Here is a 57345-nt window from a genome sequence, read left to right as displayed (position 1 = left end):
CTCAGAAGTGAAACATCGTTGCGCCAATGGTAGTGTGGGTTCGCCCATGTGAGAGTAGGTCATCGTCAGCTCTCTATTCTAAAGTAAAAGCCCCCTCCGCGTTAGCGAAGGGGGCTTTTCTTTGTGCTTAAAAAAGTGCCAGTGTGATACTATTTATCATTATTCTTACCTTTAGGAGCATATTATGGGCGTTTCACTTTATTATACAGCTGAGCGTACGACGCTTTTAACTGAGCAGGAGCAAGAGGATATTGCGCTTATCATTGATAAGTATAATGACACTTTTGAGTATGCAGAAGAAGCGGAGTCTTTTGACCTTTATGCCTATGATGATAGTGAGTCAGAGGTCATCTTAGCAGGCGCTACAAAAATGCCGTCTAGCACAGAGATGGAGGTTTTGATGTATAGCATTAATTATTGGCTACATTGTCTGACTGAGATTCGACTGGCAGTCGCTGATGCAGAGTGGCATGTGCATTTAGATGATAGTGATGCAGTTTGGGTAGATGATAAGTGGCAGATGGAAGATTAGGTTATCGTCAGCTTTCTATACTCAAAAGTAGCTCTTTTTTTATCTTTTATTCCTAGTGACATACCCAGAAAATCCTATTTAAAGGTGAGCAAGGAATAACGACTGTCTGGGAGACAGTCGTCCGTATTGCAAGACGAAGGGCTATGCCTGTAGATAGCTCTTGCGCTGCCTAAAATTGGTATACAATTTTTATGGGGCTCTCCTCGTTCGTCAGCTCTCTATAGCCGATACTCAATAAAATGGATACAGTATTTAATAACGCAAAACTGGTATAAATTTTTCTGGCTCGCTATACCTATGCCGACAGAGGCTGTAAAAAATTCATCCCAGTCCCGCTGTATCTTTTTAATATTGGACTGACTATATTCTAAAAGTTAAAACCCCAACATCAATTCGTTCGTGGCTTTTCTTCGGCCCTTATTTCTGTTTATATCTAAATCTCTACTTCTATTTATACAAAACGTGAGCTGTTTCGAAAATACCATTGTTTGCTGATGTGGTAAGAAATTCTAATATTTGTAATTTTCTATCTTATGCTTGCCTGAATTAATTCAAATAATTTTATAGCTATAAAACTGTTAAGAATGCGGTACTCAGTACTTTATCTATCTCATAAACAATATATTCAATTATTTATATATATGTTGTTGATTTATAATATTAATGCTACATTTAAACAGTAAAGAATATTTTTGGTTCAATAGTTGGCATAGATAACAAGGAGGAGATATGAAGTTTTTTCATATAAAGATACTAATCATCATTTCATTGTTAACTTTATCTGTTAGCGGACGAGCTGATGTCTTAGGCGCAGGTATTGCTGCTACTGGAAAAGTTACTTCTTCTATAATAGCTAATGAAACAGTTGAAAGTCTTATAGAATCTGCAAGAAGACAAGCAAAAGTTTTAATTGCTGAGTCTGAAAATAGCGGTAACGTATTACTAACAAGGGGCGCTGATGAGTTAAATCTTACTGCTGATAATATAGAGCGTATATTTCAAAATCAACTAAAAATAACTTTTGCCGAAATAGATGAAGATAAGCGAGATCTTTTGATTGGACTTGCTTCGGCAACTAATGTAGCTACAGAACTTAGTGACAAAGCTTATACATTTAAAGATACGTTAACTCTCGATGTTAGATCGATATTAGGTGAAATACCTTTTGTTAAAGAAAACTTGGTATTACAACGTATTTCAGGTTTATCGGTAATTTCTGGCAAAGAAAAATTTAAGCTAAGAATTATTGGTTCATACGTTGGTTTGCCTGGCGAATCCCATAGTACATCCATTGAAGCTCTACTAGATGGCAAAAATATTGAAAATATAGAGGTCGATCCCAGAGAAATTCACTTAGTAGAAATACTAATACCATCTGTGAATCTTGAAAACCACTTATTAAAAGATAAGCCAGCAAGAATTCCTTTAATTTTAAAAATTAACCAAACGTTTAAGAAAAAACTATTTGGCTTCCTTTGGAATATTGACTCGAGAAAAAGCTATGAAGCAAACTTAAATCTTATTTTATATCCCTCATATGCAGGAGATATAAATGTTGTTGCAAGGCATGAAGTATTAGGTTGGAAGAAATCACAAGCCATTGAGCGAGATATGACTCACAGCGATCATTGTTCAAAAAATTGTAAGAACCATTATGGAACATCGCATGAAGTTAATATATCTGTCAATGGTGATTCATTAACTCCATTGACTGGTCAGAAACGAATTATTAGTTCTACATGTAACCTTATATCAGGACCTTCTAGTCACAGTATTCATGAAGAGACAAGTGTATCCCAAGATAAAGCTACAGCTAAATGTAGAGTTCGTTTTAGAACCCAATCACAAACATATCGCCTCACTGCTCAAATTGAAGAATATGGAGTTATAGAGGAAAAAGACTCATCCTTTCCTGCGAAACTAAGTTTTGATGAATTAACTGAAGTTCGAATACCAAAAACTACTACAGAAATATTTATTCAGGGAAAACTTATTACAGGTGATATGATAAATATCATCGGATCACAAACTACAAGTAGTGGTTTAGTCAAAATAGTTAGACGCCTAGAGAATGCTAATGATAAATCTGTAATTCTTACTGTGTCTAGACCTAATGATACATTATAACTTAATAAGTTAAGGTGTTCAGGCGTAGCAAGGCTGCGCCCATTTTTATTGTGTTACGCATCAACTGCTTTTATGAAAGCTTTTAAAACTAAAATCTTAGATTTTAAATAACAAGTTTGAAGTATTTATCATTTATCAGTGACCTATTTAAATTCTTCTATAAAGTGGCAATCCAACAAAGGCAACTGTTACACAGTTGTCAGTTTTATATCTCATTTCTTATTTTCTAAAACAACTCACCCATCTCAATTTCTTCCTCAAAGTCGAATCCTAATTGCTCGTCTTTGCGCTGTTTCATTTGTTCGATACGTTGCTTTCGTCCTACGATCAGCCGTAGCACCTCACGGCGCTGTTCAGCGGTCATACCATGCCATAATTGACGCTCAGGTCGACTTCGCAGGCAACCAAAACAATATCCTTTTTTATTGCTTTGACAAACACCAATACATGGGTTGGCAATCTCTAACAGCTCAAACTGTTGGTTCATGGTTCCTCCATAATGACTGCTGTCATTTCCTTGACCTGCATAAAATTACGATGACAATATTATTATGTCGCAAATACTGACTAATAGTGTGCCACTTTATTATTATTATTTTTGTGCAACGGCTGCTATGCTTAGCTTTGATCGCCTTTATAAGATAATCATAACAAAATTAATAAGTGAGATGATACGTGAACATTATTTATATTCATGGACTAGACAGTGATGCCAACTCTACTAAAGGAGTACTGTTAGAAAAATATTGTCAGCAGTATCATCCTGATATCAGCGTATATCGCCCTGATCTAAATAGCGCTCCGGAGCAAGTGTTTGAGCAGCTGGTTAAACTGGTAACTCAATTATGTAGAGATGCTGAAACGGTATTGATAGGTAGCTCGTTAGGTGGCTACTTTTCTACCCTAGTGAGCAATCATACAGGCTGTGCGGCTTTACTATTAAATCCCAGTACGCAGCCGCATATCACGTTGCAACGCTTTGCTAGTGAATCGTCTTCAACAGCTAGTGGGGAAAGTGAAACATTGAACAATGAGATGCTACATACAACAGCGGGTGGTTGGCATATTACTCATGCAGATTTGCAATGGTTTGCAGCGCATCCTTTAGAATCAATTAATTACCCTGATAAAATAGCGGTCTTTATCAAAGAGGGTGATGAGCTTTTGAATCCGTATTTATCAAGAGATTTTTATAGAGGGCTTGATGCACGGGTTGTTTTGCAAGAAGGTGGCGATCATAGGTTTAGTGATTTCGATGTGCAGCTGCCTATCGTCATTGATACGCTACAACGTTTGCTACAGCATTAAATAGACGACATTATATGACGTGAGCGACTGAGTATTGACGTTACCGTCGCTATTTTTCGTTATAATGGTTTAATAGAATTAAACGCACATGAATAGTTAAGGATGCATTTGTGAGTCAATATAATGCGCAGTCGTTAGAAGTTTTAGAAGGACTTGAGCCAGTACGTCGTCGCCCTGGCATGTATACCGATACCACGCGCCCAAACCATTTGGCGCAAGAAGTTATTGATAACTCAGTCGATGAGGCATTGGCCGGGTATGCCAAAACCATCAAAGTACAGCTATATGCAGATGGATCATTGTCTGTGGAAGATGACGGCCGCGGTATGCCAACAGATATTCATCCTGAATTTAATCAATCAGGTATTGAGATTATCCTGACCCGTTTGCATGCAGGAGGTAAGTTCTCGACCTCTAATTATGAGGTGTCCGGCGGTCTGCATGGTGTGGGTATCTCTGTCGTCAATGCGCTATCAACACGCGTGAACGTAACCGTATGGCGTGATAGTACACAGTTTGATATGGCGTTTGAAAATGGGGCACCAGTCACGCCGTTAACTGAAGCAGTCAGTTCAAACAAACGCAAACGCGGTACGAAAGTGCATTTTTGGGCAGATGGTAGCTTTTTTGATACGCCTAAGTTCAATGTTAAACAGCTCAAGCACACCTTAAAAGCGAAAGCCGTCTTGGCTGCAGGACTGACGATCGAATTTACTGATGAGATCAATGATGAAAAGGTGGTTTGGCAGTTTACCGATGGTGTGGTCGAGTATCTAAACGAGCAATTAGATGGTCTTGAGACCTTGCCTGAAGCGCCATTCTATTATAACTATGAGGCAAAAAGCGGCGAGCGAGCGGGCATTACGTTTGCACTGTCTTGGTTACCTGATGGCGGTACACCGATTCAAGAAAGCTATGTAAATCTAATTCCGACAGCTCAGGGCGGTACGCACGTCAATGGCTTGCGAACGGGTATCTTAGAAGCATTGCGTGAGTTTTGTGATATTCATAATTTATTACCGCGTAGTGTAAAGCTGACAGCAGAAGACGTTTGGGATGGGGTGAATTATATCCTGTCACTCAAGTTTTCTGAACCGCAGTTCTCTGGGCAAACCAAGGAGCGTCTGTCTAGTCGTGAAGCAGCTGGAGCAGTCCAGAGTTTGGCAAAAGATGCCTTTAGTCTGTGGTTAAATCAACATGCTGATATGGGCACTCAAATCGCAGAGCTAGCGATTAATAAAGCAGGACGTCGTCTAAAATCAGCCAAGAAAGTCGCGCGCAAAAAAATCACGCAAGGGCCAGCATTGCCGGGTAAGCTGGCAGACTGTCGTGGTGATCTACGCGATGGTGCAGAGCTGTTCCTAGTAGAAGGAGACTCTGCTGGTGGTAGTGCCAAGCAAGCTCGAGATCGTCATTATCAAGCGATATTACCGCTGCGTGGAAAGATTCTAAATACGTGGGAAGTGTCATCAGATACGGTACTGTCAAGCCAAGAGATTCATGATATCGCGATTGCAATCGGGGTTGATCCTGCTTCTGATGACTTGTCCGAGCTGCGTTACGATAAAGTCTGTATCTTAGCCGATGCGGATTCTGATGGTTTGCATATTGCGACATTGATTTGCGCTTTGTTTGTGAAGCATTTCCCTGCATTGGTTGATGCCGGTCATTTATTTGTCGCGATGCCGCCATTGTACCGAGTGGATGTCGGTAAAGAGGTACATTATGCGCTTGATGAGCCTGAGCTTGCGCATATTTTGGCCAAGGTGCCGGGCAATAAAAAAGCGCAAATCACCCGATTTAAAGGATTGGGTGAGATGAGTGCGGAGCAGCTACGTGAGACTACCATGAGCCGTGATACGCGTCGATTGGTACAGCTAGATATGGATGATATGGTACTGACTAATAGCGTGATGGATATGCTATTGGCCAAAAAACGTGCGGCTGATCGTAAGTCGTGGCTTGAGAGCAAAGGCGATTTGGCTGATATTTCATAAATACTATTTGATCAATAGTATTGCTTGAGCGATATTCCTTAAGGAACATATATGAATGGTTAGCGATAGCTGTCATTACTTATATTTATAGTTAAGTGATTGAAACCATAATAAAAGCACGCAAAATTCAGCCTAGCCATATAGGCTTAATGGTATTATGTCAGTACCTTTCATTATATTGTACTGTCATGATTCCAAAGCTTTTTAATCGTTCTAAGTCTGATGTGTCTAAAGCCGCTCGCTCAAAAGTGCTGCCAAATCTCAGCAGAAAACAGCTGGGCGACAATGTCCCTAGACGTGGCAACAAATTCTCGCCTATTATTGGCTCATGGATATTAAAAACAGCCGGATGGCGTACGGTTGGTGAGATTTCTAATATCTCACAAGCTGTGGTGTTGGCGCTGCCACATACCTCCAATATCGATGGCGTTTATGCGATTCCTAGCTTATTTGCGCTGGATTTAAAAATTAGTATCATGGCAAAGCACACGTTATTTAAATTACCAGTATTGTCGCAGCTTTTGTATTGGATGGGAGTTATCCCAATCAATCGTACTGATAAAGGCTCGGTATTACAGGCCAGTATTGATAAATTCAAAACGGGTCAGCCTTTGTTTTTGGGTTTAGCACCAGAAGGTACACGGCAATATACCGAAAGCTGGAAGACGGGCTTTTACTATTTAGCAGTCGGTGCTGGCGTGCCTATTTTGCCAGTTGCGATGGACTATAACACCAAAGAAATTCGTTTTATGCCACTGGTCTACCCAAGCGGTGATATAGAGGCAGACTTACCAAAAATCTATGCTCAATATCGCGGTGTGATACCACGCTATCCTGAGCGCTTGTCGCAGCCGCTACAAGATATTAATAATGCCGCTGAATAAATTGATGACAGAGTTATTGGTAATAAGGTTAGTAAGTGTTGCCAATCAAGACAGTAGCAATAAATTTATATAGTTTGGTTGTGGCAATAAAAAAGCCCCTAATATTAAATTATTAGGGGCTTTTTTAAACTGTAGGCTTTAGGGCGTGTCCCCAATTCAATCGATAGTCATCTAAATGGGTTAAAAATGGCTAAATCTTGCCAAACGGCGTCAAATAGCTAACTAATATCTCGATATTATCTGCGCTATTTTCCTTGTTTGACGGCAATTTATCTCATTTTTATCACCATTTTTAAAATGAGGATACGCCCTATTATCTGTCGCCTCAAAAATCAGAAAATACTAAAACTGTGGTTGTCCGTTAGAGGCGCTGACTCCGCCATCGACAGGCAAATTCACACCAGTAATCATAGACGCGTCATCGCTTGCTAAGAAGGTAATCGCGGCAGCAATATCTTCTGGTGTCGCTAGTCGTCCAAGTGGACAACGGCTTAAGAACTTATCCGTCTTAGCATCATCATCCTGGATGGTGGTGGTCATATTGGTTTTTGTGACACTTGGGTTCACCGCATTGACTCGCACACCGTCAGCGCCATGATCTAATGCCAATGTACGTGTTAGGTTGGTTACACCTGCTTTGGCGGCATTATAGGCAGCCATGTTCCAGTCGCCGCCCATCCCTGAGAGTGATGAGACATTAACGATATTACCTTTGGTTGCAATTAGGTGTGGCATGGCGGCTTGGCAGACATAAAAAGTACCACTTAAATTGACGTCAAGCGCTGACTGCCAGTCTTCAGCAGAAAGATCGGTGATTTTACCTTGCGTTGCTTTACCGGCATTATTGACCAGAATATCAATGTGCTCAAATTTTTCTATGACGCGTTTCATCATCTCTTGGACTTGGCTCTGTACGCTGATATCACAAGTGATAATAAAGTAGTTATCCGTGTGAATCCAAGTACGATCTTGTGGAAACTCTTTTGCTGTCTCCTCTAGTGTCTCAGCAGTGCGGCCGACCAAAACCACACTAGCACCTTCCTCTGCAAATCGAATGGCAGTAGCGCGGCCAATACCAGAGCCTGCACCCGTTACAATGACTGTTTTTTCTTTAAAACGCTTCATAATATTCAATCCTTGTTATTATATAATGATTTTGAAAAATGTGATAAATACGGATGGTTCGAGACATGCAGTCACGCGCACTTATTAATTTATAAATTGGCGCACAGGCAATACCGATTTGATATCATCATAACAAGTGATCGCTTTGAAAGCGACTGTCTCTGATAGTGCTTATGTAGCATAATTTTGCATCACTAACGTATTTGTAAAGCTCGATAATCATCTTGATACTATCATGAGCTGTCATTTGCGATATATACCCTACGACAATAAGAGGTTGGAACTTGTGTCCCATTCGATTACTACAACGCCCGACTGGGGCTATCTTACTACTGAGCTTAGCTGTTACTTACAATCAAATGTCATAGCAGTGACCTTGGCGGGTATGCAGACACTCGAGTATGAATACAATGCTCAGTATATCGCTCGTCAATATCAATATAAGTTACCACTTGGTACGTTACAGTTGTTGGAGCTGACAATATATTTGCCATTTGATACGGCGTCATCTGACATCAATGCTGTCCGTATGACCGCGGTAAAGTCAGCACTTGCGTGGTATAAAGCGTCGCTGTCTCAGAACAAAGACAGTCATTCAGTAAGCTATGATGCTTTGGTTTTTGATATTCAGCTCGTAGGAGGCGGCAATAATGTTGCTCACGATAATAATGAGGTCAAAACACCCAATGTCCCGCAGCGACTGAACCATTACTTCGGTGCTCGTTACTTCCTAGAAGACTTGGTTGTAGACATCAATGAGAGCATGCAGCAGCTACAAGTATTTAGCTGGCAAGATTGGCACTCTATCGCGGCAGCAGTACAAACCCCTTGTGAGTTATGGCGTTTTTTAACCTACCATTTAGAGCAGCTAAAGCAGTCGGCTATCAGCCATATGCCAAGTTTTGAGTCAGAAGAGATGCTAGTCACGCAGTTTTTGCAAAGCCCTGACCTGTTTACCTCTGCTATAGAAGTAGACAATGCGTTGATCAAAAATGAAGCGCAGGATGAACCTAATTCAGCACTAATTGCCATGGCACTTGCTTATAAAAATCAAAGTAAAACAGCGCAGATGTATCATCGGCATATGGAGCAGGCAGCAACGCTATGGTCTCAGTTAAGCATGCAAATGATAGAGAGTTATGGTGAAAAGCAAAAAGCCAGTAATGAAGAACAGCTAGACATACCACTTTCTCGCTGGCAGCAGCAGTTACTAGATGAGTCCTTGTTTTCGCGTCATGAACTGGTTCGTACGCTGTATCGATATCCCAAACAAAACAAAGAGCTGCAAAACACAGGCTACGTGGTACATCAGCACTCTTATGAAAGCTTGGGTCGTCATTATGTGCTGATATTCTATGGTCAAGACTCAGCTGCTAAGCACAGTAAAGGCGCTATTCAGCCAAATCTGGCGAAGATTGCACAGGATGTGGCGACTCGGCTACCAATTATTGAGCTGCATCATGTCGTTGTGCTGGGCATAGATTTTGTCACTGAGGGGACAGAATCCTTTATGGATATTGACCTGTGGATTCAGTCGGTAGACACCATGACGCAAAGAGAGCGACAGCTGACAAGGAAACTTCAGCAGCTAAAACAGACAAGCGCTCAGACGCCAGACCAGTCACCTAATAAGAATCTTGAAACGCAGCGCCAAACCGAGAAACTGCCTCAAGTGCGCCTGAATCTGTCTATACCGGCTAAAAAAGATAATTGATAGTCGAGTAGATTTGAAGTCGATATAGTGTGATATTGATGAGTGAAGAAGGGTATTACTGTTACCTACGCATACAAAAAAAGACAGCCTAAGCTGTCTTTTTTATTGAGGAGAGTAAGAGAGTGCTAAGACTTATTTATTGATATCGTCATTCAGACCGCTACCAGGCAATACGTCATCACTATTGTAGATATCGTTGGTATCGACACGAGGGGTATCGATGACATCTGTACGCAACTCAGTAGTAGGCGAGCTAGTCGCAGCAGGCGTGTTTTCACGAACTGAATCGGCTACTTTTTCTTGAATTGATGAGCTTGGCTGTAGCGCAGATTTCGCTTTTGCTTCAGTACGCTCATGATCCATCTTGTCTTGCATTTTACGTAGGAAGCGTGCGGCTGCTTCTTGACCACCAAGACCAAATGATAGAGCAAAGGCAACAGCGACCGCGCCTAAAGTTAAGCCAAACGCTAGGTTAACGATAGAGTCTGCAATGCCCATGGCTTTTAGACCCATGGCTAACACTAAGCCCATGATCAACACGCGTACGATATTTGCTAGGAACTGTGAACCTTGCTCAGAGCGCTCAACCACACCAGCGATGATGTTGGCAAGCCAGAAGCCGATGAACAGGATAATCGCACCTAGGATGATGTTAGCACCAAAGGCAATAAACATGGTGATAATCGCTGAGATAGGCTCGAAACCTAATAAGTCAGCGGCTGCAATAGCGGCAAACAACATCGCAAAGAAGATGATCGCATGACCGACCAAATCTGATACTTTTTGAGTACCCATCGTGTCTTGCAGGCCAACTTTGGCTGGTAACTGATTAATTTGGGTGTTTTCGATCAGACCTTTGATGATGTTGGCAACCATACGTACCACATAAAAAGTCACTACCAAGATAGCCACTGCCATAAAGATATTTGGCAATGCTTCCATGATTTTGTTCAGCATATTGGTTGCAGGGCGAGCAATAACTTCAACTTTTAGTGCGTTCAACGCAGCAATGATGGTTGGGATAATAACCACTAAAAATGCGAGCGAACCTGCAATGTTAGGTAAGCTGTTTTTTTCACTCAAGCCTGCTTTTGACGCAAGCTCTTGAACATTAAAAGTAGAAACAAGATTGGTCACGATGCCGCGAACCACTTTGGCAATGATATAACCAACAACGAATACGACGGCAGCGATCAAGATGTTCGGAATAAAGCTAAAGATTTTGTCGACCATATTGGTCAATGGCGCAAACAAACCATCAAGCTCTAGCTGACCAAGTACCATGGTCAAAACAACCAATAAGATGAACCAGTAAACCATATCAGCGATTGTGCTGCTCATAGGTTTTACGCCAGCTTGCGCACTTAAACGCTCATCCATAGAGGTTTTGGCTAGGGCAGCATTGATGGCAGTACGCACAACAGTAGCCACGACCCAACCAATCACACCAAGTGCGATAGCGCCGATAAGGTTAGGGATGAACGCCAATACTTGATTAATCATATTTGCAAATGGTGCTGAGATAGAGTTTAAATTTAATTGGCTAAGCGCGCCTGAAATAGCAATGATGAAGATAAACCAAAAAACGATCTTAGAGATAATACCCTCAAGATCGTAATTTTTACCAGTTGAAGAGTTCATGCGTTGATTCAGATTGACTTTAGACAGGACACCGCGTACCAATGCTGCGATACCCAGTGCGACTAGCCAACCAATGATAAATATCAAAATAGCGCCAATGATAGAACCGATAGGTCCACCAAGATAACCGTTAAAAGACGTATACATTGGGTTCATCTTATCCTCCTTGAACATCATACAAAAGTCGCTAAAAATACCATAAGTGCAGATAAAGTTAGACAAAACAAATATATAGATGATTATTATAAATAGTATTCTTAAATTATGTTACATAGAGATATTATATTTTTAAATAGCGTTTGTCATCCAAAGCATCAGTATACTTTCTATTTTTTGAATATAGATTCGCGGTGATACTTATCTGTGTCTTACGGAAGGTATCTATTCCCTATATGACACCAATAAGAGACAATGGTTGATTATTTAACGCCCTAACTGATACAGCTTAGCTGATGTCACAGTATATTTAAAGATAGAAAGCTTAACCTGCCACTATATTTGTGTGATAACTTGTTATTATGACAGGAAATATTAACATAGACTGTACATTGGCCTGATAATTTCAGCTAAAACGTAGTTACCAAAACTAAGATTTGTTATTATAGAAGAATGTGACATCTCGCCACTATTCTTACAATTAGAGAGTACTTTATGAAAAAAATCACTACTTTAAGCGTTAGCGCTCTTGCGAGTGCTATGTTGTTAATGACAGGCTGTAGCACCAATAACGGCAGTCAAGAAGCGGCGGCTCAAAGCGTTTCTATCACTGAACAGAGCCCAGCAAGTGAAAAAGTAGGTTATAGCTTAGGGTTTATGATGGCAGAAGGTAATAAAGAAGCTGTCAAAGACCTTGACTTGAATACTTTTGAAAAAGGCTTCCGTGATGGTTACGAAGGCAAGGATTCAGCTTTGACCCAAGAGCAGATGCAAGAAGTATTGACGGCGTATCAAAAAGAGCAAGAAGAGCAGTTTGTAAAAGACATGGAAAAGAAAACCACAGAGAACAAAGCAGCTGGTACCGCATTCTTAGCAGAAAATGCTAAAAAAGAAGGCGTGAAAACGACTGCTTCTGGTCTACAGTACAAGGTCGTCACAGCAGGTACGGGCAAATCACCAAAAGCAACTGACGTGGTGGAAGTAAACTACGAAGGTAAGTTGATCGACGGTACAGTATTTGACAGCTCTTATGAGCGCGGTGAGCCAATCGAGTTCCCATTAAACCAAGTCATCGCTGGCTGGACGGAAGGTCTACAGTTGATGAAAGAGGGCGGCAAATACGAGTTCTATATCCCATCAGACATCGCTTATGGCGAAGCGGGTAATGCCGGTATCGAGCCAAACAGCACGCTTATCTTTACTGTTGAGCTGTTAAAAGTAAAATAGGACATGACTGGTATCCATCAATTAGGATGCTGATCAAAATAAAAAGCCCTCTGATATCAGAGGGCTTTTTTATGACTAAATATTTTAATAATTTAGACTAATATGAGCATCAGTCACTGCATATTTGCTACAGGTTTTTTTGGAAGACTTTAGAGTTGCGACCATTATGATACTGCTCTTGACGTGACTCAGGTAGGGCGCTGGCGTCAACCTCAGCAAAGCCTTGCTCAACAAACCAATGTGCGGTGCGCGTGGTCAATACAAACAGCTTATAGAGTCCATGACTGCGTGCTTGTTGCTCTAAGAACGCTAATAAATCAGCGCCGCGACTGCCACTACGATACTCAGGACGTACGGCAACACAGGCGACTTCTGCTGACTCTGAATCTAGGGTATGTAGTGCAGCACAGCCCAGAATCATACCATCGCGTTCGATGACACTGTAATGGTCAATCTCTTGCTCCAAGCGTTCGCGTGAACGACTGACCAATATGCCTTGCTCTTCTAGAGGCGATAGCAGCTCAATAAGCCCAACCACATCATCGATATTGGCACGGCGAATCTCTTCGTAAGGGTCATGACTGATGAGCGTACCAGAACCGTCACGCGTGAATAGCTCTTCTAACAACGCACCGTTTTTGGCGTATGAGATGATATGAGTGCGATGGACACCTTGACGGCAAGCCAAACTTGCACAGTTTAAGAAATAGTTAATCTCGCAATTTAAGTCGCGGTCACGCAAGAAGCGATCAACTTCGTTTGGAATCATCTCACGTAACAGACGATCATCATCATTGATGCCAGCCTCTTCACCTAAGAATATCAGCTTATCAGCACCCAAGGCGACGGCGGCATTTAGCGCAACATCTTCCGCCAATAAATTGAACACCTCGCCAGTCGCGGAATAGCCCATAGAGCCCAATACCACGATATGATCATGAATCAAGTTATTTTTGATGGCTTCCACATCGATAGAGCGAACTTCACCCGTCATCTGATAATCAATACCCTCACGAATACCATAAGGACGAGCCGTGACAAAGTTACCTGAGATGGCATCGATACGTGAACCATACATCGGTGAGTTGGCAAGCCCCATCGACAGCTGTGCTTCAATTTGCAGACGAATGGCACCTACCGCTTGTAATATAGAAGGCATCGCGGCTCGTGGCGTGATACGAATGTCTTGATGCAGCGGAGAGTCAATACCCGCGTCTTTTAGGTTTTTTTCGATTTGCGGTCGGGCACCATGCACCAGTACCAGCTTGATACCCAAACTGTGTAGCAAGGCAAAATCATGAATCAGCGTACTGAAATTGGGATGATTGACCGCTTCACCACCAAACATGATCACGAAGGTTTTGCCGCGATGCGTGTTAATGTATGGGGCAGAGTTACGGAACCAATGGACATATTCAGGGTTAATCTGGGGCATGGAGCTAGTAGTCATAATGGGAGCAGTAGTCATTAGAATAAGAAAAAGGGCGCAGCAAAAAAATGCCTAACGCTAAAGATTTACCATAGCAAAAAACGCGGTTATGAGCTATCTTTTATTTCAGCTGTATTTGGCGTTTTGTCACGTAGATTAATGATATACAGAACCTCAACACGGGGTTAATGTACGTACAAATGCTTTTTGCTATGCTAAACGCTATTGCTTTACAGACATTGAACGAAGATAATCAATAACAACAATCAAGGTGACCCAACGACCTGATTGAATATGCCAATCAATAGCAAGTAGCGATAGGCTATTAGGTTGCTTACTTATTGTCTGTCATAAAGATTTAAAGCCATGCAATTAACATGATATAAAATGGCTATGCTTGAATAACTATGTTGTACCTATACAGCCGTATCTTTTTATTATCAAACCAGCCATTACAACAAATCAGGCTTTATCATCTGCGCTTTACCGATATACCAACCAGGGATTATGAAAATTATGAAAAAAAGTAACCAATTTGCTAGCCCGTTTAGTGCTTGGAGCGGCCATCGCTTATTTCACGTTGTCGCCGGTACGCTCATCGGTGCGATGGTTGTCACGCAAGCGTCAGCGATGCTGCCAACGCCAGAGCAAGCAGTTGATAGTTCAATGGCAGTTCAGGCAAACACGACCAACAGCAATGCCTCAAGCGCACAAGCCGTGAACAGTAAAATCACAGCATCGTTGGTCAGTGTCGATGCAAATGGTCAAGAGATTTTGGTCCCTATTAATACTAATACTCGTCTGCAATCAGGCAATGTATTAGAGTATCAAGGCTATTTCACTAATACCAATGCAGACCGAGTACGTAAGATGACGGTTACCATGAGTATCCCAGAGCAGGTTGAGTTGCTCAATACCGTTTCACCTGAGTTTCCGTATGGCAGTATCGATGGCAATAACTTTACTCGCATGCCACTACGCACCAAAGTTGACAATCAATTACAAGATGTCGCGCTTAAGTATTACAAAGCGGTACGTTGGGATCTCGAAGGGGTTGGTTTGAATGATACCGTCGCTGTCAAATATCGCGCGCGCGTCAAATAACACAATTGAATATTGATCCTGTGAGCTTGACGGAATAGTATTTATTCATGATTTGCTACACGATAAGGAGCACCTCAGTTTATGATTGTGGTGCTTTTTTGTGGCTGTCATTATGGCTATTTAATGTTTATAGCTGATGTATTGCGTTGCAATGTGAGGTATTTCTCGCTGCATGTGCCTAAAGCGTGGCGTATTTTTGCTTAGATTTTTCTTGAATGAGTTGTTTGATGGCGTTGATCTGTGGTGTGGTGGCTTGCGTACCAGCCTTTATAAGGGTGCTACGCTGACTGCTATCTATCGCGCTAATATGACCGACATCAGGGGTAATGATGATATCAGCGCGATCGCGTTCAAGGCGCATGGATGACGAGCGACTGCCACTCGCAGTGGTCGCCATGATATTGGTTTCTAACAACCCCCAAAAGTCACTCAAAGTACTAATAGTCGAGAGTTTATTGATGGGGCTAAGGTTACTACTAGTGCTATTGGTACGACTCTGAGCGGCAGTCACATCAACCGCAATGACAATATCAGCACCCAAATCGCGTGCGCTATCAACAGGCACTAAGCTAACGACACCGCCATCGACATACTTTTTCCCGACCTTTTCCGGAATGCGCGGTGCGATAAAAATATTGGGCACACTGCAGGATGCTTGCACAGCCAGTCCTGCATCACCCGTGGTAAAGACAGACTTTTTTAAGCTATTTTTTTCTGCGGCGACAGCAGCAAACGCAATCGGGAAGTCTTCTATCGCTTGTTTGCCAACTTTGTTATTGATAAAGTTTTTAAGTTTGATGCCCTCAATAAACCCTTGGTTAGACAAGGTAAAGTCGGTCAGTTGGCTATCTGTGGTCGTCAGTGCCAACCGCTCTAGTTCTGCTGGCGTGTAACCACTGGCGTATAAGCTGCCAATTAAGCTACCCACACTCGTCCCAACCACTAAAGTTGGTTTGATACCATTCGCTTCTAAAGCCTTAATCACGCCAACATGAGCAAACCCTTTAGCACCGCCCCCGCCCAATACCAATGCCACCCGCAGCGGTTCGACTTGAGTGTCTGAATCTGATGTCGATGCGCCAGTGGTAGGGGCTAATGTGCTACAAGCATTGATGTAAAATCCGAGCACGCTCAGCAGACTGATACGCAGTAATCTTGAGCGACGAAGGGGTAGTCGATACACAGCAGCAGCGAACATAAAAGCACCTTATAAAATGGTCATAATGTAAAAAATAGGATAGTGGTTACTGGTACGATAGATGTGCGCGGTTTGTCTTTAGAATTTTCACCGCTGTATCGTTGATTAAGATTTGTTGATAAAAGGCTTATTAAACAGCGTAGTATAAGCCACTATATTGTCCGCTATAATAAAGTGCGTCAGTATTTTAGAGTAAAGTACTCGTTGATGCTGATCGCCATTATGTGCGATATTGTCTATGCGCAATATTACCAAAACAATCGACAGGATGTATGCCTGAGTCAATATAAAAGAGAGTCGAGCCAGTCGAGTTTGGATTTTTCAACCCTGCTGCAAATGAGGTCAATGCTATCGCTATTTTATAGTGGACAAACCCCATACCAATTAAATAATTTTGTTAGGATCATTGATGCCAGTACCATTGCCCCCTTCTTCAACCCGTTCAGCCGCGCATTTGCCACCGTCGGCATTAGATATGCCAGTGACTGCGCTGGCAGGTGTGGGTGCAAAAGTCGCAGAGCAATTGGCGCAATTGAATATCAAACGGATATTTGATTTATTGCTACATTTGCCCCGTGATTATGAGGATCGCAGCCGTCTGGTCTCTATCGCCGAGGCGGAGCATGGGCAGTCGGCTTTGATTACTGGCCGGATCGTCCATGTCGATATCAAGCGCAGCGGTATGACTGTGACGATCGATGATGATACAGGGACGATATCCTTGCGGTTTTTTAAGGTCTATCGCGGACTGGCCCAAACTATGAATTTGGGTACGCATTTACAGCTGTTCGGTGAAGTAAAAGTCAGTCGTTATGGCAAACAGATGCATCATCCTGAATATCAAATCATCACTGATACTGTAGTCACAACCGATACGGGGCTACAGCCCATCTATCCAAGCGTCAAAGGCTTACATCAAAATAAGCTACGAACTTTGATTAAATTGGCATTACAGACAGTTCGTAGTCAAGGGCTACCGATGACGCTGTTTACGGCGCAAGACTTTGCCGTGGTAAACGATCTGCCATTGGTGCCTTTTGAGCCCGCCAAACCTGTGATAGCAGAGCCTGATCATTCAGAAGATATCTTTTCGACACTGGCGCGTAGCATACCTGATCATCAGATAAGTAATGGCGTGTACAAACCCAGCCCTTCTACTTATAACGCAAATAATGATGCTCGTCATGGTGTGACCAGTACCGCCCATAGTAATGTCTACAGCTTGTCGATATTTGAAGCCTTAGTATTGCTGCATACGCCGCCTACTTATACCAATGCAGGACAGCAACATAAATTGTTGACTCAGTTAAGCGCGCGTACTCACGCGGCCTGCCAGCGTTTGATTATAGAAGAGTTGACGGCACATCAGCTGAGTCTGCTATATCGACGTCAGCAGTTACATCGGTACAAAGCTCCTAAATGTACGACCCAAAGTCCGTTGACCGATCAGCTACTGGCGGCATTACCATTTGATTTGACAGGTGCTCAAAAGAGAGTGATGCGTGATATCACTGCTGATATGGCGACTTCTATTCCCATGTTACGACTAGTACAAGGAGATGTGGGCGCTGGTAAAACTTTGGTTGCCGCCGGTGCTGCTGGTTACGCGCTGGATAGTGGTTGGCAAGTAGCAGTGATGGCACCGACTGAGATTTTGGCTGAACAGCATTTATTGAACTTCAAACAATGGTTTGAGCCATTAGGTATCGGTGTTGGCTGGCTCGCTGGTAAACAAACGGCCAAACAGCGCCGTGAAGCGTTAGAGGCGGTGAGCGAAAATACCGTACAAATAGTCGTCGGTACACATGCATTGTTTCAAGAGACAGTACAGTTTGCCAAATTGGGCTTGGTGATTATCGACGAGCAACATCGGTTTGGCGTTGAGCAGCGCATGGCATTGACCAATAAAGGCGTGGCAAATAGTACCCCGCATCAGCTGATAATGACGGCTACCCCCATTCCGCGCACGCTGGCGATGAGTGTCTATGGTGATATGGATACCTCTATCATCGATGAGCTACCACCCGGACGCACGCCCATTACGACGGTGACCATCGATCGCAATCGCCGTGATGAGGTGATAGAGCGCATTGCAATTAATTGCGAGGCAGGCAGGCAGGCCTATTGGGTATGCTCACTGGTCGAAGCGTCTAGTGTGCTAGATGCCCAAGCCGCTGAAGCGACCTATGAGGATCTCAATGAACGTCTAAACATTCGGATTGGATTGGTACACGGCAAGATGAAGTCTGCAGATAAGCAAGCCATCATGCAGGCGTTCAAGGCAGGCGATTTAGATTTACTCATTGCGACAACGGTCATCGAGGTAGGGGTCGATGTGCCCAACGCCTCATTGATGGTTATCGAAAATGCAGAGCGTTTGGGTCTGTCGCAGCTGCATCAGTTGCGCGGGCGTGTCGGGCGTGGATCAACCAAAAGCTACTGTGTACTGTTATACCAAAAGCCATTATCAGAGACTGGCACTGAGCGCCTAAATGTCTTACGTGATAGCACCGATGGCTTTGTCATTGCCCAAAAAGATTTAGAGCTACGTGGACCGGGAGAGCTGTTGGGTAAACGCCAAACGGGTAATGTTGGTTATTATTTGGCGGATCTGATCCGAGACGAACAATTATTTGCCATTGCTCAGCGTTTGGCTAAGCATTTGATTGCAGATCCTGCACGAAAAGCCGATGTCAGCCAGATGATACACCGCTGGATGCCTGAGGCAAGCCGTTATACTAATGCCTAAACGTATCATTGCTCAAAAGTGCCATTGCCTAAAAGCAGCCAAATCTAAAAAAAGATGCCTAAAAGTGGTGATGCTTAAAAGCAATCATACCCAAAAATATGATTAAACAAAGATTGACTGGGCAGATAGGCATCATAATTGACGTCTAAGTCCAATGAGCTACAATGTGATTGAGTGCCATCAATATAAATCGTTGATATCTTATTGTTCTCACTTGTATTTTCAGCTCTTGCTTACCGCTTTTCACCAGTACGCTTATTTATAGAGACCGATTATGAGTGACCTTTCAGACCCCAACAATAAGACAGATTTAGCCAGTCATGAGGAGACGTTAGCGAATAGCCAACTGCCGCCTTATCGTCAAGCAGAGGTCACTGATAAACCGACTGCAAAGATACCATTATGGCTATGGCCAGTATTGGCGGCTGTGTTATTTGCAGGCGTATTATTGGGTAGATACTGGAATACTAGCGATGTGACCACAGATGACTCAGTGGCCTCTAACGCTGTGGCAAGTGGCGAGGTGACTGATGGCAATACTAGTAGTGAGCAAGCGGTACTCTCGGTAGAGACTGTCAGTCCAAGCCAAGATGACATTGGCAATACGCTCAGTGCTGATGGCACAATTAGTGCCAAAGACACGGCGAATGTCAGTGCGAAAGTCAATGGGGTTGCGATAGAGCGCATATTAGTCGAAGAGGGGGATCGTGTCAAAGCGGGTCAAGTATTGGCCATATTTGATACGGACGCGGTGGAGCAGCAAGTGTTGCAAGCGCAAGCAGATGTTGCAGAAGCTGAGGCCACGCTAGCGAACGCCAGTGCTGATGCCGCCCGTGTATTGCCATTGATAAGTATTGATGCCATCAGCAAACAAGAAGCGGATCGTTACCGCACCTCTGAGGTGCGAGCCAGGGCATCATTGCAGGCATCCAAAGCCCGCTTAAACAATCAACGTTTGACCTTAGAAAATGCAACCGTTGTCGCCCCTGTCAGCGGTATCATCAGTGAAAAAATGGTAGAAGTTGGGCAAGTAGCAGGCGGTGAGCCTCTGTTTACGATTATCAAAGACGGTGTCCTAGAGTGGCGGGCCGATATCGACCCGAAGCTAATTGGAGATATTAATATTGGCACTTCTGTGAAAGTTAGCCTGACAGGTGGTGACTCGGTGATGGGTCAGGTGCGCCGTATTGCACCGACCGCTGACAACAATCGCCAAATCACTATCTATGCAAGCCTAGCTGCCAACCCGAAAGTACGGGCCGGTATGTATCAAACAGGTGAGTTTCTATTAGGCAATACCAGTACCCAGATGATACCCAATAGCGCGATTGTCAGTAATGATGGCTATGACTATGTGATGCTCGTCACACAAACAAGCGCTGATCGCCAAGAGCAAAAAGTAGGTCGCATTAAGCAGCAACGCGTGACCTTAGGCGCACGCGTGGGCGATAGCGTAGCAGTGGTAAAGGCCTTACCTAATGACAGCCAAATCGTCAAACAAGGCGGTAGCTTTTTGAATGATGGAGATCTGGTGCGTATCGTTAATGGCGCAGGCCAAACGAGTACAGCAGTGCAGGCACAACCATGAGCCTAAACGTCTCGTCTTATTCGATTAAAAATCCGCTCGTGGCTATCTTGCTGTTTGTGCTCCTGACATTGGGCGGCATCTACGGCTTTATGAAAATGAAGGTGCAGCAGTTTCCAGATATCGACCTGCCCGCTGTGGTGGTCACTGTAACACTACCAGGTGCTGCGCCCTCGCAGCTCGAAAACGACATCGCCAAAAAAATTGAAAACAAGATCACCAGTATCGAAGGCGTCAGTCATATTCGCACCACCCTACAGACAGGTGCGGCAACGATTGCCACTGAATTTACATTAGAAAAAGACATTCAAGAAGCCGTCGACGATGTACGTTCAGCCGTTGGTGAGGTGCAAGGAGATTTGCCTGCTGCTGCCAATGATCCGATTATTACCAAGGTCTCTACAGCTGGGTTCCCAGTTGTGACTTACTCTGTCGCTGCCAAAAATATGAGCGTAGAAGACTTATCATGGTTTGTGGATGATACGGTTACCAAACGTCTCTCTGACATACCTGGCGTCAGTACGGTGAGCCGTGTCGGCGGGCTACAGCGTGAGATTACCGTCGCTGCTGACCCGATTTCTCTGAGTGGTTTACAGTTTTCGATTTCGCAATTGTCTCAACAAATCGCTGGCATTCAGCAAGACAGCTCTGGCGGTGAGGCAGAAGTCGGGGACACCACCCAAACCATTCGAGTGCTGGGCGCGGTTGAACGGGCAAATGAGCTGAACAATCTACAAGTCACTGTACCTGCAGGTGGTACGCAAGCGCTTGGACGTATGGCAATCATCACCGATGGCCCAGCTGATCCCAACTCTATCGCCAAGCTCAATGATCAAACGGTGGTGGCGTTTAATGTCACTCGCTCACGTGGTGCCAGTGAAGTTGAAGTGATGGAACTGGTAGATATAGAGCTTGCCAAGCTGACGGCAGACGTCGGCAATATCAGTATCGAAAAAGTCTATGATCGGGCAACCCCTATCGCAGAGGACTATCAAGCCTCGCTACGAATGCTCATCGAAGGCGGACTACTCGCGGTAGTGGTGGTATTTCTCTTTTTACGTAATATTCGCGCGACCATCGTGGCGGCAGTGGCGTTGCCATTGTCTGTTATCCCAACCTTTTTGGGCATGTATCTGTTCGATTTTAGTCTCAATATCATCTCGCTGTTGGCGCTGTCATTAGTAATTGGGGTATTAGTAGATGATGCGATTGTAGAAGTTGAAAACATCATCCGTCATTTACGCATGGGTAAGACGCCTTATGAGGCGGCGATGGAAGCGGCTGATGAGATTGGCTTGGCCGTGGTTGCCACCACCTTTACCTTGATTGCGGTGTTTTTGCCGACGGCCTTTATGGGCGGGATTGTGGGACAGTTTTTCCGTCAGTTTGGCTGGACAGCTGCGCTCTCGATTTTTGCCTCACTGATGGTAGCGCGGTTGATTACGCCCATGATGGCGGCATACATACTGCGCCCAGAAAAAAAGCACGTCGAAAAACAAAGCGCGCTCATGACGCGTTATCTGCAAATAGTGACTTGGACACTGCGTCATCGGTGGCTGACGATGGGTGCGACAGTGGTCTTGTTTGTGGCCTCCCTAGGGCTTGTTAAATTATTGCCCACAGCGTTTATCCCTGACAATGACATTGATCAAACCCGTGTATCTATTGAGCTGACGCCTGATGTGTCGCTAGCGGATACGGAACGAGTGGCAGCATTAGCCAGTGCACGCATCTTGGCGATGCCTGAGGTGACCAATATTTTTTCTTCTGTGGGAGAGGCGCAGGCGTCGATGGGTGCGTCGGATGGTGGCGGTGGTAAAGCAGAAAACATCGCTGGCTTAGATATCGTGCTTGCACCGCGTGCAGAACGCGGCACCAAAAAAGAGATAGAACGCAAAATCAGCCAATTGATGACCGAAGTACCGGGCGCCCGCTTTACGGTTGGACTGTCGAGTGGCGGCGAGAGTGGTTATAATTTTTCTTTGACTAGTACCAATCCAGAGCTGCTTGAGCAAACTGCCCAAAAAATCATGACTGAGATTCGCGGTTTGCCAAGTGCAGGCGCGGTGACCAGTGATCGCAGCTTACCGCGCCAAGAGCTGACAGTGACACCCGATAGACTGGCGATGGCGGATAAAGGCGTAACCACTGAGGGCATCGCTACCACGCTACGTGTCGCAACTGTGGGCGACTATGAACAGCGCCTGTCTAAGCTCAATTTGGACACGCGTCAGATTCCTATCGTGGTGCGTCTGCCAGATATTGCCAAACAAAACGTCAGTCAGCTAGAAGGACTGTATGTGCCAAGCACCATGCCAGCAGGGCAAGGGGTGCGTGTGGGTGAAGTGGCTGATTTGAGCTTTGGCACAGGGCCTGCCCAGATTAGTAGATTGGATCGGGAGCGTGCGATTAGTATCACGGTACAACCTGCCAATGGCGAGCTTGGTGACTTGGTGCAAGCGGTCAAAGCGGTGCCGAGCATGCAGCAGCTGCCAGCTTCGATTACTATTATCGATCAAGGTCAAGCCGAAAACATGGCGGATCTCTTTAGCGGTTTTATCATCGCGATGTCGGTGGGCGTGGTCTGTATTTTGGGTGTGCTGATTCTACTATTTGGTCGTTTGCTGCAGCCGTTTACTATTTTGATGGCGTTGCCGCTATCGATCGGTGGCGCGTTTGTTGGTTTGGTCATTACCAATAGCAGTCTGTCGATGCCTTCTATGATTGGTTTTATTATGCTCATGGGGATTGCCACCAAAAACTCTATTTTGTTGGTGGATTATGCGCTCATTGCGCAGCGTCGCGGGCTGGCACGTTTTGAGGCTATTGTTGATGCTTGCCATAAGCGCGCGCGGCCTATTATGATGACCACCATTGCGATGGGTGCAGGTATGTTGCCACTGGTATTTGGTTGGGGTGATGCGGATCCTACCTTTAGACGACCGATGGCTGCTGCTGTTTTAGGTGGTCTGGTAACTTCTACGCTACTCAGTCTGGTGGTGATACCTGTGGTCTATACGTTGATGGATGATTTGTCAGGATGGTTTGCTAAGTGGCTTGTGCCTAGTGGCAAAGAGAAAGCAGTGACAGATAGTAAAATATAATTAGGGTCTGTTGAACATTCAAATGTGGTGCTGGCAGTCACTATTTTTTAGACAATATGCAGTGAAATTTTTGATGCCTAGTCATTCTAGGTTAAACAATTTCGCCATATATTGGCAGAAAATAGTACTGCCCTGAAAGGCTGATGCTAAAATCACCCCAAGTGTTGTTACAAACCTAGCTAAAGTCTCGACATTATCGTCGGTTTGCGCCTAGTTTGGTGCAATTTTAGCAATCAGCAGCCCTAATATTTGAATGTTCAACAGACCCTAAACGTCTCTATAGTTGATTCAATTTAAAAAAATACAGTGGTTCTGGGATAAGTTTTACGAAGCCTCTGGAGTGCAACGCGCACAGCAAGCGAGTAAAAGTTATCCCAGTAGAACGCTGTTTTGAACATCTCTCTTTTATATTGAGCTGACTATATCTAATCACCAACCTAGCATTAGCAGTCGCAACCGAATCAAAATAGACAAGCCCATACTTATTGATTAAGTATGGGCTTGTTGTCATTATATAAGTGCACAATCATAAAGGATGTGATTGCCGTATCATTTACTATTGCCAAGGAGTGCTTTCATGAATCAACTATCCCTCTCGACATTCATACTGTCCTCTCAAAAGCCTATACTGGCTTTATGCATCAGCCTGTTGAGTATCGCCAGTAGTCAGGCAGCAACTTACGATATCGACCCCACCCATACGAATGTACGCTTTGCTATTGACCATTTTAATACCTCGACCAACACAGGCGGTTTCTATAACGTAACGGGGCAGCTCGATTATGACCCAACTGCTAAAACTGGTGATATCTCGCTCATTATTCCTCTAAATAGCTTAAATACGGGTGACACCGCATTTGACATCGCCCTCAAAAGCGCAGACTTTTTTGATATAGAGCAGTTTCCATTGGCTCAATTTAAATCCATCAAATGGCATTTTTCGACTGAAGGTGATAAGACGAGTGTCAGTAAGGTCGATGGCATGTTGACACTACATGGCAAAACCAATCCGATTACATTGACCGCCACCAAGTTCAACTGCTATCTAAATCCAATATTGAAAAAACCAGTCTGCGGTGGTGATTTTACAACGACTATTGATCGCACCAAATGGGGTATCAGCAAATATACGCTATTGGGTATTACCGAAAAAGTCCAACTGAACATTCAGATAGAAGCTGCAAAGCGTTAGTGCTATGCATTTTCTAAAGGCTTACGAGTATTCGAGCAAGCAACGTTTCAGCAATGCTAGTTAACAGATTTTAATAAAAGAGATCTGACAGTAAATAGGTCTGACAGTAAATAGGTCTGACAGTAGTGTTGGTGATTCGTCGCTTTTTGGGTATCACGTTCGGTATTATGATAGTCTTAGCGCGTTCAAGTCGAACGGTCTACTTGTGAGTGTTGTTATCCTATTTTAGTCTCTAAACGCTTAGCCATTTAGGTTGGTTTGATAGATTTTGATACTCAATAAAGACCATGAAACACTAAAAAAATAAGGAAGTAATGATGATTAACGCTTATGCAGCACAAGAAAAAGGCGGAAAATTCGCCCCTTACCAATATGAGCCTGGCACTCTAGGCGATCATGAAGTAGAAATCGAAGTACACAGCTGCGGCGTTTGCCACAGTGATTTGTCCATGTGGCAAAACGAATGGGGTATGACGCAATACCCGTTTGTGGGTGGTCATGAAGTGGCCGGTAAAGTACTGGCAAAAGGTAAGCATGTAAAAAAATTAGAGCTTGGCGATAAAGTGGGACTTGGCTGGCACAAAGGCTATTGCAACGTTTGTGATTTATGCATTGGCGGTGACCATAACCTATGTGCCGAGCAAGAAGGCACCATCATCGGCAATCATGGCGGTTTTGCTGATAAAGTACGTGCAAAAGACACCAGTGTGATAAAAATTCCAGAAGGCTTGGATTTTAATTCTGTAGGACCGTTACTGTGTGGTGGTATCACAGTATTTAACCCATTGATGCAGTACGACATCAAACCAACCTCGAGAGTGGCTGTGATCGGCATTGGTGGCTTGGGTCATTTGGCATTACAATTTGCTAATGCATGGGGCTGTGAAGTAACCGCATTCACCAGCGAATCAAAAATGGAAGAAGCCAAAGAGCTTGGCGCGCATCATTGCCTAAACTCAAGAGAAGATAGCGAAATCGAAAAAGCAGCAGGTTCATTCGACCTTATTATCTCGACTGTGAATGTAGACATGAATTGGGACGTGGTCATCAAGACCTTAAAGCCAAAAGGTCGATTACACTTTGTTGGTATATTAGAAGCACCGTTAGAAATTGCTGCGGCTCCAATGATTATGGCGCAAAACAGCTTGTCAGGCTCACCAGTTGGCTCGCCTGCGACGCTTCGTCAAATGTTAGATTTTGCAGCGCGTCACAAGATTCAGCCAGTGACTGAAACCTACAAAATGTCTGAGATAAATGAGGCATTTGAGCGACTAGAAAGCGGTAATGCGCGTTATAGAGTGGTCTTAGAAAGAGAGTAGAAGTCGCTAAAGGTTACTGACCCTAAAGGTAGCCAGTTCTAATCATAGTAGTGATACATCATTTCATAAATGGCGTATCACTACTATTTTTTTGTCTGATACAAATGCTTGATACCATTAAATAGAGCAACGTAGAAAAAAGTACTTTGCTACCGATGCAACATAAGCTGTAATTGAAACCGCTGTCATCCAATTCTATTAACATGAATATTATTCATCTTTTATTAAAATAGTATCGTTTTTATTCATGTTTAAATTTAGGTATGATTCATCCCATACAAACATTTGGTTTATCTCAGATAACGAGAATAGGGTAGTGAGTCACCATGAGCAAAAATTTTAGCTGTTCCATTTCGAGCATTCGTTTTGATGAAAACTATCATCCTGCAGACAGCACGCGTCTGACGACGAATTTTGCCAATCTGGCGCGTGGTGAACATCGTCAAGAGAACCTACGCAAAACGTTAAGAATGATCAATAACCGTTTTAATGCATTGGCGCATTGGGATAACCCAACCGCAGACCGTTATTCTGTTGAGGTTGACATCATCTCAGTCGATATGGATATTGCAGGCAATGGGGATACTTTCCCCGTTATCGAAACGCTCAAAACCACGATCGTTGATCATAAAGACAATAAGCGTATTGCGGGCATGATCGGCAACAGCTTCTCCTCTTATGTGCGTGACTATGACTTTAGCATCGTGCTATCAGAGCATTTTAGTAAAAAACCAAACACGCCAACGCCGGAGAGTTTTGGTGATTTACATGGCAAGCTGTTCCAGTATGTATTGCAATCAGAGGCCTACACAGCCAACTTTAACAAAGCACCTGTCATTTGCCTGAGTGTCTCAACCAGCAAAACCTATCACCGTACGGCTAACAAACACCCTGTATTGGGGGTTGAGTATAGACAGGATGACTATTCATTGACTGATGACTATTTCCATAAAATGGGTCTAACCGTACGTTATTTTATGCCTGCTGACAGTGTCGCGCCGTTAGCATTCTACTTTGCGGGTGATTTGCTGAGTGATTACACCGACCTTGAGCTCATCAGTGCGATCAGTACCATGGAGACCTTTCAGAAAATCTACCGTCCTGAGATTTATAATGCCAACTCAAGCGCCAGTGATGTCTATCAGCCAAGCCTTAAATACCAAGATTATTCATTGACGCAAATTGTGTACGATCGTGAAGAGCGCAGCCAAATGGCTGTGACACAAGGCAAGTTCACTGAAGAGACGTTCATCAAGCCATATCAAGCGATACTTGAGGAATGGGCGGCAAGCTATGAAGCTATAAACAAAATTGATCAAAAAGAATCAGTCAAAAAATACGCTGCCTAATTGCTAGGGCGTGTCCTCATTTTAAAAATGGTGATAAAAATGAGATAAATGGCAGTCAAACAAGGAAAATAGCGCAGATAATATCGAGATATTAGTCAGCTATTTGACGCCGTTTGGCAAGATTTGGCCATTTTTAACCCATTTAGATGAATACCGATTGAATTGAGGACATGCCCTAATCACTACCTAAAATAAAGAAGACAAATTATCATGGATATATTACTACCAACCTCAACTGCTGGCAGCTTACCAAAACCTTCTTGGTTGGCAGAGCCTGAAAAAATCTGGTCGCCTTGGGCATTAGAAGGCGAGCAGCTGATCGAAGCAAAACAAGACGCTCTGCGGTTGTCACTGCAAGAACAACGACATGCAGGGATTGATATCGTCAGTGATGGTGAGCAGACCCGTCAGCATTTTGTGACCACCTTCATTGAACATCTCGACGGCGTGGATTTTGAGCAGCGCAAGACCGTTAAAATCCGTAATCGCTATGATGCGAGTGTACCGTCAGTGGTTGGTGCTGTGAGCCGTCAAAGGCCAGTATTTGTTGAAGACGCTAAATTTTTACGTCAGCAGACGGATCAGCCAATCAAATGGGCGCTACCTGGGCCGATGACGATGATTGATACGCTATATGACGGTCATTATAAAAGCCGTGAGAAATTGGCTTGGGAATTTGCTAAAATTCTAAATCAAGAAGCCAAAGAGTTAGAAGCTGCTGGCGTGGATATCATTCAATTCGATGAACCCGCCTTTAATGTGTTTTTTGATGACGTCAACGACTGGGGTATCGCCACATTAGAGCGTGCCATCGAAGGACTCAAGTGTGAGACAGCGGTGCATATCTGCTATGGCTATGGTATCGAAGCCAATAATAATTGGAAGAAAACACTGGGGTCAGAGTGGCGTCAGTATGAAAAAGCATTTCCTAAACTGCAGCAGTCGAAAATTGATATTGTCTCACTTGAATGTCAGAACTCACGCGTACCCATGGATTTGATCGAACTCATTCGCGGCAAAAAAGTGATGATTGGTGCTATTGATGTAGCAACCAATAATATCGAGACTCCTGAGGCAGTGGCAGATACCTTACGCAAAGCATTGCAGTTTGTTGATGCTGATAAGCTCTATCCTGCGACCAATTGCGGTATGGCACCGTTGTCTCGCCAAGTTGCACGAGGTAAGCTCGCCGCATTAAGTGCAGGTGCCAAAATCGTTCGTCAAGAACTAGCAGGCTAAGCGGATGACCAGTGATAATCCAAATGTAGGATTGGAATAATGATTAAAGATAGGATTGAAGCAACTGATTTTAGAGACGCCATGTCTTTGTTAACGACAGCGGTCAACGTGGTCACTACAGCAGGCGTTTCGGGCGTTCATGGGTTTACGGCGTCGGCTGTATGCAGTGTCACCGATACACCGCCAACTTTGCTCGTCTGTATGAATCAGACGTCACGCTCACATGCGTATTTTATTGAAAATAAAACACTGAGCGTCAATGTATTGGGCGCTCATCATGAATCGATTTCTAACACTTTTGCCTCAAAACTACAGTCAGTAGAGCGCTTTGAACAGGGTGCTTGGACTCAGCTAGTGACAGGCTCTCCTATTCTAGAAGATGCATTGGTCAGTTTTGACTGTGAGATTGAGCATGTTCAGGAGGTGGGGACGCACAGTGTTTTTATGTGCCGAGTAGTCGCCATCAAACAATCTGAGCAGCAAGATGGGTCAGAGGAGGGTCTGGTTTATTTTAACCGTGCTTATTCTCGAGTGGGTCAAGTGGCCATCGCTTAGGTCAATGGTCTGGCTATTATCGAATATCCATCAAACTATAGTCAATCCTCTATAAAAGAGTGACAGCGTTAACCCCATTTGAAGTATCACCTATACATCTGCGTTCGGTTGCCTTGTCTGTCTTTTAAACTGAATCAACTAGATTCATCATCAATCTGAGAAGTAAATATTCCGTGGAACTCATTATCTTTTTAATCATAGGTGCTCTAGCAGGATTTGCTGCGGGGCTGTTTGGCGTGGGCGGTGGTACGATCATCGTACCGCTACTCTTTATCGTCTTTACTCAAATGGGTTACCCTGCTGACAATATAATGCATTTAGCGCTAGGGACCTCGCTTGCGACCATTATTGTGACGTCTATAAGCTCGCTAATGGCACACAATAAACGAGGCGCAGTCATGTGGCCTGTCTTTAAGAATCTAGTACCAGGCTTAGCGATAGGGTGCTTTTTTGGGGCAGGGATTGCAGGGCAGATATCAGGGTTATATCTTCAGCTCATCGTTGGCATATTTTTGCTGTGGGTTGCCTATAAAATGTTTGTGGGTGGCAAAAATAAAGCGAATAATAGTGCCAGTAATACCAATGCAGTACTACCTTCAAAACCTAAGCAACTAGCAGCAGGTGGCGTTATTGGTATCGCTTCTGCCATCTTTGGGATTGGCGGCGGTAGCTTAACCGTACCTTATCTCACGCGTTATGGTGTGGTGATGCAAAAAGCAGTTGGCACGTCAGCGGCGTGTGGCCTACCCATTGCGATTGCCGGGGCGTTAGGGTTTATGATCTTTGGGATGCAGGCTCAAGTCAATGTGCCCAATACGATTGGTTTTGTTCATATTTATGCCTTTTTAGGTATCAGCATCATGAGCTTTTTTACCGCCAAGATAGGGGCAAAAGTCGCTCATATATTATCACCGCAACTATTAAAAAAATGTTTTGCAGTACTGTTGACCGTAGTAGGGTGTTACTTCCTTTATAAAGGATTGTTCTAATTAGCTATATTGATGTATTTAAAATATAAGGGTCATGAATAGCATAGTAGTGCTTAATGCGGAGAATTACGCTCAGTTTAGTGGGCTGTATTAAGTATTCTGCAAATGTGTTTAACGGGGTGATGAGTAGATTTGGTTGGGATGTGCTTACAACAGACGGCTAGATTTATTTTAATAATCTAAGTGCTTAGGTTTTTAAGGTGTCTTAAACCGATAAGCATTTTTTTGATGCTGATTCTATATGTATGAGCCACATCAAGATGTTTTCATACTAAATAAACGAGATCAGTAACCCGATTCATTTAATATTCGGTACTTATCGCACCCATTTTGATCACCACTATCACAAGCCTTACCAAACCATTCTTTTGCTTGAAACTTATCTTGACGAACGCCTTTCCCATCTTGGTAAAGTAAACCAAGATGATACTGGGAGATGGCATGACCTTGTTCAGCTGCCTTTTGGTACCAACTGATAGCCGTAGTCAAATCTTGACGAACACCTTTCCCATCTTGGTAAAGTACACCAAGATGATACTGGGAGGTGATATGACGCTGATCAGCTGCCTTTTGATACCAACTGATAGCCGTAGTCAAATCTTGAGGAACGTCTTTCCCATCTTGGTAAAGTAAACCAAGATGATACTGGGAGATGGCATGACCTTGTTCAGCTGCCTTTTGGTACCAACTGATAGCCGTAGCCACATCTTGAGGAACGCCTTTCCCATCTTGGTAAAGTAAACCAAGATGATACTGAGAGGTGATATGACGCTGCTCAGCTGCCTTTTTATACCAACTGATAGCCGTAGCCACATCTTGAGGAACGCCTTTGCCATCCTGATACAGTACACCAAGATGATACTGGGCAATGACATAACCTTGCTCAGCTGCCTTTTGATACCAGGTTACAGCTGTAGCCAAATCTTGACGAACGCCTTTCCTATCTTGGTAAAGTAAACCAAGATGATATTGGGAGATGGCATGACCTTGCTCAGCTGCCTTTTGGTACCAACTGATAGCTGTAGTCAAATCTTGAGGAACACCTTTCCCTTCTTGGTAAAGTAGACCAAGATGATACTGAGAGGTGGTATGACCCCGCTCAGCTGCCTTTTGATACGATTTAGCAGCTATAGTCAGACTTTCACCAAGATAAGATCTTTTTCTTCTGTTGTAAAAGAAAAGCTTTTTTAAGTATTTATAAACCATTGTTTATTCTTTAAAGGTAATATTGTTGATATTAGAAAGAAAGATGCTAAATGAAGCAATCACCTTTAGTAGATTGTCATGTTATTTGGTCAATATTAAGTTACTACTAGTATTTTTCTTAATATACGACTTAAGGCTGCTTTTTCAAAAATAGCTGCCTATGCTAACAAATATCGAACTTAAAATGTATCTATTGAAATAGATAATTAAGAGGCTGGAATTATTAAAACTGTTGACCAAATGAGAGTTGCGTAACGTTTAGAATGTAATTGCCTTGAAAAAGGCATTATGATCTTATCAATACCTCGCTCTATTAGCGTAGATAGAACACAATTGAAGTAACAAACACCAACCAGCTAAATATTTGCCATTTTGGTGTGAAACTCGTACTAAGAGCTGCTATAGGGAGTGGTTTAGCTGTTTCAGGCTTTTGTTTAATCTTTTAGTCATTAATAAGAGTCTTCAAAGAAAGTATGGTTTTGAGAAATAACACAATTTGTTCAAAATAAAATACTCAAATTAACAAATCCTCGTTAGGGTACTAAACCTTAACATCTAGTAAACGATAGTACCAGAAAACCTTACTCTGTCTAATATTCAGCGCTCTCTACCCAAGAGAACTCTTCTAAGATGCGCATCCACTGCTCATCTAATCCTGCTTTTAGCAACAATGGCTCGCCAGTGACCGGATGGCTGAGTGCTAAAGTCTGAGCATGCAGCAGCATGCGTGTACAGTCATAGTGAGTACGAAAAAATCGTGTGTGCCGTATATCACCGTGGCTGGTATCGCCCACGATATGATGGAATACATGTCTCATATGCCGACGCAGCTGATGCTTACGCCCAGTCTCGGGTATCAAGCGTACCAGACTATAGCGGCTAGTGGCGTGCTTTTTTGACACTGCAAATGGCAGCTCAACTTGTGCCAAGCTTTGCCAATGGGTCACCGCCTCTTGAGCAGGCTTGTCTAAGTCGGCAAATTTATCGGCAATGGCATCAGGTTTAAAGCTAAGCGCATAATCAATGCTGCCTTGGTCTGGCATAAAGCCGCGTACTACAGCTAGATATTGCTTCGTCACGGTATGTGCCGTAAAGGCCTCGCCAAGGCTACGCGCTACGGCTGAGGTCTTGGCAAACAATAATACGCCAGATGTGGGCTTGTCTAACCGATGCACCGGAAACACATGGCACCCTACCGCATCACGAGTGAGCTGCATGGCAAAGCGCGTTTCGCCTTTGTCTAGCCAACTGCGATGCACCAATAATCCCGCTTCTTTATTTATCGCTACCAGATGCTCATCTTCATAAATAATCTCTATTTGGTCAGCGGTGTCGCTCTCGATATCCATGCTTTTAGTGCCCATATTTTAGATGCTATTATTATATAAGTTATTGATATTTTTATATGTCGTTAGACATAAAAAAGTCCTTCGCCATCTCATTAATACCAGATGACGAAGGACTTAGGGTGGCACAATATTATGATTGGTAGTTATTCAGTATGACGAGTAAATACTCAGTATGATACTTTATTACTCGCTCACAAGAGTTATCGTAGAGTAACTTTTCTTATTCCACCGTGACGCTCTTGGCCAAATTGCGAGGCTGATCGACGTCAGTACCACGCATCACGGCGACATGATACGACAGCAGCTGTACAGGTACGCTGTAGACGATAGGGGCTAGGGCTTCACTCACATCAGGGACATAGACCACGTGTAGACGATCCTCTTCGACCATCTGACTGGACTCGCTTGCAAATACAAACAGCTCACCATGACGTGCGTGTACTTCTTGCATGTTGGCTTTGAGTTTGTCAAACATACTGTCTTTGGGTGCGAGCACCACGATTGGCATGTCTTTATCGACCAGTGCCAATGGGCCGTGTTTGAGCTCGCCTGCTGCATAGCCTTCGGCATGGATATAAGAGATCTCTTTGAGTTTTAGTGCGCCCTCTAGCGCGATTGGGTACTGTAGGCCGCGTCCCAAAAACAAACAGCTTTTCTTGTCTTCAAAGTGCTGGCTCATGGCCTTGATAGGGCCATCAAGGTTTAGGCTGGCGTATAACTGTCCAGGTAGCTGCTGTAGCTCACCGAGTAATGTACCCAAACGCTCATCAGTCATACGCTGCTGAGCGACACCAACTTTCAATACCAATAGCATCAGAGCCACTAGCTGAGTCGTAAAGGCTTTGGTCGATGCCACACCAATCTCAGGTCCTGCCAGTGTTGGCAAGAAAATATCCGTCTCGCGTACCAGTGATGAGGTCGGTACATTACATAGTGCCAAGCTGACCAAACCGGCTGGCATGTGCTTTTGGATATCACGTAATGCAGATAGCGTATCGGCTGTTTCACCAGATTGAGAAATACAAATTACCAGTGAGTTATCTACCACCACAGGGTTACGATAGCGGAACTCACTGGCCACTTCGACTGAACACGGAATACGAATCATACTTTCAAACCAGTATTTCGCGACCAGTCCCGAGTGATAACTGGTACCGCAAGCAATCACTTGCACATGACGGATACCTGACAGCTGAGACTCATGACGCTGCAAAAAGTCATCACGTAACTTGCTGGTTTCGCCATTGTCTACTGCCATCTCAAGCGTGCGGGCGACGGCATCTGGTTGCTCATAGATTTCTTTGAGCATGTAGTGCTTAAACTCGCCTTTGTCAGCGCTATGCTGGGTGGCATCAATTTCATGTATTTGACGTTGCACTTCAACACCATCTGCAAAAACTTGAATGCTGCTGCGAGTCAGTTTGGCGATATCGCCTTCTTCTAGGTACATAAAGCGATTGGTCACTGGCAGCAATGCCAATTGATCTGAGGCAATAAAGTTCTCACCGATACCCACACCGATGACGAGTGGTGAGCCTAGACGTACCGTAATGAGCTCATCTGGGTTGTCCACATGCACGATACCCAAGGCAAATGCGCCATGTAGCATTGGGATAATGGTGCGCACTGCTTCTAATAAATCAGGCGTCTTTTTGTAGATATCATGAATCAGATGCGCAACGACTTCAGTATCTGTCTGCGAGGTAAATTCATAGCCTTTGGCTATCAATGCTTCTTTTAGCTCAGCGTAGTTTTCGACGATACCATTGTGAACGACAGCAATTTTACCTGAAACATGAGGATGCGCGTTACGCTGCGCAGGCTCACCATGAGTGGCCCAGCGCGTGTGAGCAATACCGATATGCCCATCAAAAAATTCTGGATTGATAGCAACAGCATCAACCAGTGCCTGTACTTTACCGACTTGGCGCTCGCGATGTAACGCTCCATCACGAATAACGGTTAGACCAGCTGAGTCATAACCTCTATATTCTAGGCGCTTCAAACCTTCTAATAAAATATTAGCGATATTTCGCTCAGCAACTGCCCCTACGATTCCACACATGGCTATTCCTTAACTGATTATTTTTAATAATTGTTGTGTCTATTTTTAGATATCATCCACAAAACATATAAACCAAATCAATTTTTAGAATCAAATCAGTTTTTGTTTGAATGTATCTCTAGTCACTCTGAACCCTTGGTAAATTCAAATATTTCACCTTGAGTCGTTTTTACTTTCTCGTAGCCGTTTTTTGCTTTTAGAGATATCGCTGGGATATCGTTTACAGTAGCAGAGTCATCATCATTGATAAATATCCAGACTTCATTGCCATTGGGGTAAGTCATGATATAACGCTGATAGGTTGACATTATGCCATTAGGCTTAGGGTTCATGCCAACGCCCCAATTGCCGTGGCACTCACCTGAATATTTCAATAATTTTTTAGCATCAAAATATTTGCACTCTGCATCATATTCTATAGTGGTGCTCGCTGACGCCACTGAATATGACGTCAAGGTGGTTAACAACACCATAGCAGCGAATAGTTTTTTCATAGTCGGCACTCTCGAAGTATGCTTACTCAGATTGGGCAGTAGCATAGAAACTATCGTACGGATTATATCTGCTCAAATATGGACGCAATGAAACTGACTATTAACAAACCTGTTACTTTTTAGTCGGTCGTTGAAAGTTGTCTCTTTGGGTTTGTCGTGCGCGGCCAAACGCTAATGCACTACTATCAACGTCTTTAGTAATGACAGAACCAGCAGCCACTGTAGCTGTATCGCCAATGGTCACTGGCGCAACTAGGCTGGCATTAGAGCCGATAAAGGCATTGTCTTCAATGATGGTTTGCGATTTATTGACGCCATCATAGTTACAAGTAATGACGCCAGCGCCGATATTGACACCTGTACCGACAGTGGCATCACCGACGTAACTGAGATGATTGACTTTACTGCCTTGACCAATAGTCGATTTTTTAATTTCTACGAAGTTACCAACTTTGCTGTTGTCAGACAGTACAGTCTCAGGACGCAAGTGTGCAAAAGGCCCGACATCGACACCCGCACCAATCTCAGCACGATCGATGACGCAGTAAGGCTTGATATGACAGGCATTACCGATATGAGCATTTTTGATGACACAGCCTGCTTCTATATAGACACTATCACCCAAAACGCAGTCGCCTTCAAATACCACACCGACATCCACGAACACATCTTGACCTGCGGTCAGCGTACCACGAATATCGACACGGGTAGGATCAGCAAATTGCACGCCCGCTTCTTGTAGATCAGCGACGAGCTTACGTTGCCATGTACGCTCTAGGCTCGCAAGCTGTTGACGGTTATTGACACCCTCAATCTCAAAAGTATGCTCAGGTTCAATCGCTGCAATGGTAATACCATCAGCAACGGCCATTTTGACGATATCAGTCAGGTAGTATTCTTTTTGAGCATTGTCATTAGAGAGCTCAGGCAGGTACTTATGCAGTAGTGCATTGTCTACGCAGTAAATACCGCTGTTAATCTCATTGATGCTTTGCTCATCAGCACTGGCATCTTTTTGTTCAACGATGGCTTCAATATTGCCTGCTAGATCACGCTTAATACGGCCCAACCCAAATGGATTATCGACCGTCAGGGTCAACATCGACATACCATCAGTATTAGCCGTTTTTAAAGCCGTTAGTGTCTGGCAGCTTACTAATGGCACATCACCATATAGAATGAGGCTTTGTCCTGATGTTGGCAAATCAGCCAGCGTTACTTTAACCGCATGGCCAGTCCCTAACTGCTCAGTTTGAGCCACCCAAGTGATAGAGGCTTGCGTGTATTGACTGAGAATCTCTGACTTTACTTGATCGCCGCCGAAACCGTGGACGATGATGGTTTCATCAACCGTCAACTGATGGCAAGTGTCTAATACATGACTCAGTAAAGACTTACCTGCTAAGGTCTGCAAAACTTTTGGTTTTGCTGACTGCATACGTGTGCCTTTACCGGCAGCCAGAATAATCACAGAAAGAGGAGATGTCATAGTAGTCCTACAAATGTAACAAAATATAAGATTGGATTATAGCGCAAATGTTCATTCAAAAAAATGTTTTGATAGACAGGCATTTATCATGCAACCTGACATCAATACATTAATTATCTACAGTCGATACTCAATAAAACGGATACAGTATTCAATAACGCGAAACTGGTATAAATTTTTCTGGCTTGCTGTGCCTATGCCGACAGAGGCTGTAAAAAATTCATCCCAGTCCCGCTGTATCTTTTTAATATTGTACTGACTATATACAAGAGGGTGGTGTTCAAATTGACAAAATTGCTGGAACAAGAGGTTATATGGTAACTACTCACTATCGTAGCGGCTAGCTAAGGTCGCTTACAACAGCGCACCAAACATAACTACTACCCATAACACTGCTGCCATGATACCTGCGATGATATCATCAAGCATGATGCCTAACCCACCAGCAACCTTTTTATCAGCCCATCCAATCGGTGGCGGCTTAATAATATCAAAAAACCGAAAGAGTATAAAAGCGATAACAATGGCGAAGATAGAAAGCGCTTGAGAGACATCTTGCCAAAAGTTTGTGGTTGCAACACCCATGTAAGAGAAGGGTAGCAGAGTAATCCAGATACCAGACCATTCATCCCATACGATATGAGGGTCATCATGGCCTTGCATCAGCTCGGATGTACGTCCGCAGATCCAAACACCAAAAATACAAGATAGAATTGTCAATATTAGAAAAGGTATAAAGCCCAAACTCATCAGTGGTATGGCGATGATTAACCCACCAACGGTGCCCCAAGTACCGGGTGCACGGCGCGGCAGACCACTGCCCAAACCAATACCTAACCAATAGATCATACGATCGAGCCCACTGGCATTGTTAGGCAATGGTGGGCAGTCATTGGCTTTGCTGATATCAGGCTTGGATAAATCGTGATCAGTCATGGGCTAACCTGTAAAATGTTGGTAACCAGTAAGATTGGGCCATGTGGCAAATGGCGCGTGCTGAGTTCGAGTGATCAGCTGATTTTGATAATACAGCTTAGGATGCAATGCTAGAGATTTATTTTTCTCTGTCGCGATGTCATCTGATAGGGCGATTACTTCACCGATACAGGTGACAGCTATGTTGGTAGTAGGAGGGGTGATATGTGCAGGCAACGTAAAAGCCAACTCGTAATCGTCACCGCCTGCCAGTTGACACAACAATCGCTCAGATAAATCAACCGTAGCCAGTGGTTCGCTAGTAGGCAGCTGCTCCACATCAATTCGCATGCCTACAGCACTTTGCTGACAGATATGCCCGATATCTTGATACAGGCCATCAGAGATATCTATCATCGCCGTCGCACCAACTTTGGCCAGTGCGGCGCCTAGCGCAATTCGCGGTGTTGGCATATGGAGTCGATGAGCCAGCTCTATACCTTGAGTACTATCAGGATACTGTAGAGCATATGCCGCATCACCAAGCGTGCCTGACACATAGAGCTTATCACCAACTTGTGCGCCTGTGCGATAGACCGCTTGCGTGTCTACCGCCAGTATCCCTTGTGCGCTGATACTCAGGACTAAATGTTCACTACGTGTGGTATCACCACCAATCAATGTCACGCCAAACAGCTGGCAGGCATGAAACAAGCCTTTGGCAAATTCAGTAAGCCATTGCTCATTAGCAAGTTGTGGCGGCAGCGCTAATGCCAGTAATATACTGTGCGGCTTGGCACCCATAGCCGCAATGTCTGAGACATTGACGGCCACCGTTTTATAACCAATCGAAAAAGCCAACTCGTCAACTTTTTGCCAATCGGCCGCGAAATGACGACCTTGAACCAAGGTATCAATGCAGCTCACTAAGCGTGACCCAGCTGGCAATTCCATCACAGCGGCATCATCACCGATACCTTTTTCGAGACCAGTTAATGGTGAATGCGTGGCCTGCATCTGTGAAAATATACGCTCAATCAGCTCAAACTCGTTCATAACTAGTCTTGGTTTTTCGCGTCAGTGCTGTCTTGTTTGCTGGCCTTAAACTCGCTGATATTTGCGTTGGCTTTGCTCGCGCTATTGCGTTTAACGGCGGTGTTATTGGCACTGATACGCGGTTTGTCTGACGCAGTTGACTCACTGTCGATTGGATTTTCTGTAGTATCAACGTCTTCGATGCTATCAGCAAGTGTCGTCTCAGCTTGTTTAGCGGCTGCTTTTTGTGACGTGCGTACGTTGGCATTGGTGTCCGCTTGTACTTCAATGGCGCGCAGTTCAACGGCCATTTTATCCAGCACTGCATTGATCAGTTTATGAGCATCTGTCGCGCCGAAATGATTGTTCAGTTTCATCGCTTCATCAAGTACTACCTTGTATGGAATCTCCATACGGTTTTGTAGCTCATAGGCACCAATCAGCAGAATAGCGTGCTCAACAGTGTCCAACTTATCAATGTCGCGATCAAGATGCTGAATGATTAGAGCATCCAATGCCTCAACTTGTGCTGGAATATCACGCATCATCTCGTGATAGTAGCCAATGTGCACGGTGTGCATCGCATTGGTGGCACGGGTACGAGCAGCGATATCATTTGGTGCATTGGCTTTCCAGCCAAGCTTGCCATCGACATCAAAGCGGCGGTCAGTCACAAGCCATTCGTACAGACCTTGCATCGCAAAGCGGCGTGCCTTACGAATAGCAGTATGACTGGTCTTATAAGAAGACTCACTCATATCAAAGGTTTGATCACCCGTACTGCTGCTCGCGATACGGGTAGCTTCCGCTTGCTGTTCATTGGTTTGTGCATTTTTTGCAGCGTTGATAGCCTGCTTGAGTTGGTCAGTCATAACGGATCAATACCTGAATTTTGAAATAGAATGTTAAATAGTGGTCGGCTGGCACGTTTTGCCAGTCAGTCTTGGATATCGAAGTTATATGATGAGGGCTATCGTAATAACTATAACCCTCTCATTAACTTTACAAACAATATTACGGATAGGTGCTATATGCTATTTGTTATTTAAGTAGCAACGCTTCTAGAGGTTACTAAAGCCGCTAGACGGTCGAATAGAGACTGCCTAGCGGTCAATACTAACGATCAGTAAAATTAAGCATCAATGCTTTCGTCATCAATATCTAACTGTGACAGAACGGCAATCATCTCTAGTACGACCATCGCCGCTTCAGAACCTTTATTACCCGCTTTGGTACCAGAGCGTTCGATGGCTTGCTCGATGCTGTCAGTGGTCAATACACCATTGGCAACAGGAATATTATAATCCATCGCTACGCTGCTCAAGCCTTTGGCAGATTCGCTAGCCACAAAATCAAAATGCGGCGTGCTACCACGGATGATGGCGCCTAGAGCCACAATCGCATCAAAGCGATCTGATTCAGCGGCACGCTGGGCGACCAATGGTAGCTCGAATGCGCCAGGCACACGAATGACAGTGATATTGCTACCCAATACGCCATGGCGAAGTAGGGCATCGATTGCACCGTCAACCAATGACTCAACGACAAAACCATTAAAACGGCCAACAACGATACCAATACGGGCATCAGCATTTTGATGTAGGTTACCGTCGATATGGGTGACATCATTGCGCTGCTGTTGTAAATTTGACATAAAAATCCTTTGCTCAATAGAGTATTCAATGAAATAGGGGTGTAAATAAGTCGCTAAATATCATGCTGCGTTCAGGTAATATGTTCGCCGATTATGTGGGCGATGCCATGGTTAAATGAACGAAAATAAATGGTTAGCGCTATGATAGCATTTTTTTCTGGTGTATTTGTATTTTACGAGCGTGCTAAAGACGCATCTGTATCCCTTGCGCTACCATATAAGCTTTGGCTTCTTGAACCGTATACTCACCAAAGTGAAAAATACTGGCCGCAAGCACCGCATCGACGCCGCCCTCTAGTACACCTTCTGCTAAATGCTGTAAGTTACCGACACCGCCTGAGGCGATAACTGGCACATTGACACGGCTGGTAATTTGCTTCATCAATGCCAAATCATAGCCTTTTTTGGTGCCATCGCCATCCATCGAGGTGACCAAAAGTTCACCGGCACCGAGGTCTGCCATTTTAACTGCCCATGACACCGCATCAATCCCCGTGGGTTTACGTCCACCGTGGGTGAATATCTCCCAACGTGGTACTTTAATACCGTCGATGTCGATATCAGCGACGCGTTTGGCATCGATGGCAACGACGATACATTGGTTGCCAAATTTCTGCGAGGCTTCACCAACGAACTCAGGGGTAAATACGGCTGCTGAGTTAATCGCGACTTTATCCGCGCCCGCATTGAGCAAATTTCGAATATCGGCGATTTTACGCACACCGCCGCCAACCGTTAACGGTACAAATACCGTTTCAGCCATGCGTTCAACAGTATGATAAGTGGTATCGCGCTCATCGTTGGTCGCAGTGATGTCCAAAAAAGTAATCTCATCAGCGCCTTGTTCATTGTAGCGTTTGGCGACTTCGACAGGATCGCCTGCGTCCTTGATATCGACAAATTGCACGCCTTTGACCACGCGGCCATTGTCAACGTCCAAACAGGGGATGATACGCTTTGCTAACATAGGGTCTTTCACCTTATAATCAATTCATTCTATAGGCGCTAGTCTAGCAAAAACGCCCGTATATCAGGCAGTTTTTCACAAGATTATTACGCTTTTCGCCATAATATGAGCAGGCGCGGTACAATTGCCCTCATTACTATCTACATTTACCTTTTTAACTTCTTATTCAATTGCTATAAGTGAGATGTCATGTCCGTCTATACCCAGTTAACCGATGATCAGTTTGCCGCCTTTTGCCAAAGCTTTGGCGTATCATTTGCCCGTGCGATTCCGATCACTCAAGGTATTAAAAACTCAAACTGGTTTATTCAAACGACTGATGATGTAGATGGTACATACTCTTATGTGTTTACTTTATTTGAAGAGCGTCCACCTGCCGATATCGAAAAGATGGCCGTTATTCTCAATCAATTAAATGGCAAACTGCCAGTCGCCGCGCCGCTGGCTGTGATTGATGCAAATACCGCTGATGCTGATACAGATAGCGACAAAAGCTACGTTATTCACTATGAAAACAAAGCGATTACGCTAGTGCCATGCCTAGCAGGGTCACATCCAGTGCAAACCACGCAAGCGATGTGTCATGACATTGGCGCGGCGCTAGCGTTGCTGCATGAGACGTTACAAGCATTACAACCCGCTGAACAGTATGGCGTGCCTTTATATCCATGGGCAGATGTCCGTGACCGTGAAATGCAGTTCATGCCAGGTGACGAAGCTAAGCTGATGAGTGATATTTGGCGCTCTTACTCAGAATTACCATTGGCAACCTTGCCTAATGGTCTATGTCATTTGGATATGTTTGCTGATAATACCCTATGGAATCTGCAAAAAGGTGAAGCGCGTCTGACAGGTTTACTAGACTTTACCGAAGTCAGTGTCGAGCATTATGTGATGGATATTGCTATTACTATCAATGATTTTTGTACTACATGGGGCGTTGCCGAACAAGGCGAGTCGGTAAACTTTGACCGCAGCAAGATGGCGGCTTTCTTACAAGGTTATGAGTCGGTACGTCCGCTGAATAATGATGAAAATCGCGCACTACCTGTTATGCTGGCAAAAGCGGCGGTGATATTTTGGTTGTTACGATTAAACGTTATTCATTACAACCGTACCGAAGGCCGTACGGGTGACAACATTATGGTCAAAAACCCTGACTTAATGAAACGTCTAGCCGCTTACCATTGGGCACATGTCGAAAAGTCGCAAAATACCGTATTTTTGCTATTAAACAAACCAGACAATCAGATAGTCGGTGTATTTAGTAGTATCAGGCAAGCCGAGCAAGCGCAGGAAAAATTAAACAGTAGTGAATTTGCAATCGAAGAATATACGCTAGATCAATTGTCGTAAACGTTGCTTATTCATTTATTCTAGTATCAATTTTAGTACCAACACTTTGGAGGCGACCCTATGACCGATCAAGTTGATAACTGGCACAAACTGGCGCGCTTTGATACCAACATGCAAGGCGAGCTGCATGCCAATCTGCTACGTAATAACGGCATTACCGTATCGCTGCAGCCACTCAGTGCGATCCCTGGCATGAACTCTGGTATCGTACTCTGGGTAGAAAATTCAGATTTGCCCCAAGCACAGCGTATCCTCGAAGGTGTCGATACGGACAGCAGTGCTAGAGCTGACTTGCTCGCCAATATGAGCGATGCAGAGCTTGGCATCATGCCAGAAACGGATCTACATACCATGCAAGATGATAAACATGCCACACCAGACAATAAAGGCGGTGAACTGTAAATGTGTCAACTCTTAGGAATGAACTGTAATACCCCAACAGATATTGGCTTTAGCTTTGCAGGATTTCGCAAGCGCGGCGGGATGACTGATAGTCATGAAGATGGCTTTGGCATTGCATTTTTTGAGCGTAGTGAGTGTGCTGACAGTAATAAGGCGGCAAGTGATACGTTGGTACGAGCGCAATCGAATAGCGCAGCGAAAAACGCCTCAACAGGACTGCGTCTGTTTCATGACAATCGACCAAGCCATCTGTCACCAGTCGCCGACCTAGTCAATAATTATCCCATCAAAGCCATGAATGTCATCGCGCATATCCGCAAAGCCACCCAAGGGCAGAACTGCTTGGCGAATACACATCCGTTTGTCCGTGAAGTCTGGGGCGAGCAATGGGTGTTTGCGCACAATGGTCAGATGAATAGCGAATTTATCAAACGCTGTCAGCGCTTGCAGGACAATGGCAATGCCGCGCATTGTCAGCCAGTCGGTACGACCGATTCTGAAATGGCGTTTTGCTATTTGATTAATCGTCTAAAGAGCAGTTTTAAATCACGCCCTGATGACAAAACGCTGTTTAATTTTTTGACCACGCAGTGCCGCTATTTATCTGCGAATGGCCTGTTTAATTGCTTGATCTCAAATGGTAGCTGGCAATTGGCGTACGCGGGTAGCTTGTTGTTTTATCTCACACGCAAAGCCCCATTTGGCGAAGCTAAACTGGCTGATGATGATTTGGCGATTAATTTTGGCGATGTGACAACAGACACGGATAAAGTTACTATCTTGGTCACCGTGCCATTGACTGAAAATGAGAAATGGCAACAGTTAGCCGTCAATGAATGCTTGATATTTCAAGATGGCGACGTCATTTATAAAGACAGTCCAAGCCAGCGCAAGTTTTTGACCGTTGATGAAGGGATTGCGATTGCTAGAGAAGTGGGGGCGAGTGTTTAGGATAAGCGTAGCAGTTAATATTGGCACCTATTAAAAACAACGAGTGACTATGGTCTACAACAATCTTTTTCAAGCATTGGAAAAAATCGAGCAGGCAGCGACAGAAGACGCATCTAATACAAAATATGGTTTTAATGTATTCTCCATCTTAAGAAGAGATGATGAAGAAGTGGGTCTGCATTCTAAGTTTTTAGCGGCGCTTTTAAGTCCTACAGGTAGCCACGGCATGGATGCCTTTCAAAAGCTATTTATCGACCAAGTATTAAACGTAGCGGTCGAAACGCAAAAGTGGGAGCGTTTGCCACTTTGTCCAAATCAGCCTTATATGTGTCGGACTGAAGTGGCTATCACAAACTCTGGTCGCATAGATATCGTTTTAAAAAACCACGAAAATATCATCGTTATTGAAAACAAAATCCATGCTTATGACCAAGAAAAACAGCTCCAACGTTATTATGAAGCTTGTAAAAATATGGGCTATGCATCAGAAAATATCTATATCTTATATTTAAATAAATATGGTGATCCAGTTAGTGCTTATGGTAGAGGGAAGTTAGAAGATATTGATTTTGTGCAAATCAGCTATAAAGAGGATATTGTAAACTGGTTAGATGCTTGTATTGCTGAGGCAAAACCCTATCCACATATTGAGCAAACATTATTGCAATATAGAAGGCTGGTGGGCAAATTAACAGGTGATACAAGGTCGGCAAAAATGAAACAAGCGCATATTGAACTGTTATACCAAAAAGAAAATTTTAAGCTAGCACATGAGCTGAGTGAGTCGTTCGTAAGCTTTCAAATTGATTTACAAAGGAAGGTGTGGGAAGGTCTGCAAGAGGCTTTGAAAGCAAAAGGCTATACTTTTGAATTTTGTGATAAAAAATTACAAGTATGCGATTTTAGAGTAGCGGTCAAGCATTACTACAAGCCCAGAAATTCTTCGAAACTATATGGGATACGCTGCAAAATTGGTACGACAAAGGCATATGATATTCATTGCTTTATACAAGTTAATGAAAACATTTACTACGGTATGACTATTTCTCAAAATACGATGCGTCTTCAATATCCAAATTCTCTTATCGATTTAGCGAGTGGAATAAATAACTCATATCCAAATGGTCGTATGAGCGAAAGTAAATGGTTTTTAGGCGTAAATATATTACCGAACACACCAATAAATTTTAAAAAACCAAGCAACTTATATAAATTGGTTGATAAAGACGACAGAGAACGGTGGATTGAACAAACTACCAATGAGATTGTGTCTTTTATTGAAAGTGTCAAAAGCTTAGGGCTTATTGATGTTCAGTCGGCTACACATACTCCCCACAGCATCGCTTAAACTTCTCACCAGATCCACAAATACACGGTTGTTTTTGGCTAACAGTCATCGTAACCGTCGGATCTAAGAAGTACCAGCGCGTATCATCATTTGCTTTGCTTTTTGCCTTTACGAAAGCAGACAGTTCATGATGCACCTGTACTTTTTCTGCTAAATCACCTGCATTTTTCTTAGTATTAAAATAAGCCTTAAACTCAACCTGTGCATGACGTTTACCGAGCTTGGGTGTGTGCTCTACAATCTCTAATCCTGCCCAGTCGGTCTCTTTTGCCCAACTTTCAATCGCATTAATATCAAGCAAGTTCTGCTGCGCAGGCACTGTGGTCTTGACGATATACTCTGGCTGAACCAACACAAAGGCACTATAGCGCGTACGCATGAGCCGCTCGGCTGTCTCCGCTTTTATACCACCTGCTTTATCTACTTCGCCATTATAAAAATCATCATGATACGGCTGGCAGCAGTCTTGATAGGATAGTGAAGCGTTTACCGTCTCTGCTGTTGGTATAATTTGGCATGGGCAAGTATGTAGGGAAGGTTGCATGTTTTACTCTAATTTTTGTTTGGGCTTATTCGTTTAGGATTAATAGTCTTATGACAACTTTATTGCAGCATGCTTTTTATTAATTCTGGCAATATACCAACCTTGAGCTGCGCCCATGCAGAAGGGTCGCTCAATCGTGACCAAAACATCTCAAAAGGCGGGGCGGCATATACCAGTAGCGCAAGGATAGTATATAGAAGCAGGTACCACCATTTGTCTTTTGGCTGATAAAACTTCATCGCAGTACCCGATGAGCGCTTCATTTTCATATTGGACAAATTGACGCTATACAGCTCGTCTAGCGACAGATGCACCATTGCACCACCAAATAAAAACAGACCATAAAACCAACTGGTCGTTAGCGGTAGATGCAGACCATAATAGCTTAGGCACGTCAGACTCAATCCCAGTATCGCCATATAAGGTACAGAGTGTATGACGCCGCGATGCACAGTCATAGTAGTAAAGACATGAAAAACCACGTAACGCATAAAACTGTAGCCCGCCAGCCATAATGCTATCAGTGCCAGTAAGCTCAGATCGCTACGCCAATGCATGACCAAACCAAAGGCAAATATGAATGAGGTGATATTAAAACCAAGCTTAATCGGTGTTGAATTATCAGAATCCAAATCTGGCAGCAATCCACCGATAGTACCAAGCGCCACGCATACCAAAAACCCCGAATCATCAATCAATCCAGCTTTGTAAACCGTCAGACTCATCGTACCGCTGACCATAAAGGCGACATTTAGGTGGGTATTAAAATTTGCCATAAAACTCATTCATCCATAGCGCTCAAAAAGCGTTTTCGAGCGGCGCATCTAGCAGTAAAAAAGCGCACCATGATACCATAGACCGTCCATACGTCTAATAGAGATAGCCCGTAAGAGAGAGCTCCTATGCCTGCCAGTAATTCACCCGCCACACTTAATTTCGATACTCATATTAAGCAGCTACCTGTAGTAGAAGGTCAGCTCGATAACAGCTTTTCTGACATTGATTGGCAAGCACCGTGGTTGTCGCACATCACTCAGTTGAGTTATATCAGTAAAACGATTGAGCGTCTTAGTCGCTCAAAACTGCAGAGAAATAGCTTAGATGGTTCGGATGGTTCGGATGATTCAGAAGGTTTGGATAATGAGAAAAGCACAAATGGGCACAATATAAATGCTTCTGACATCAATACGCCTGACATCATCGGCAAAGTCTTAAAAACGGCGATGGCGCAGCAGGCTGATGATTTGCAACAGCCGTTACCACATACCAGACCTGCCCATGACCACGGATCTCAAACGCTACAATTCGTCTCTCAAAATGCATTGCCTGAAGGCGAAGCCTATGAGCATTTCATCGGCACAACTGGCAATATCCCGACGCGTGATAACTTGCATGATTTATTTAACGGCAGTATTTGGCTGACCTTTCCGAAGACCAAAGCTGTGTTGAACTATCACCATATGTTAGAAATTGCAAAGCAAGGCATCAGCGAGCGTCGAGGACGTGTGCGCGATACTATTACTGTCTTTGATGAGAATGGGGCGGTGCTAGTGACCTCTGATGCTAGTATCAGTGAAGCATTAGTCAATTTCGACTGGGAGACGAGTCTGGTGAAACCTCGTGCTAAATGGGACAACCCAGTACAACCAAGTTCTAGTGCTCAAGCCGCAGTCTATATCTTTGGGCATGCATTGCTTGAGCAATTGGTGCACCCGCGTAAACCCTTATGTGCCCACAGCATTGTCATTCACGTTGCACAAGACTTCTTTACACTATCGTTAGCTGAGTGCATAAGCTATTTGGATGACAAAGTTGCCGAATACATGCACACATTATTATCAAACGACGATGTTGAACCGCGCCAGCTTGCGCCGTTACCGATCTTAGGTGTGCCGCATTTTTGGGCAGAAAATGCAGATACTGACTTTTATGAAGACAGCTACGTCTTCCGTAGTGGGCGACGCCAAAAAATAAAAATTGATTAGGAATGAATTGCCTAGAAATAGCTAGCTAAACCTTTGTTACGTTTACGATTGTGCCACGATTTGACAACGTCCAGACATTAACAAAGCCTCGTATGTTTGTTATGGTAAAAGAGCATTTCTGTTAAACAGTAAGGAGATGATTATCTCTTTTGTTAACACAGACTTATATTAAACATTTTTATAAAACTGCTCTATCAATCCACGACAGATCAATCATTTATTGAGCCACCAGTCATACCTAAACTTATAATAATTTATGTCTAGGATCTATAACAACGATAAGGAAGCTATCATGAGTGATATTTTTGATGTAAAAGACACCCTCTCAGTCGCTGGCAAGGAACATGCCTACTACAGCCTGCCAAAGCTGACCGAAACTTACGAGCATATTAAGAAACTACCATTTTGTATGAAAGTGGTACTAGAGAACCTATTACGTAACGAAGACGGCGGTCAATCGGTTGGTAAAAACCACATTGAAGCCGTCGCCAACTGGGATGCAGGGGCTGAAGCGTCAAAAGAAATCGCCTTTATGCCAGCGCGTGTTGTATTGCAGGATTTCACAGGTGTACCTTCAGTAGTCGATTTGGCGGCGATGCGTGATGCGGTGGTCGAGCTTGGTGGTAAGGCGGAGCAGATCAATCCGTTTATCCCTAGTGAGTTGGTCGTCGATCATTCCGTACAAGTAGATGCTTATGGCCGCGAAGATGCGCTAGATTTGAACGAAAAAATTGAATTTAAGCGTAATAATGAGCGCTATGAGTTTTTGCATTGGGGCAAGCAAGCCTTTGAAAACTTCGTTGTGGTACCACCAGCGACCGGTATCGTGCATCAGGTCAACCTTGAGTATCTAGCCCGTGTCGTAATGGCAGCTGATGTCGATGGCGAACTGATGGCTTATCCAGATACAGTATTTGGTACAGACAGTCATACCACCATGATTAATGGTATTGGCGTACTTGGTTGGGGTGTAGGCGGTATCGAAGCTGAAGCTGCGATGCTAGGTCAACCGTCATCTATGCTGATTCCACAAGTGGTCGGGTTTGAGCTGAAAGGTAAGTTAACTGAAGGCGTTACTGCGACTGATTTGGTATTACGTGTCGTTGAGATGCTGCGTGCTCATGGCGTAGTCGGTAAGTTCGTCGAGTTTTACGGCGCAGGCTTACACAGTATGCCGTTAGCAGACAGAGCCACCATTGCCAACATGTCACCAGAGTATGGTGCGACTTGCGGTATTTTCCCTATTGACCAAATGGCAATTGATTATCTGCGTCTATCAGGTCGCGAAGAAACTCAGATTGAGCTGGTTGAAAAATATGCCAAGGCGCAAGGCTTATGGCACGATGCCGACACACCAGCGGCCACTTATTCAAGTAAATTAGAGCTGGATCTGTCTTCAGTACAGCCAGCACTTGCTGGTCCTAACTTGCCACAACAGCGTATCAATCTGTCTGATATGCATGAGAAATTTGGCGAAACGTTAGCAAAAATGACCAAAGATCGCAAGTCAGAAGTAGAAGGCAAAGTACGATTTGATCAAGAAGGCGGTGAGCAAGAGCAAGCTGAACACTTAGCTGCACAGCCAAAAGTCAATAATAATCAAAATGATGGATATCAGCCTGCGAATGGGGTTTTCTCTACTGTTAAGATTGATGAGACAGATCACAAGCTGCGTGATGGCTCAGTCGTGATTGCCGCGATTACCTCTTGTACCAATACCTCAAACCCAGCGGTTATGATTGGCGCAGGTCTAGTGGCCAAAAAAGCCGCTGCCAAAGGTCTGAAAGCCAAGCCTTGGGTCAAAACATCACTCGCACCGGGTTCTAAAGTCGTTACCGACTATTTAGAAAAAACTAAGCTGATGGATGAACTGGAAAAAACAGGCTTCTATCTAGTAGGTTATGGTTGTACGACTTGTATCGGCAACTCAGGGCCATTGCTTGAAAGTATTGAGAAGGGCATCGAAGAGAATGACTTGGTCGCTGCTGCCGTGTTATCAGGTAACCGTAACTTTGAAGGTCGTATTCACTCACATGTCAAAGCCAGTTACTTAGCGTCACCACCATTAGTTGTTGCTTATGCGCTGGCTGGTACGGTCGATATCGACTTGACGACTCATCCGCTCGGACAAGATCAAGACGGTAATGATGTGTTCTTAAAAGACATCTGGCCAACCTCAGAAGAGATCAATGAGCTGATTGCTAATAATATCGATGCAGATATGTTCCGCAAAAACTATGGCGAAGTGTTCGATGGTAGTGCAGCATGGAATGCGATTAGTTCGGCAGATAGTCAGCTGTATCCATGGGATGAAGAATCGACCTATATCAAAAACCCACCGTTCTTTGATGGCATGACCATGGAGCCAGAAGGTATCCCTGATATCGAAGGCGCGCGTATCTTAGGTCTGTTTGGTGACTCAATCACCACCGATCATATCTCACCAGCAGGTAATATCGACCCAGATTCACCTGCAGGTAAGTATCTGCAAGAGCGAGGCGTGCTACAAGCGGACTTCAACAGCTATGGCTCACGCCGTGGTAACGATGCAGTCATGACCCGTGGTACCTTTGCCAATATCCGTATCAAAAACACCATGATGGGCGGTAAAGAAGGCGGCTACACCTATTACTTCAGTGGTGATAAAGCCACGCTACAAGATGGCGAAGAAATGCCTATCTATAACGCAGCGATGAATTACAAAGAAGACAAGCGTCCGCTAGTCGTGCTTGGCGGATCAGAGTATGGCTCAGGCTCTAGCCGTGATTGGGCAGCCAAAGGTACTATTTTGCTAGGCGTAAAAGCGGTATTGACCAGCTCATTTGAGCGTATTCACCGTTCAAACCTCGTCGGTATGGGCGTGTTGCCATTGACGTTCAAAGATGGTCAAAATGCAGCGACATATAAACTAGATGGTTCTGAAGTTTTGAGCATCACAGGTCTGGATAATGGCGAAAGTAAAACCGCCAAAGTCACTGCTACGCGTGCTGATGGGTCAAGCGAGACCTTTGAGGTAAATGTCGGTCTACAAACACCAAAAGAGCGCGAATATGTGCGTCATGGTGGTGTATTGCACTATGTACTACGCCAATTGGCTGCTGAGAGTAAAGAAGCAGACTAGTAATTAGTTAAGCTCTATATGACAAAAAGCCCAATCCCCGTCAAAGTAGGGGATTGGGCTTTTTTATTTGTGGAGCAAAAATAAAGCAAATATCTGAAAATCTATTTCACTACATTATCTGAAGTTCTCATTCCAGCTCTCCTTAAATATTCTATTCAAGAACGCTTCTTTATTGATGCTACCGTCATCGTTTAAGCAGGTCTTATCGACAAAAAGATAGTTCGTCCAACTGATATCAGGAGACAATTCATTGATTTCATTCACTATGTCAACTTCACTAATATCAGAGAAATCTCTAATAATAAGTTTTTGAGCCAGCTCTAAAATGCGACTCTTTGTTTTATACTCGTAAGAATTTGGGTACTCAGAAATTTTATCAAAAAAAGCCTCATATTTTATACGGCCATCTTCGTGTGCATACTCATTATTCCAGAATATATAGTCACTCCAAAATGGATCGGGAGATAGCTTGCTTACTTCAAGATTTATTTCTATTTGCCTTGATTCTGAGCAAGTGGTATTGAGCAGTTCTTCAATTAATAAAGTAATTTTTTTCTTAGTATCATCGTTCATTATTACATCCTCTACTATGTATTCCAATGCTATCAAGCCTTCTCAGTCAACAGCTTAATACCTAAGCCAAAAAATATCACACCGCTAATTTTGTTTAATAAGGTTTCGATAGACGGCTTTTCTCGTAGGCTCTTGCTAAAACGTGATGATAGCAGTGACAAACAAGAAAACCAGATAAAGCCAGTGACGGCAAAAGTGATTCCGAGCATCAAAAACGACAGCATGCCATAAGCATAGCTAGAGTCGATAAACTGGGGAAGGAAGGCTAAAAAGAACAGCGCGACCTTTGGATTGAATACATTGGTCAATACGCCTTGCTTATAAGTCTGCCAGCCTGTTTTGCTAGACTTACCAGTAAGGTTTTGATTTTCAGCCAAACTGCTTGCTATCGAATTTGAGTTTTTGCTCAGTAGCATCTTTAGACCCAAATAGCACAAGTAAGCTGCACCAATATATTTGACGATCATAAATGCCATTGGTGAGCTGGCGAGTAATACCGATAATCCTAGGGATGCCAATAATGTATGTACCAAAATACCTGAGGTAATGCCCAATACAGAATGAAATCCAGCGGTCTGTCCCTGTGAGACACTACGAGTAATAATATATATACTGTCAGTGCCAGGCGTCAGGTTTAATAAAATAGCGGCTAAGATAAACCCTAGATAATTCTCGATACCAAACATAGCAATCACTTCCCTTTAATCACGCTAAGCCCCATCATTTATAGTAGGTGGCTGCAATCTATAAAAACGCTTGTCAGGTCGATATTAAAGAGTATTAGATAGGTTGGCAATAGCGCTCTTAACAATAAGCTGGTGACAATAGAATAGAGTATTTTGAGAAACAACAGACATAAAAAATCCCAGTCACCGTATGATGACTGGGATTTTTTATTGTTCGCTTATTAGTCTAATCTGATGCTAAGCAACAGTGCTAATAAGTGACGCCGAATAGTGGCGTCCCCAGGGGGATTCGAACCCCCGTTACCGCCGTGAAAGGGCAGTGTCCTAGGCCTCTAGACGATGGGGACGCATAGAGTGTTACAACCAAAAAGGTTACAACGGTACTTCACAATATCAGATTGCTTATCTATGAATAGAAAAAGCGTTGCCTAGGTGCTGATATCGTCCTACTAGCGAGTATTTATGGTTACGTTTCTCAGTGGTACTGAGCGTTGCAATAAATAGTATGGTGGAGCTAAACGGAGTCGAACCGTTGACCCCTTGCATGCCATGCAAGTGCTCTACCAACTGAGCTATAGCCCCTCGCTAAGAGTGTGCGTATTTTATGTAAGAGCGGCAGTCTTGTCAACCACTATTTTAAAAATAATCTATAAATATGCAAAAAAAAGCGTTTTGTCCTATTTTAACGGCTTAACAAGGCCAAATTACCGTGAGTTTTGCTTGAGAGCGATCTCTTTGATGGCTTTATCTGTATAAAACTCTTCTTCAGTAGAATTAGAGTTACCATCAGTAAATATGATTACGCAGCACTCAGTAGGGATATATTGGCCACCTTTTTCTCTGACGGTTCTGATACCTTTGAAGCCAACAATCTCCAAATCGCTTAATTTGTCTAGATTTTGATTGGTATAACCACAGTAGGCGGTGTATATCCATTTCAAGTCTTCGAAATCTTGACCCTTTGTCAGGGTAAGTCTTGCATCAAAAAGCTCTTTTACGATGGCATCATAGTATTTCTGTGCTTCTTTGAGGGTGTTAAAGACATAATCTTTGCTTTCTATCGTGACGGTTTTGGCGGCCATGTTTATTTCCAGTGAAGAAGTTTGATAAAGGATATTTAATAGTCTAAGGGTAGTAATACCTATTAGTAACGAAAAAGGGTCAGAACTGGCCTGACCCTTCTACATTCAAAAATTTCAGCTAATCGACTGTTTAGTAGATAAGTTATTCAGCAGCCAAAAAGTCTGGCAACTCAGCCGCTTGTTTCTCAAGTTTTTTAAGTTTCTTTTTACCTAGGCCACCCAGTACATCAACCGCATGACGCAAGCGAGTTAGCGTCATATCAGCACCGATAATCGCCATAGAGTTCATGACCGGCGTTGATGACGTGCTACCAGCGATAGCGATAAAGAACGGCGCCATAAAGTCACGCATCTTAATATCGAGGTGGGCAGCAAGGCCTTTTAAGGTAGCGTAGATATTTTCTTCTGACCACGTTGGCAAGACTTCTAACTGCCATAACGACAGTTGGAGCAATTCAATAATTTGCTCAGGGGTGAGCGACTTATGCGTAAAGCTCTCAGCATTGATAGCAGGTAGGTTCTGGAAGTAGAAGCCACTCCAGTTCACCGCATCAGACAATAGCTCAATACGTGGCTGAATCGCTGCTGCGATAGCCGTTAATTTGTCGCTATTGCTTGCCCACTCGAGGATTTTGTTCTTTAGCTCTTCAGGGGTAAGCGCACGTAGCCATTCTGCGTTTAGCCAGTTAAGTTTTTCGATATCAAAGATAGGGCCGCCAAGCGACACACGCTGAATATCAAAGCTAGCAATCATTTCTTCTAAGGTAAACTGCTCAGCATCATTTGGCATTGAGTAGCCCATACGCCCGAGATAGTTGAGCAACGCTTCAGGTAGCACGCCCGCATCACGATAGTAGGTAATAGAGGTTGGATTTTTACGCTTAGACAGTTTTGATTTGTCTGGGTTACGCAGTAATGGCATGTGGCAAAGTACTGGCATCTCCCAACCAAAATATTCATAAAGCAACTGATGCTTAGGCGCAGAGTTCAGCCATTCTTCACCGCGCATCACATGACTGATATCCATCAAGTGATCATCGACGACATTGGCTAAATGGTATGTTGGCATGCCGTCTGTTTTTAGCAGCACTTGCATGTCGACTTGGGTCCAAGGAATCTCAACGGTACCGCGCAGCATGTCATGTACTTGGCAGATGCCTTCAGTGGGTACACGCATACGAATTACGTGAGGCATGCCTGCTGTAAGAAGTCCAAGAGTCTTCTCAGAGCTTAAATGTGCACAGCGACCGTCATAACGTGGCGTCTCACCATTGGCCATTTGCTCAGCACGCATGGTGTCTAGATCTTCACTGGTACAAAAACAGCGAAACGCATGGTCTTTTTCTATTAGCATCTCGGCGTGTTTGGTATAAATATCGCTACGCTCGCTCTGACGATAAGGGGCGTGAGGACCACCGATATCTGGACCCTCGCTCCAATCTAGACCGACCCAACGTAGTGCATCCAAAATCATCTGTTCAGATTGCTCAGTTGAGCGCGTTTGGTCAGTGTCTTCGATACGCAAAATAAACTCGCCACCATGCGCTTGAGCAAAGGCCAAGTTAAATAGGGCGATATAAGCCGTTCCTACATGAGGAAAGCCAGTGGGTGAAGGTGCGATACGAGTACGGACAGGGCGCGTTGGTGCTTGGGTCGATGTTTGGGTCATAGGAATCTCAAAATACGTTTGTTAATGAATATGTTGGTTAGTGAATTTAGCAGTGAAAGAGGGTAATAAAAATCGCAATGACAAATATGGATGAAATATTTGCCTAAAAAATACGGATGAAACAATAGTCGTCAAAGTATAAAAATAGCGTAAAATATAGCGCTAGTATAACAGAGAGATGGGATATTTTTAATGAAAAGCCCTTCTAGCGCTTGACTACAGATATATCCTTGCGATAATAATGCTAGGCAAGGCATAACTTGTTTATTTTCATCTGATTTTTTACTATTACTGGCCAATATGGTCGCCATCTACTGAGTCGTTTGTGTCACTATTAAATAATAAGCCAGAAAATACGCCACTATCTAACGTAAATCATCCTGAAACTGCTGACGATACCCACTCTGACGAATTAAGTTTTGTTCATGATGCCGTACTTCTACCAGAAACAGTCGCCGCCGTATTGGGTGTCAAGTCTTTGCCGAAGCAAACAGGCAATGATGATCAAAACAGTGTCAATCAAAGCAATGACGACCAGAATAGCTTGAAGGTAAGTGGCATCTACGTTGATGCAACCTTTGGGCGCGGTGGTCATAGCAGGCTACTATTGAGTCAACTGGCCGATGATGCGCAGTTGATTGTCTTTGATAAAGACCCGACAGCCATTAGCGTGGCTCAAGCGTTGGCAAGTACTGATAGCCGCGTAACAGTGGTTCATGACAGCTTTGCGACGTTGACGGACAGCTTAGCAGCCATGGGTATCGTGCAAGTAGATGGCTTGATGGCAGATTTGGGTATTTCATCCCCTCAGATTGATGATGGCAGTCGCGGCTTTAGCTTCATGCGTGATGGTGCGGTTGATATGCGTATGGACACCAGCCGTGGGCAGTCGGTCGCCCAGTGGCTTGAAAAAGTCGATGATGAAACGTTGGCTAATGTGCTTTATGACTTTGGCGAAGAGCGTCATAGCCGCCGTATTGCACGTGCGATTAAGCAAATGGACAGCTTTGAGTCCACGCTTGAGTTGGCAGAAGTGATCAAAGTTGCGCATCCTAACTGGCAGCGCGGCAAGCATCCGGCGACTCAGAGCTTTCAGGCCATGCGGATTTTTATTAATAATGAGCTTGGCGATGTCGATGCCTTTTTAGAGCAAAGTATCCCGATTTTGAAATCAGGTGGGCAATTGGCTGTCATTAGTTTTCACTCATTAGAAGACCGCCGTATCAAGCAGTTTTTGCAGCGTCATAGTAAAGGGCAGTATCCAGAAGACGAGAACCTGCCGATGCCGCCCAATCGTCCACGCTACTTCAGTAAGCCAAAGCGTGTTGGCCCAAGCAAAGCTGAAACCAGTCATAACCCACGCTCGCGCAGTGCATGGCTACGTATGGCCACACGTACCGATATAGTGTACGAACAGGCTGAAAAAAGTAGGCTCTAGCTACATCGCGTGAGCTATAGAAACTGTGCAAAGGGTGTAGGGTTGCTATTGTCTGTCTAAATGGTGTGCAAATGTCTTAATCGCTACGCCACTGTTAAAAAGCTGTAAATATTGTCTGATAGTCTCAGCAATTGATTTTTGGTTGTGTGACAGGCGATGGACTAATAAATCAATCACTTTTTAAGCGCCTGTTGTCATATAAGCTTAAGCGACGTGATGACTTGTTTCATGCTGCCAAGCAGTAGATTTGGTTTTATTTTTATCGATGGTACTGCTGGGCAATGATACGTTCGTTGTTCACAAACCAGTATCTACTTTATCGTTTACGTTCATTTTTGAGATCGTCATGGCAATATCTGACAAACCTGCAAACCGCCGCGCTGCCGCAGCCTACAACACCGATATCGGCGAGCTATTCGTGCGCCGTTTTAATGTGGTGAGTATCTATGTGGCGGTGCTGGTGTTACTGGCAGCTGCGATCGTATGGAGCGGT

Annotated in this window: 46 protein-coding genes and 2 tRNA genes (1 of these 48 cut by a window edge); 25 read left to right on the top strand and 23 right to left on the bottom strand. The window is 43.9% G+C overall.

The features are described 5' to 3' along the window. Positions 1-184 precede the first annotated feature (184 nt). Positions 185-532 carry a hypothetical protein gene (locus tag IP510_RS12000; RefSeq protein ID WP_194365085.1) on the top strand — a complete coding sequence of 116 codons (348 nt, stop codon included), beginning with the start codon at positions 185-187 and terminating at the stop codon, positions 530-532. A gap of 729 nt (positions 533-1261) precedes the next feature. Continuing rightward, positions 1262-2659, top strand: coding sequence for a hypothetical protein (locus IP510_RS11995; RefSeq protein WP_194365084.1), 1398 nt, complete (start codon positions 1262-1264; stop codon positions 2657-2659). Positions 2660-2885: 226 nt separating this feature from the next. On the opposite strand, the gene IP510_RS11990 is transcribed toward IP510_RS11995, so the two are convergent. Beyond that, positions 2886-3146 (bottom strand): DUF1289 domain-containing protein, encoded by a 261-nt coding sequence (locus IP510_RS11990; protein ID WP_194365083.1) that lies wholly within the window; start codon positions 3144-3146, stop codon positions 2886-2888. Between the two features lie 188 nt (positions 3147-3334). Here IP510_RS11990 and IP510_RS11985 point away from each other — a divergent pair, with 188 nt between their 5' ends. The 3 genes from IP510_RS11985 to IP510_RS11975 all read left to right on the top strand — a co-directional run bounded on the left by IP510_RS11985 (position 3335) and on the right by IP510_RS11975 (position 6848). Then, entirely contained in the window at positions 3335-3967 is a 633-nt protein-coding gene (locus IP510_RS11985; protein ID WP_194365082.1) for a YqiA/YcfP family alpha/beta fold hydrolase, read from the top strand. 110 nt (positions 3968-4077) lie between these two features. After that, positions 4078-5964 (top strand): DNA topoisomerase IV subunit B, encoded by a 1887-nt coding sequence (gene parE, locus IP510_RS11980; RefSeq protein ID WP_194365081.1) that lies wholly within the window; start codon positions 4078-4080, stop codon positions 5962-5964. 188 nt (positions 5965-6152) lie between these two features. Continuing rightward, positions 6153-6848 (top strand): lysophospholipid acyltransferase family protein, encoded by a 696-nt coding sequence (locus tag IP510_RS11975; protein WP_227669717.1) that lies wholly within the window; start codon positions 6153-6155, stop codon positions 6846-6848. A 342-nt stretch (positions 6849-7190) separates the two neighbouring features. On the opposite strand, the gene IP510_RS11970 is transcribed toward IP510_RS11975, so the two are convergent. After that, entirely contained in the window at positions 7191-7973 is a 783-nt protein-coding gene (locus tag IP510_RS11970; protein WP_194365079.1) for an SDR family NAD(P)-dependent oxidoreductase, read from the bottom strand. Positions 7974-8259: 286 nt separating this feature from the next. On the opposite strand from IP510_RS11970, the gene IP510_RS11965 reads away from it, so the two are divergent. Further along, entirely contained in the window at positions 8260-9687 is a 1428-nt protein-coding gene (locus IP510_RS11965; RefSeq protein ID WP_194365078.1) for a hypothetical protein, read from the top strand. A 132-nt stretch (positions 9688-9819) separates the two neighbouring features. On the opposite strand, the gene IP510_RS11960 is transcribed toward IP510_RS11965, so the two are convergent. Next, a complete protein-coding gene (locus tag IP510_RS11960) occupies positions 9820-11484 on the bottom strand; it encodes a mechanosensitive ion channel (RefSeq protein WP_194365077.1) in 1665 nt (554 codons plus the stop codon). A 495-nt stretch (positions 11485-11979) separates the two neighbouring features. Between IP510_RS11960 and IP510_RS11955 the strand changes: the two genes are divergently transcribed. Beyond that, on the top strand, positions 11980-12711 hold the full coding sequence (locus tag IP510_RS11955; RefSeq protein WP_194365076.1) for an FKBP-type peptidyl-prolyl cis-trans isomerase: 732 nt from the start codon (positions 11980-11982) through the stop codon (positions 12709-12711). A gap of 127 nt (positions 12712-12838) precedes the next feature. On the opposite strand, the gene argA is transcribed toward IP510_RS11955, so the two are convergent. Next, a complete protein-coding gene (gene argA, locus IP510_RS11950; RefSeq protein ID WP_194365075.1) occupies positions 12839-14161 on the bottom strand; it encodes an amino-acid N-acetyltransferase in 1323 nt (440 codons plus the stop codon). Between the two features lie 495 nt (positions 14162-14656). Here argA and IP510_RS11945 point away from each other — a divergent pair, with 495 nt between their 5' ends. Then, complete coding sequence (locus IP510_RS11945; protein WP_194365074.1) at positions 14657-15244, top strand: hypothetical protein; 588 nt, start codon at positions 14657-14659, stop codon at positions 15242-15244. Between the two features lie 178 nt (positions 15245-15422). Here the strand turns inward: IP510_RS11945 and IP510_RS11940 are convergent, their stop codons facing one another. Further along, positions 15423-16442 (bottom strand): patatin-like phospholipase family protein, encoded by a 1020-nt coding sequence (locus tag IP510_RS11940; protein ID WP_194365073.1) that lies wholly within the window; start codon positions 16440-16442, stop codon positions 15423-15425. 409 nt (positions 16443-16851) lie between these two features. Between IP510_RS11940 and recG the strand changes: the two genes are divergently transcribed. From recG to IP510_RS11895, 9 genes are all read left to right on the top strand, one after another. Next, a complete protein-coding gene (gene recG, locus IP510_RS11935; protein WP_194365072.1) occupies positions 16852-19191 on the top strand; it encodes an ATP-dependent DNA helicase RecG in 2340 nt (779 codons plus the stop codon). Between the two features lie 274 nt (positions 19192-19465). Continuing rightward, positions 19466-20779: an efflux RND transporter periplasmic adaptor subunit gene (locus IP510_RS11930; RefSeq protein ID WP_194365071.1), complete on the top strand. Its 1314-nt coding sequence runs from the start codon at positions 19466-19468 to the stop codon at positions 20777-20779. Then, the gene (locus IP510_RS11925; protein WP_194365070.1) at positions 20776-23880 is read left to right on the top strand and encodes an efflux RND transporter permease subunit; all 3105 of its coding nucleotides are present in this window, start codon (positions 20776-20778) and stop codon (positions 23878-23880) included. Before IP510_RS11930 ends, IP510_RS11925 begins: the two co-directional genes overlap by 4 nt. A 577-nt stretch (positions 23881-24457) precedes the next feature. After that, positions 24458-25072, top strand: coding sequence for a YceI family protein (locus tag IP510_RS11920; RefSeq protein WP_194365069.1), 615 nt, complete (start codon positions 24458-24460; stop codon positions 25070-25072). 317 nt (positions 25073-25389) lie between these two features. Beyond that, complete coding sequence (gene ahr, locus IP510_RS11915; protein WP_194365068.1) at positions 25390-26391, top strand: NADPH-dependent aldehyde reductase Ahr; 1002 nt, start codon at positions 25390-25392, stop codon at positions 26389-26391. Positions 26392-26717: 326 nt separating this feature from the next. After that, positions 26718-27740, top strand: coding sequence for a DUF1852 domain-containing protein (locus tag IP510_RS11910; protein WP_194365067.1), 1023 nt, complete (start codon positions 26718-26720; stop codon positions 27738-27740). Positions 27741-27950: 210 nt separating this feature from the next. Then, entirely contained in the window at positions 27951-28979 is a 1029-nt protein-coding gene (locus IP510_RS11905; RefSeq protein ID WP_194365066.1) for a methionine synthase, read from the top strand. Positions 28980-29018: 39 nt separating this feature from the next. Next, complete coding sequence (locus IP510_RS11900; RefSeq protein WP_194365065.1) at positions 29019-29534, top strand: flavin reductase; 516 nt, start codon at positions 29019-29021, stop codon at positions 29532-29534. Between the two features lie 173 nt (positions 29535-29707). After that, the gene (locus IP510_RS11895; RefSeq protein ID WP_194365064.1) at positions 29708-30523 is read left to right on the top strand and encodes a sulfite exporter TauE/SafE family protein; all 816 of its coding nucleotides are present in this window, start codon (positions 29708-29710) and stop codon (positions 30521-30523) included. Between the two features lie 285 nt (positions 30524-30808). On the opposite strand, the gene IP510_RS11890 is transcribed toward IP510_RS11895, so the two are convergent. From IP510_RS11890 to hisF, 10 genes are all read right to left on the bottom strand, one after another. Further along, the gene (locus tag IP510_RS11890) at positions 30809-31729 is read right to left on the bottom strand and encodes a tetratricopeptide repeat protein (RefSeq protein ID WP_194365063.1); all 921 of its coding nucleotides are present in this window, start codon (positions 31727-31729) and stop codon (positions 30809-30811) included. Between the two features lie 590 nt (positions 31730-32319). Continuing rightward, on the bottom strand, positions 32320-33093 hold the full coding sequence (gene truC, locus IP510_RS11885) for a tRNA pseudouridine(65) synthase TruC (RefSeq protein ID WP_265087597.1): 774 nt from the start codon (positions 33091-33093) through the stop codon (positions 32320-32322). A 205-nt stretch (positions 33094-33298) separates the two neighbouring features. Beyond that, on the bottom strand, positions 33299-35143 hold the full coding sequence (gene glmS, locus IP510_RS11880; RefSeq protein WP_194365062.1) for a glutamine--fructose-6-phosphate transaminase (isomerizing): 1845 nt from the start codon (positions 35141-35143) through the stop codon (positions 33299-33301). A gap of 122 nt (positions 35144-35265) precedes the next feature. Beyond that, on the bottom strand, positions 35266-35637 hold the full coding sequence (locus tag IP510_RS11875; protein ID WP_194365061.1) for a hypothetical protein: 372 nt from the start codon (positions 35635-35637) through the stop codon (positions 35266-35268). 112 nt (positions 35638-35749) lie between these two features. Next, complete coding sequence (gene glmU / locus IP510_RS11870) at positions 35750-37126, bottom strand: bifunctional UDP-N-acetylglucosamine diphosphorylase/glucosamine-1-phosphate N-acetyltransferase GlmU (RefSeq protein ID WP_194365060.1); 1377 nt, start codon at positions 37124-37126, stop codon at positions 35750-35752. A gap of 354 nt (positions 37127-37480) precedes the next feature. After that, a complete protein-coding gene (locus IP510_RS11865; protein WP_194365059.1) occupies positions 37481-38062 on the bottom strand; it encodes a phosphatidylglycerophosphatase A in 582 nt (193 codons plus the stop codon). 3 nt (positions 38063-38065) lie between these two features. Beyond that, positions 38066-39097 carry a thiamine-phosphate kinase gene (gene thiL / locus IP510_RS11860; RefSeq protein ID WP_194365058.1) on the bottom strand — a complete coding sequence of 344 codons (1032 nt, stop codon included), beginning with the start codon at positions 39095-39097 and terminating at the stop codon, positions 38066-38068. A 2-nt stretch (positions 39098-39099) separates the two neighbouring features. Then, positions 39100-39948: a transcription antitermination factor NusB gene (nusB, locus tag IP510_RS11855; protein WP_194365057.1), complete on the bottom strand. Its 849-nt coding sequence runs from the start codon at positions 39946-39948 to the stop codon at positions 39100-39102. A 260-nt stretch (positions 39949-40208) separates the two neighbouring features. After that, positions 40209-40730, bottom strand: coding sequence for a 6,7-dimethyl-8-ribityllumazine synthase (ribE, locus tag IP510_RS11850; protein ID WP_194365056.1), 522 nt, complete (start codon positions 40728-40730; stop codon positions 40209-40211). 184 nt (positions 40731-40914) lie between these two features. Next, complete coding sequence (gene hisF, locus IP510_RS11845) at positions 40915-41697, bottom strand: imidazole glycerol phosphate synthase subunit HisF (protein WP_194365055.1); 783 nt, start codon at positions 41695-41697, stop codon at positions 40915-40917. A gap of 189 nt (positions 41698-41886) precedes the next feature. Here hisF and IP510_RS11840 point away from each other — a divergent pair, with 189 nt between their 5' ends. The 4 genes from IP510_RS11840 to IP510_RS11825 are packed head-to-tail and all read left to right on the top strand — an operon-like array spanning position 41887 to position 45754. Then, positions 41887-43053 (top strand): homoserine kinase, encoded by a 1167-nt coding sequence (locus IP510_RS11840; protein WP_194365054.1) that lies wholly within the window; start codon positions 41887-41889, stop codon positions 43051-43053. 60 nt (positions 43054-43113) lie between these two features. Beyond that, the gene (locus tag IP510_RS13785) at positions 43114-43455 is read left to right on the top strand and encodes a hypothetical protein (RefSeq protein WP_227669715.1); all 342 of its coding nucleotides are present in this window, start codon (positions 43114-43116) and stop codon (positions 43453-43455) included. After that, on the top strand, positions 43456-44406 hold the full coding sequence (locus IP510_RS11830) for a class II glutamine amidotransferase (protein WP_194365053.1): 951 nt from the start codon (positions 43456-43458) through the stop codon (positions 44404-44406). It abuts the gene before it with no gap. A 49-nt stretch (positions 44407-44455) separates the two neighbouring features. Beyond that, the gene (locus IP510_RS11825; protein ID WP_194365052.1) at positions 44456-45754 is read left to right on the top strand and encodes a PD-(D/E)XK nuclease family protein; all 1299 of its coding nucleotides are present in this window, start codon (positions 44456-44458) and stop codon (positions 45752-45754) included. Here the strand turns inward: IP510_RS11825 and IP510_RS11820 are convergent. Both IP510_RS11820 and IP510_RS11815 read right to left on the bottom strand, forming a co-directional pair. Further along, positions 45726-46298 (bottom strand): YchJ family protein, encoded by a 573-nt coding sequence (locus tag IP510_RS11820; protein WP_194365051.1) that lies wholly within the window; start codon positions 46296-46298, stop codon positions 45726-45728. The genes IP510_RS11825 and IP510_RS11820 overlap by 29 nt on opposite strands. Before the next feature lie 59 nt (positions 46299-46357). After that, entirely contained in the window at positions 46358-47074 is a 717-nt protein-coding gene (locus tag IP510_RS11815; RefSeq protein ID WP_194365050.1) for a metal-dependent hydrolase, read from the bottom strand. A gap of 126 nt (positions 47075-47200) precedes the next feature. Here IP510_RS11815 and IP510_RS11810 point away from each other — a divergent pair, with 126 nt between their 5' ends. Continuing rightward, positions 47201-48283: a DUF3025 domain-containing protein gene (locus IP510_RS11810; RefSeq protein WP_194365049.1), complete on the top strand. Its 1083-nt coding sequence runs from the start codon at positions 47201-47203 to the stop codon at positions 48281-48283. A 292-nt stretch (positions 48284-48575) separates the two neighbouring features. Beyond that, positions 48576-51404 carry an aconitate hydratase AcnA gene (acnA, locus tag IP510_RS11805; protein ID WP_194365048.1) on the top strand — a complete coding sequence of 943 codons (2829 nt, stop codon included), beginning with the start codon at positions 48576-48578 and terminating at the stop codon, positions 51402-51404. A gap of 114 nt (positions 51405-51518) precedes the next feature. On the opposite strand, the gene IP510_RS11800 is transcribed toward acnA, so the two are convergent. The 6 genes from IP510_RS11800 to gltX form a co-directional block, all read right to left on the bottom strand. After that, positions 51519-51977: a hypothetical protein gene (locus tag IP510_RS11800; protein WP_194365047.1), complete on the bottom strand. Its 459-nt coding sequence runs from the start codon at positions 51975-51977 to the stop codon at positions 51519-51521. Positions 51978-52009: 32 nt separating this feature from the next. Further along, on the bottom strand, positions 52010-52663 hold the full coding sequence (locus IP510_RS11795; protein ID WP_194365046.1) for a LysE family translocator: 654 nt from the start codon (positions 52661-52663) through the stop codon (positions 52010-52012). A 271-nt stretch (positions 52664-52934) separates the two neighbouring features. Next, positions 52935-53010 (bottom strand) — tRNA-Glu (locus IP510_RS11790). A gap of 159 nt (positions 53011-53169) precedes the next feature. Next, a tRNA-Ala gene (locus IP510_RS11785) sits at positions 53170-53245 on the bottom strand. Positions 53246-53367: 122 nt separating this feature from the next. Beyond that, positions 53368-53745, bottom strand: a complete 378-nt coding sequence (locus tag IP510_RS11780; RefSeq protein ID WP_194365045.1) for a hypothetical protein — start codon at positions 53743-53745, stop codon at positions 53368-53370. 142 nt (positions 53746-53887) lie between these two features. Then, positions 53888-55414 (bottom strand): glutamate--tRNA ligase, encoded by a 1527-nt coding sequence (gltX, locus tag IP510_RS11775; protein ID WP_194365044.1) that lies wholly within the window; start codon positions 55412-55414, stop codon positions 53888-53890. 325 nt (positions 55415-55739) lie between these two features. Between gltX and rsmH the strand changes: the two genes are divergently transcribed. Both rsmH and IP510_RS11765 read left to right on the top strand, forming a co-directional pair. Then, positions 55740-56852 (top strand): 16S rRNA (cytosine(1402)-N(4))-methyltransferase RsmH, encoded by a 1113-nt coding sequence (gene rsmH, locus IP510_RS11770; protein WP_194365043.1) that lies wholly within the window; start codon positions 55740-55742, stop codon positions 56850-56852. A gap of 346 nt (positions 56853-57198) precedes the next feature. Further along, positions 57199-57345, top strand: partial view of a cell division protein FtsL gene (locus IP510_RS11765; protein ID WP_194365042.1) — the 5' portion only. It continues 351 nt past the right edge of the window; only the first 147 of its 498 coding nucleotides appear in the window; its start codon is at positions 57199-57201; the stop codon falls past the right edge of the window.

This window comes from Psychrobacter sp. NG254 (genome assembly GCF_015277735.1).
Taxonomy (GTDB): domain Bacteria; phylum Pseudomonadota; class Gammaproteobacteria; order Pseudomonadales; family Moraxellaceae; genus Psychrobacter.
Note: the sequence above shows the minus strand (reverse complement) of the source record. Positions and strands in the feature narration are given on the sequence as shown.

Excerpts from the sequence above, each read along its gene's own strand:
- IP510_RS11840 (WP_194365054.1), top strand. The coding sequence starts at position 41,887 with ATGTCCGTCTATACCCAGTTAACCGATGATCAGTTTGCCGCCTTTTGC.
- IP510_RS11975 (WP_227669717.1), top strand. The coding sequence starts at position 6,153 with ATGATTCCAAAGCTTTTTAATCGTTCTAAGTCTGATGTGTCTAAAGCC.
- glmS (WP_194365062.1), bottom strand. The coding sequence starts at position 35,143 with ATGTGTGGAATCGTAGGGGCAGTTGCTGAGCGAAATATCGCTAATATT.
- IP510_RS11890 (WP_194365063.1), bottom strand. The coding sequence starts at position 31,729 with ATGGTTTATAAATACTTAAAAAAGCTTTTCTTTTACAACAGAAGAAAA.
- gltX (WP_194365044.1), bottom strand. The coding sequence starts at position 55,414 with ATGACCCAAACATCGACCCAAGCACCAACGCGCCCTGTCCGTACTCGT.
- IP510_RS11825 (WP_194365052.1), top strand. The coding sequence starts at position 44,456 with ATGGTCTACAACAATCTTTTTCAAGCATTGGAAAAAATCGAGCAGGCA.
- nusB (WP_194365057.1), bottom strand. The coding sequence starts at position 39,948 with ATGACTGACCAACTCAAGCAGGCTATCAACGCTGCAAAAAATGCACAA.
- IP510_RS11875 (WP_194365061.1), bottom strand. The coding sequence starts at position 35,637 with ATGAAAAAACTATTCGCTGCTATGGTGTTGTTAACCACCTTGACGTCA.
- truC (WP_265087597.1), bottom strand. The coding sequence starts at position 33,093 with ATGGGCACTAAAAGCATGGATATCGAGAGCGACACCGCTGACCAAATA.
- IP510_RS11815 (WP_194365050.1), bottom strand. The coding sequence starts at position 47,074 with ATGGCAAATTTTAATACCCACCTAAATGTCGCCTTTATGGTCAGCGGT.
- IP510_RS11910 (WP_194365067.1), top strand. The coding sequence starts at position 26,718 with ATGAGCAAAAATTTTAGCTGTTCCATTTCGAGCATTCGTTTTGATGAA.
- IP510_RS11930 (WP_194365071.1), top strand. The coding sequence starts at position 19,466 with ATGAGTGACCTTTCAGACCCCAACAATAAGACAGATTTAGCCAGTCAT.
- IP510_RS11925 (WP_194365070.1), top strand. The coding sequence starts at position 20,776 with ATGAGCCTAAACGTCTCGTCTTATTCGATTAAAAATCCGCTCGTGGCT.
- IP510_RS11830 (WP_194365053.1), top strand. The coding sequence starts at position 43,456 with ATGTGTCAACTCTTAGGAATGAACTGTAATACCCCAACAGATATTGGC.
- IP510_RS11900 (WP_194365065.1), top strand. The coding sequence starts at position 29,019 with ATGATTAAAGATAGGATTGAAGCAACTGATTTTAGAGACGCCATGTCT.
- IP510_RS13785 (WP_227669715.1), top strand. The coding sequence starts at position 43,114 with ATGACCGATCAAGTTGATAACTGGCACAAACTGGCGCGCTTTGATACC.
- IP510_RS11945 (WP_194365074.1), top strand. The coding sequence starts at position 14,657 with ATGAAAAAAAGTAACCAATTTGCTAGCCCGTTTAGTGCTTGGAGCGGC.
- IP510_RS11955 (WP_194365076.1), top strand. The coding sequence starts at position 11,980 with ATGAAAAAAATCACTACTTTAAGCGTTAGCGCTCTTGCGAGTGCTATG.
- ribE (WP_194365056.1), bottom strand. The coding sequence starts at position 40,730 with ATGTCAAATTTACAACAGCAGCGCAATGATGTCACCCATATCGACGGT.
- acnA (WP_194365048.1), top strand. The coding sequence starts at position 48,576 with ATGAGTGATATTTTTGATGTAAAAGACACCCTCTCAGTCGCTGGCAAG.
- thiL (WP_194365058.1), bottom strand. The coding sequence starts at position 39,097 with ATGAACGAGTTTGAGCTGATTGAGCGTATATTTTCACAGATGCAGGCC.
- IP510_RS11960 (WP_194365077.1), bottom strand. The coding sequence starts at position 11,484 with ATGAACCCAATGTATACGTCTTTTAACGGTTATCTTGGTGGACCTATC.
- hisF (WP_194365055.1), bottom strand. The coding sequence starts at position 41,697 with ATGTTAGCAAAGCGTATCATCCCCTGTTTGGACGTTGACAATGGCCGC.
- IP510_RS11905 (WP_194365066.1), top strand. The coding sequence starts at position 27,951 with ATGGATATATTACTACCAACCTCAACTGCTGGCAGCTTACCAAAACCT.
- IP510_RS11940 (WP_194365073.1), bottom strand. The coding sequence starts at position 16,442 with ATGTTCGCTGCTGCTGTGTATCGACTACCCCTTCGTCGCTCAAGATTA.
- IP510_RS11995 (WP_194365084.1), top strand. The coding sequence starts at position 1,262 with ATGAAGTTTTTTCATATAAAGATACTAATCATCATTTCATTGTTAACT.
- argA (WP_194365075.1), bottom strand. The coding sequence starts at position 14,161 with ATGACTACTAGCTCCATGCCCCAGATTAACCCTGAATATGTCCATTGG.
- IP510_RS11920 (WP_194365069.1), top strand. The coding sequence starts at position 24,458 with ATGAATCAACTATCCCTCTCGACATTCATACTGTCCTCTCAAAAGCCT.
- recG (WP_194365072.1), top strand. The coding sequence starts at position 16,852 with ATGCCAGTACCATTGCCCCCTTCTTCAACCCGTTCAGCCGCGCATTTG.
- IP510_RS11795 (WP_194365046.1), bottom strand. The coding sequence starts at position 52,663 with ATGTTTGGTATCGAGAATTATCTAGGGTTTATCTTAGCCGCTATTTTA.
- IP510_RS12000 (WP_194365085.1), top strand. The coding sequence starts at position 185 with ATGGGCGTTTCACTTTATTATACAGCTGAGCGTACGACGCTTTTAACT.
- glmU (WP_194365060.1), bottom strand. The coding sequence starts at position 37,126 with ATGACATCTCCTCTTTCTGTGATTATTCTGGCTGCCGGTAAAGGCACA.
- IP510_RS11780 (WP_194365045.1), bottom strand. The coding sequence starts at position 53,745 with ATGGCCGCCAAAACCGTCACGATAGAAAGCAAAGATTATGTCTTTAAC.
- IP510_RS11865 (WP_194365059.1), bottom strand. The coding sequence starts at position 38,062 with ATGACTGATCACGATTTATCCAAGCCTGATATCAGCAAAGCCAATGAC.
- IP510_RS11970 (WP_194365079.1), bottom strand. The coding sequence starts at position 7,973 with ATGAAGCGTTTTAAAGAAAAAACAGTCATTGTAACGGGTGCAGGCTCT.
- IP510_RS11820 (WP_194365051.1), bottom strand. The coding sequence starts at position 46,298 with ATGCAACCTTCCCTACATACTTGCCCATGCCAAATTATACCAACAGCA.
- IP510_RS11810 (WP_194365049.1), top strand. The coding sequence starts at position 47,201 with ATGCCTGCCAGTAATTCACCCGCCACACTTAATTTCGATACTCATATT.
- ahr (WP_194365068.1), top strand. The coding sequence starts at position 25,390 with ATGATTAACGCTTATGCAGCACAAGAAAAAGGCGGAAAATTCGCCCCT.
- IP510_RS11800 (WP_194365047.1), bottom strand. The coding sequence starts at position 51,977 with ATGAACGATGATACTAAGAAAAAAATTACTTTATTAATTGAAGAACTG.
- IP510_RS11990 (WP_194365083.1), bottom strand. The coding sequence starts at position 3,146 with ATGAACCAACAGTTTGAGCTGTTAGAGATTGCCAACCCATGTATTGGT.